This is a genomic window from Alcanivorax sediminis (assembly GCF_009601165.1).
Taxonomy (GTDB): domain Bacteria; phylum Pseudomonadota; class Gammaproteobacteria; order Pseudomonadales; family Alcanivoracaceae; genus Alcanivorax; species Alcanivorax sediminis.
In genome coordinates this window covers 288358-337622 of the sequence record NZ_WIRE01000002.1, presented here as the reverse complement: position 1 = coordinate 337622, position 49265 = coordinate 288358, and the positions used below count along the sequence as shown (strand labels likewise).

Annotated in this window: 46 protein-coding genes, 2 tRNA genes and 1 rRNA gene (1 of these 49 running past the window's edge); 18 read left to right on the top strand and 31 right to left on the bottom strand. The window is 58.1% G+C overall.

Going from position 1 to position 49265, the window contains the following annotated elements:
- Positions 1-65, bottom strand: a 16S ribosomal RNA gene (locus tag GFN93_RS15860); the annotation flags it as partial.
- A gap of 503 nt (positions 66-568) precedes the next feature.
- Positions 569-2587, bottom strand: a complete 2019-nt coding sequence (locus GFN93_RS15855; RefSeq protein WP_153502284.1) for an NADPH-dependent 2,4-dienoyl-CoA reductase — start codon at positions 2585-2587, stop codon at positions 569-571.
- A gap of 155 nt (positions 2588-2742) precedes the next feature.
- Here GFN93_RS15855 and GFN93_RS15850 point away from each other — a divergent pair, with 155 nt between their 5' ends.
- The 3 genes from GFN93_RS15850 (at position 2743) to GFN93_RS15840 (ending at position 7038) form a co-directional block, all read left to right on the top strand.
- On the top strand, positions 2743-3351 hold the full coding sequence (locus GFN93_RS15850; protein ID WP_153502283.1) for a TetR/AcrR family transcriptional regulator: 609 nt from the start codon (positions 2743-2745) through the stop codon (positions 3349-3351).
- A gap of 224 nt (positions 3352-3575) precedes the next feature.
- Positions 3576-5696 carry a molybdopterin-containing oxidoreductase family protein gene (locus tag GFN93_RS15845; protein WP_194285834.1) on the top strand — a complete coding sequence of 707 codons (2121 nt, stop codon included), beginning with the start codon at positions 3576-3578 and terminating at the stop codon, positions 5694-5696.
- A 223-nt stretch (positions 5697-5919) separates the two neighbouring features.
- Complete coding sequence (locus GFN93_RS15840) at positions 5920-7038, top strand: helix-turn-helix transcriptional regulator (RefSeq protein ID WP_153502281.1); 1119 nt, start codon at positions 5920-5922, stop codon at positions 7036-7038.
- Between the two features lie 130 nt (positions 7039-7168).
- Here the strand turns inward: GFN93_RS15840 and GFN93_RS15835 are convergent, their stop codons facing one another.
- Entirely contained in the window at positions 7169-8455 is a 1287-nt protein-coding gene (locus GFN93_RS15835) for an acetyl-CoA C-acetyltransferase (protein WP_153502280.1), read from the bottom strand.
- A gap of 594 nt (positions 8456-9049) precedes the next feature.
- Between GFN93_RS15835 and GFN93_RS15830 the strand changes: the two genes are divergently transcribed.
- On the top strand, positions 9050-10468 hold the full coding sequence (locus GFN93_RS15830) for a 3-oxoacyl-ACP reductase (protein ID WP_153502279.1): 1419 nt from the start codon (positions 9050-9052) through the stop codon (positions 10466-10468).
- 282 nt (positions 10469-10750) lie between these two features.
- On the opposite strand, the gene GFN93_RS15825 is transcribed toward GFN93_RS15830, so the two are convergent.
- Positions 10751-11704 (bottom strand): sterol desaturase family protein, encoded by a 954-nt coding sequence (locus tag GFN93_RS15825; RefSeq protein ID WP_153502278.1) that lies wholly within the window; start codon positions 11702-11704, stop codon positions 10751-10753.
- A 96-nt stretch (positions 11705-11800) separates the two neighbouring features.
- Here GFN93_RS15825 and GFN93_RS15820 point away from each other — a divergent pair, with 96 nt between their 5' ends.
- The 4 genes from GFN93_RS15820 (at position 11801) to GFN93_RS15805 (ending at position 16621) form a co-directional block, all read left to right on the top strand.
- Positions 11801-12706, top strand: a complete 906-nt coding sequence (locus GFN93_RS15820; RefSeq protein ID WP_153502277.1) for a LysR family transcriptional regulator — start codon at positions 11801-11803, stop codon at positions 12704-12706.
- Between the two features lie 78 nt (positions 12707-12784).
- Positions 12785-13288, top strand: a complete 504-nt coding sequence (locus GFN93_RS15815; protein WP_153502276.1) for an FxsA family protein — start codon at positions 12785-12787, stop codon at positions 13286-13288.
- A 330-nt stretch (positions 13289-13618) separates the two neighbouring features.
- Positions 13619-14947: a Na+/H+ antiporter family protein gene (locus tag GFN93_RS15810; RefSeq protein ID WP_153502275.1), complete on the top strand. Its 1329-nt coding sequence runs from the start codon at positions 13619-13621 to the stop codon at positions 14945-14947.
- A gap of 198 nt (positions 14948-15145) precedes the next feature.
- Complete coding sequence (locus GFN93_RS15805) at positions 15146-16621, top strand: AbgT family transporter (protein WP_153502274.1); 1476 nt, start codon at positions 15146-15148, stop codon at positions 16619-16621.
- A 143-nt stretch (positions 16622-16764) separates the two neighbouring features.
- Here the strand turns inward: GFN93_RS15805 and GFN93_RS15800 are convergent, their stop codons facing one another.
- The 7 genes from GFN93_RS15800 to GFN93_RS15770 all read right to left on the bottom strand — a co-directional run bounded on the left by GFN93_RS15800 (position 16765) and on the right by GFN93_RS15770 (position 20829).
- A complete protein-coding gene (locus GFN93_RS15800; protein ID WP_153502273.1) occupies positions 16765-17145 on the bottom strand; it encodes a DUF4870 domain-containing protein in 381 nt (126 codons plus the stop codon).
- 63 nt (positions 17146-17208) lie between these two features.
- Positions 17209-18033: an NADPH-dependent 7-cyano-7-deazaguanine reductase QueF gene (queF, locus tag GFN93_RS15795; protein ID WP_153502272.1), complete on the bottom strand. Its 825-nt coding sequence runs from the start codon at positions 18031-18033 to the stop codon at positions 17209-17211.
- Between the two features lie 58 nt (positions 18034-18091).
- Positions 18092-18865 (bottom strand): ABC transporter permease, encoded by a 774-nt coding sequence (locus GFN93_RS15790; protein WP_153502271.1) that lies wholly within the window; start codon positions 18863-18865, stop codon positions 18092-18094.
- A complete protein-coding gene (locus tag GFN93_RS15785; protein WP_153502270.1) occupies positions 18862-19794 on the bottom strand; it encodes an ABC transporter ATP-binding protein in 933 nt (310 codons plus the stop codon). The genes GFN93_RS15790 and GFN93_RS15785 overlap by 4 nt, the downstream gene beginning before the upstream one ends.
- 42 nt (positions 19795-19836) lie before the next feature.
- Positions 19837-20505 carry a histidine phosphatase family protein gene (locus tag GFN93_RS15780; RefSeq protein ID WP_153502269.1) on the bottom strand — a complete coding sequence of 223 codons (669 nt, stop codon included), beginning with the start codon at positions 20503-20505 and terminating at the stop codon, positions 19837-19839.
- 139 nt (positions 20506-20644) lie between these two features.
- Positions 20645-20720: transfer RNA gene (locus GFN93_RS15775), tRNA-Gly, on the bottom strand.
- Positions 20721-20753: 33 nt separating this feature from the next.
- Positions 20754-20829 (bottom strand) — tRNA-Glu (locus GFN93_RS15770).
- A 175-nt stretch (positions 20830-21004) separates the two neighbouring features.
- Here GFN93_RS15770 and GFN93_RS15765 point away from each other — a divergent pair.
- Entirely contained in the window at positions 21005-21664 is a 660-nt protein-coding gene (locus GFN93_RS15765) for a glutathione S-transferase family protein (RefSeq protein ID WP_153502268.1), read from the top strand.
- 138 nt (positions 21665-21802) lie between these two features.
- On the opposite strand, the gene GFN93_RS15760 is transcribed toward GFN93_RS15765, so the two are convergent.
- From GFN93_RS15760 to ccmA, 8 genes are all read right to left on the bottom strand, one after another.
- Positions 21803-22294 (bottom strand): GDYXXLXY domain-containing protein, encoded by a 492-nt coding sequence (locus GFN93_RS15760; RefSeq protein ID WP_235902100.1) that lies wholly within the window; start codon positions 22292-22294, stop codon positions 21803-21805.
- Entirely contained in the window at positions 22287-23597 is a 1311-nt protein-coding gene (locus GFN93_RS15755) for a DUF2157 domain-containing protein (RefSeq protein WP_153502266.1), read from the bottom strand. Before GFN93_RS15755 ends, GFN93_RS15760 begins: the two co-directional genes overlap by 8 nt.
- A 421-nt stretch (positions 23598-24018) precedes the next feature.
- Positions 24019-25506, bottom strand: a complete 1488-nt coding sequence (locus GFN93_RS15750) for a RimK family protein (protein ID WP_153502265.1) — start codon at positions 25504-25506, stop codon at positions 24019-24021.
- Between the two features lie 232 nt (positions 25507-25738).
- The gene (gene ccmE, locus GFN93_RS15745) at positions 25739-26191 is read right to left on the bottom strand and encodes a cytochrome c maturation protein CcmE (RefSeq protein ID WP_153502264.1); all 453 of its coding nucleotides are present in this window, start codon (positions 26189-26191) and stop codon (positions 25739-25741) included.
- A complete protein-coding gene (gene ccmD / locus GFN93_RS15740; protein ID WP_153502263.1) occupies positions 26188-26367 on the bottom strand; it encodes a heme exporter protein CcmD in 180 nt (59 codons plus the stop codon). Before ccmD ends, ccmE begins: the two co-directional genes overlap by 4 nt.
- Before the next feature lies 1 nt (position 26368).
- Positions 26369-27127 carry a heme ABC transporter permease CcmC gene (gene ccmC, locus GFN93_RS15735; RefSeq protein ID WP_153502262.1) on the bottom strand — a complete coding sequence of 253 codons (759 nt, stop codon included), beginning with the start codon at positions 27125-27127 and terminating at the stop codon, positions 26369-26371.
- A complete protein-coding gene (gene ccmB / locus GFN93_RS15730) occupies positions 27128-27796 on the bottom strand; it encodes a heme exporter protein CcmB (protein WP_153502261.1) in 669 nt (222 codons plus the stop codon). It abuts the gene before it with no gap.
- Positions 27793-28410 carry a cytochrome c biogenesis heme-transporting ATPase CcmA gene (ccmA, locus tag GFN93_RS15725; RefSeq protein ID WP_153502260.1) on the bottom strand — a complete coding sequence of 206 codons (618 nt, stop codon included), beginning with the start codon at positions 28408-28410 and terminating at the stop codon, positions 27793-27795. The genes ccmB and ccmA overlap by 4 nt, the downstream gene beginning before the upstream one ends.
- Positions 28411-28549: 139 nt before the next feature.
- On the opposite strand from ccmA, the gene GFN93_RS15720 reads away from it, so the two are divergent.
- The 7 genes from GFN93_RS15720 to GFN93_RS15695 all read left to right on the top strand — a co-directional run bounded on the left by GFN93_RS15720 (position 28550) and on the right by GFN93_RS15695 (position 31719).
- Entirely contained in the window at positions 28550-29098 is a 549-nt protein-coding gene (locus GFN93_RS15720; protein WP_153502259.1) for a lipocalin family protein, read from the top strand.
- Positions 29095-29505: a DUF4279 domain-containing protein gene (locus GFN93_RS15715; RefSeq protein ID WP_153502258.1), complete on the top strand. Its 411-nt coding sequence runs from the start codon at positions 29095-29097 to the stop codon at positions 29503-29505. The genes GFN93_RS15720 and GFN93_RS15715 overlap by 4 nt, the downstream gene beginning before the upstream one ends.
- Complete coding sequence (locus GFN93_RS15710) at positions 29489-29953, top strand: CYTH domain-containing protein (protein ID WP_153502257.1); 465 nt, start codon at positions 29489-29491, stop codon at positions 29951-29953. The genes GFN93_RS15715 and GFN93_RS15710 overlap by 17 nt, the downstream gene beginning before the upstream one ends.
- 34 nt (positions 29954-29987) lie before the next feature.
- Positions 29988-30587, top strand: coding sequence for a hypothetical protein (locus GFN93_RS15705; RefSeq protein WP_153502256.1), 600 nt, complete (start codon positions 29988-29990; stop codon positions 30585-30587).
- A 4-nt stretch (positions 30588-30591) separates the two neighbouring features.
- Positions 30592-30777, top strand: a complete 186-nt coding sequence (locus GFN93_RS17240) for a hypothetical protein (RefSeq protein ID WP_208993768.1) — start codon at positions 30592-30594, stop codon at positions 30775-30777.
- Positions 30743-31285, top strand: a complete 543-nt coding sequence (locus GFN93_RS15700; RefSeq protein WP_153502255.1) for a carboxypeptidase-like regulatory domain-containing protein — start codon at positions 30743-30745, stop codon at positions 31283-31285. The genes GFN93_RS17240 and GFN93_RS15700 overlap by 35 nt, the downstream gene beginning before the upstream one ends.
- 119 nt (positions 31286-31404) lie before the next feature.
- Positions 31405-31719: a DMT family transporter gene (locus tag GFN93_RS15695; protein ID WP_153502254.1), complete on the top strand. Its 315-nt coding sequence runs from the start codon at positions 31405-31407 to the stop codon at positions 31717-31719.
- A gap of 301 nt (positions 31720-32020) precedes the next feature.
- Here GFN93_RS15695 and GFN93_RS15690 read toward each other — a convergent pair whose 3' ends face one another.
- Positions 32021-32944 (bottom strand): LysR family transcriptional regulator, encoded by a 924-nt coding sequence (locus tag GFN93_RS15690; RefSeq protein ID WP_153502253.1) that lies wholly within the window; start codon positions 32942-32944, stop codon positions 32021-32023.
- Positions 32945-33218: 274 nt separating this feature from the next.
- Here GFN93_RS15690 and metE point away from each other — a divergent pair, with 274 nt between their 5' ends.
- Complete coding sequence (metE, locus tag GFN93_RS15685) at positions 33219-35510, top strand: 5-methyltetrahydropteroyltriglutamate--homocysteine S-methyltransferase (protein WP_153502252.1); 2292 nt, start codon at positions 33219-33221, stop codon at positions 35508-35510.
- 328 nt (positions 35511-35838) lie between these two features.
- On the opposite strand, the gene GFN93_RS15680 is transcribed toward metE, so the two are convergent.
- From GFN93_RS15680 to GFN93_RS15635, 10 genes are all read right to left on the bottom strand, one after another.
- Entirely contained in the window at positions 35839-37005 is a 1167-nt protein-coding gene (locus GFN93_RS15680) for a CmpA/NrtA family ABC transporter substrate-binding protein (protein ID WP_153502251.1), read from the bottom strand.
- 240 nt (positions 37006-37245) lie between these two features.
- The gene (locus GFN93_RS15675; protein ID WP_035229821.1) at positions 37246-37833 is read right to left on the bottom strand and encodes an ANTAR domain-containing response regulator; all 588 of its coding nucleotides are present in this window, start codon (positions 37831-37833) and stop codon (positions 37246-37248) included.
- Between the two features lie 179 nt (positions 37834-38012).
- Complete coding sequence (locus GFN93_RS15670; RefSeq protein ID WP_153502250.1) at positions 38013-38420, bottom strand: globin family protein; 408 nt, start codon at positions 38418-38420, stop codon at positions 38013-38015.
- Positions 38421-38632: 212 nt separating this feature from the next.
- Positions 38633-39226 (bottom strand): Tll0287-like domain-containing protein, encoded by a 594-nt coding sequence (locus GFN93_RS15665; RefSeq protein WP_153502249.1) that lies wholly within the window; start codon positions 39224-39226, stop codon positions 38633-38635.
- Between the two features lie 42 nt (positions 39227-39268).
- Positions 39269-40609 (bottom strand): cytochrome c3 family protein, encoded by a 1341-nt coding sequence (locus GFN93_RS15660; protein WP_235902086.1) that lies wholly within the window; start codon positions 40607-40609, stop codon positions 39269-39271.
- A 9-nt stretch (positions 40610-40618) separates the two neighbouring features.
- Positions 40619-42598 carry an FAD-dependent oxidoreductase gene (locus tag GFN93_RS17595; RefSeq protein WP_153502248.1) on the bottom strand — a complete coding sequence of 660 codons (1980 nt, stop codon included), beginning with the start codon at positions 42596-42598 and terminating at the stop codon, positions 40619-40621.
- 43 nt (positions 42599-42641) lie between these two features.
- Positions 42642-43820, bottom strand: coding sequence for an alginate export family protein (locus GFN93_RS15650; RefSeq protein WP_153502247.1), 1179 nt, complete (start codon positions 43818-43820; stop codon positions 42642-42644).
- Positions 43821-43974: 154 nt separating this feature from the next.
- Entirely contained in the window at positions 43975-44814 is an 840-nt protein-coding gene (locus tag GFN93_RS15645) for an ABC transporter ATP-binding protein (RefSeq protein ID WP_153502246.1), read from the bottom strand.
- 80 nt (positions 44815-44894) lie between these two features.
- Positions 44895-45896: an ABC transporter permease gene (locus GFN93_RS15640; RefSeq protein ID WP_153502245.1), complete on the bottom strand. Its 1002-nt coding sequence runs from the start codon at positions 45894-45896 to the stop codon at positions 44895-44897.
- Between the two features lie 30 nt (positions 45897-45926).
- Positions 45927-47288 carry a CmpA/NrtA family ABC transporter substrate-binding protein gene (locus GFN93_RS15635; protein ID WP_153502244.1) on the bottom strand — a complete coding sequence of 454 codons (1362 nt, stop codon included), beginning with the start codon at positions 47286-47288 and terminating at the stop codon, positions 45927-45929.
- Between the two features lie 523 nt (positions 47289-47811).
- On the opposite strand from GFN93_RS15635, the gene GFN93_RS15630 reads away from it, so the two are divergent.
- On the top strand, positions 47812-48969 hold the full coding sequence (locus GFN93_RS15630; protein WP_153502243.1) for a YbfB/YjiJ family MFS transporter: 1158 nt from the start codon (positions 47812-47814) through the stop codon (positions 48967-48969).
- Between the two features lie 14 nt (positions 48970-48983).
- On the opposite strand, the gene GFN93_RS15625 is transcribed toward GFN93_RS15630, so the two are convergent.
- A protein-coding gene (locus tag GFN93_RS15625) for a patatin-like phospholipase family protein (RefSeq protein WP_153502242.1) crosses the window boundary here: on the bottom strand, positions 48984-49265 show its 3' portion. The gene runs 972 nt beyond the window's last position; 282 of the gene's 1254 nt are visible here — the last part of the coding sequence; its start codon lies off the right edge, out of view — the gene reads right to left on this strand; its stop codon occupies positions 48984-48986.

Genomic DNA, 49265 nt, shown 5'->3' with positions numbered 1-49265 from the left:
TCGACTTGCATGTGTTAGGCCTGCCGCCAGCGTTCAATCTGAGCCATGATCAAACTCTTCAGTTAAGAAAAGCGTTTAAAGTGGCCTTCCGAAGAAGGAGCACTTAATACATGCTCAGTTCATCATCTGAATTAACAAAAACTTGTTGACTCGTTCAGAACTGAAATCTCTTAAAGATCCCATCCCGAACAGGTCCCACACGTTTGCTTGCCTGATTGTTAAAGAGCGTCTCGTCCGGTGCCGCGCTTCGCGTTGTTGCCCCGTCGAGGAGTGCGCATTCTAGGGATTTTTGAGGGTGCGTCAACACCTTTTTTCCAAAATCAGGCTTATAAATAACGATTTCGAATAAACTGATGACTTTTTCAGCAACCCTTGGAACACCACAGATCAAAACACGATCAATTTAGCCTGTGTCACCCCCTCAGAAAGTACGTTAAAAAATCCCAACCCATTGATTTATATGTTTTTTCAATATAATCGGTGAGCAGAAGCACGCCGAAGCCACGCCAAACATGAAAAAGCCCCGCATTGCGGGGCTTTTTCATGAGCAGAACCACTTTTCACGTGCTTACAGTTTGGCCGCCACTTCCGCACCCTGACGAATCGCCCGCTTGGCATCCAGTTCCGCCGCCAATTCAGCCCCCCCGATCAGGTGATGGTTACTGCGACCATCCTGATACAGCTCACGCAGAGACTCCTGACCGGCACAGAGAATCACGTTGTCCACGTCCAGCACCCGCATCTCTTCACCGATCTTGATATGCAGCCCGGCATCATCAATCTTTTCATAGCTACAACCTGCCAGCATTTCCACATTGCGGGACTTCAGGGTAGCGCGATGCACCCAGCCAGAGGTCTTGCCGAGATCCTTACCCAGGGAGGTCGTCTTGCGCTGCAGCAAGGTAATCTGGCGAACCGGCTTCTCTACTTCTGGCTCTACCAGGCCACCTCGGGCATCGCTATCCATATCCACACCCCACTCCTTCATCCATTCTGGCAAAGGCTGCTCACCCTCACGGGGAGACTCAGCCAGAAACTCGGAAACATCAAAGCCGATACCGCCAGCACCAATGACCGCGACTTTCTCACCCACTTTGGCATTACCTCTCAGCACATCCACGTAGGACAGTACTTTGGGGTGATCCACACCGGGAATGCCCGGAGTGCGTGGCGTGACACCGGTGGCAATGACGATCTCGTCAAAGCCCTGCTTCTCCAGATCAGCAACCTCGACCCGAGTACCAAGCTGCAGCTTCACCCCGGTGTTCTCGATCCGCTTGCCAAAGTAACGAATGGTGTTATGGAACTCTTCCTTGCCGGGAATCACTTTGGCCATATTGAACTGGCCGCCAATCTCACTGGCCTGATCAAACAGGGTCACATCATGGCCACGCTCTGCGGCAACGGTGGCGCAGGACAGCCCCGCAGGGCCAGCACCAACCACGGCGACCTTCTTCGGCTTCGCAGTTTTCAGGTACAGCAACTCCGTTTCGTGGCAAGCCCGCGGGTTCACCAGACAGGAAGCACGCTTCAGGGAGAAGGTGTGATCCAGACAAGCCTGGTTACAGGCGATACAGGTATTGATCTCGTCCGCACGTCCTTGCGCCGCCTTGTTGACGAATTCCGCGTCTGCCAGCATGGGGCGCGCCATGGAGACGGCATCCGCCTGCCCCTCCACCAGAATCTTTTCTGCCACGTCAGGATCATTGATGCGATTGGATGCCACGACAGGAATGGAGACATGCTCTTTCACCTGACGGGTCGCTTCGACAAAGGCGGCACGCGGCACCGAAGTCACAATGGTCGGCACCCGGGCCTCATGCCAGCCGATACCGGAATTCAGAATATCCACGCCAGCGGCTTCCAGCTCTCGAGCCAGATCCAGCACTTCTTCGCGGGTGCACCCATCCGGAACCAGATCAATCACGGAAAGACGGAACATGACAATGAAGTCGCTACCGCAGCGCTTGCGGATTTCTTGAACGATCTCCACCGGGAAACGACGACGATTCTCGGCCGTGCCGCCGTACTTGTCCTTGCGCTTGTTGGTGCACGGCGCAGTGAACTGGTTAATCAGGTAGCCCTCGGAGCCCATGATCTCAACGCCGTCATAGCCTGCCTGTTTGGCCAGGAACGCCGTATGAGCAAAATCCTTTACCGTCTTTTCCACCTCTTTGGTGGACATGGCCTTGGGTTTGAAGGGGTTGATCGGGCTCTTTAATGCAGAGGCAGAGCGGGAAAACGGATGATAGCTGTAGCGGCCCGCATGGAGGATCTGCAGGGCGATCTTGCCGCCTTCCTGATGTACCGCATCCGTCACCTTGCGGTGATTGCGTACATCCATACGGTTGTTGAACAGACTGGCGAAGGGGTAAAACCAGCCATGCTTGTTGGGGTTGAAGCCCCCGGTCACCATGAGGCCAACACCACCGCGGGCACGCTCAGCAAAGTAGGCAGCCAGCTTGGGGAACTGCCAGAAACGGTCTTCAAGGCCGGTGTGCATGGATCCCATGATCACCCGGTTTTTGAGCTCAGTCTGGCCCACTTTCAGAGGGGAAAGCAGATTGGGGTAGTGCTTGGCTGTCATGGCGGAGTCTCCGAGGTTCACCGATGATGGCTGATTTGCATCTGGACAGCGTCAAGTTAGGGGGTTATGTTGACGGTGTCAAGATGGCTTTACGAGACACACCCGGCTTCACGCTGCAGACAATGGGCGATAGACCCGAAATGACAGGTAAACGCATGACACAGAGCGCCCGGTATCACCATGGAGACCTGCACGACACCCTGCTGCAGGAAGCCAACACTCTGCTGAATGAGCAGGGGGTGGAAGGGTTATCCCTGCGCAAGCTGGCAGAACGCGCCGGAGTATCCCGTACTGCGCCTTATCATCATTTCCGTGACAAGAATGCCCTGCTCTGCGCGCTGGCCACCCGTGCCTTTGCGCAACTGGACGAGCTGATCCAGCGCCAACTGGAAATCACCGGCGCTCATCCTGACATTCAGGCCTTTGTGATCGAGTATCTGCGCTTCGCCACAGAGAATCCGGAGCAATACGAACTGATGTTTGGCCGTACGCTGTGGAAGAGCGGTGAGCCCACCCCGGAACTCAAGAAAGTCGCCTATCGCAGTTTTCGTCATTACGCGGAAGGGCTCAGCGCGTTGCTCCAGGGGCGTCTGCCCAAAGGCACCGATCCGCTCCGTGTAGCCCAGGCCAGCTGGGCCACGATCCATGGCCTTTGTCGGCTCACCATCGACGGCATCTACGTAGATCGTCAGGACATGGAAGCCGTCAGCCAACAGGCTGTCGCACTAATCATGGCAGCGCTTACTCCGGCCAAAAGCGACTGATACACCGCAATTAACGCCCTCCTGATTACTCTGGTCCTGTTCCTCTCACTCGCTAGTCGATAGCCTGAGGACGTACTGCGTTGCGCCACGAAACCGGGAACGCCGAACTGACGCGACAAAACCATCACAACAAGCACAAACATCCCCCACGCTTACCTGTGCGTTGAATGCAGCGGGCCGCGTGAGGCGGGATGCGGCCGCAAAGCGGCAAAAGGGAGGCTGCCATGAAATCCGTACCCACTTTCTGTCGTGTCTGCGAACCCTCCTGTGCTCTGGTAGCGCAGGTGAAAAATGGTCAGGTACAACGCCTGCAACCGGACAGGGACCATCCAGTAACCCAGGGGTTTGCCTGTCACAAGGGTGTTAATTATCTGGCTATCCATCAGGACCCCGACCGGCTGAATATACCTCTGGCACGACAGGGCTCCCGTTTGCCCAGTGAAGGGGAATGGCTTGCGCAGGACTGGGACACGGTGACCCACGATGTCGCCACTACCCTGAACCAGATAAGAGAACAGCATGGGCCGGACGCCGTGGCCGGTTATATCGGTAACCCCACCGCCTTCAACGCTCTTGGCAGCCAGGCCATTGGCGAGTTTTTCATGAATATGGGTAGCCGCCGCATTTTCAACTCCGGCACCCAGGACTGCGCCAATAAGTTCGCTGCCGGTGAAGCCGTCTTCGGCACCAGCACACTACATCCACTGCCGGATTTCGATCACACCGACTGTCTGCTGATCTTTGGCGAAAACCCCAAAATTTCACACATGAGTTTCATCTCCATTGCTGACCCCATGGCCAAAATTCGCGCCGCCTGCCAGCGGGGTGCCAGCGTGTACTACATCAACCCGCGCAAAATCGAATCCGCCAGCCCGAAAACCGGTGACGTAATTCAGATACTCCCCGACACCGACCTCTACCTCATGGCCGCCCTGCTCCATGAGATTGATGCGCTTGGTCGCTTTGATGAGAGCGTGCTGCGCGAGCACGGCAAGCATGTTGCGGAACTCCGTGCATTCATTGCGCCCTACTCTGCCGGCACGGTGGCCGAAGTGGTGGGTCTGCCTGCTGAACAGATCCGTGCTCTGGCCGACGAATTCAGTGCCGCCGAGCGCGCGGCTGTACACATGTCCACCGGCGTCAACATGGGGCGTCATGGCACCCTGTGCTACTGGCTGCTGCAGATGCTCAGCTTCGTTACCGGCAATCTGGATAAACAGGGCGGAAATTTTTACAGCGAAGGGTTTTACCCTGCCGCCAAGGCGGGTCGTGTTCGCAGCGACGATGTCTTCTTCTCCAGCGCCTATGGTGAGATACGCCACATCCGCGGCTCCCTTCCCGGCAACTTGCTCCCCGACATGATTCTGGATGACGAGAATCCTGTTCGTGCTCTGGTAGTGATCGCTGGCAACCCGCTACTTAGCGTGGGTGGCGAGGCGCGCTGGCGGCAGGCTCTGGAAAAGCTGGAGCTACTGGTGGTCATCGATCTGTTCCGCAATGCTACCGGTGAGTATGCCCATTACCTGTTACCCTCAGCCGATATGCTTGAGCGCCCGGACATCAACATCTGCGGTCTGGGCATGCAGTATCAACCCTATGTGCAGTACACCGACGCGGTGGTACCGCCAGCGGAGGATCGCAAGGAAGAGTGGTGGATACTGTCACGCCTGATGCAGCAAATGGGCATGCCGTCCTCTCTGCTGGATCAGCCCGGCAATCCGTTCGGTCGTCTCGAGCACATGATGTCCCGGCATGAACTCACCATTGAAAGCCTGAAAGCCTCCCCGTCAGGCACCGCCGTACTGAATACACAGTCCATCGGCCGCTTTTACAGTGACTTCCTTCAGACCGATGACAAGAAGGTGGATTGCTGCCCGCCCCTGTTTGCCGAAGCAATGACGCTGGCTAACGCACAGTTCGATGCGCTCAAGCAGGATGCCCCTGCATTTCGCCTGATCAACCTGCGTACCAACTACATGCATAACAGCTGGTACCAGAATGTGCCGACGCTGAAACGTGGCAAGCACGACCACAACCCACTGCACATGAATCCACAGGATATGTCCGCACTCGGCCTGGAGGATGGCGACCGCCTGACCGTCAGCAATGAATATGGCGTCGTGGACGCGCGGGTACGTGCCGATGACACCCTGCGACCTGGCGTTGTGGCTATGACCCATGGCTGGGGCAACAAAAACACCCCGGGGCTGACCGTCGCAAACCGTTACCCAGGCGTGAACATCAATGCGCTACTGCCCAATGGCCCCGGAAGTTATGAGAAGTTGAGCAACCAGGCGTTTATGAGCGGCGTGCCGGTCTCTCTCCGCGTGGCAGAAGGGACCTGAACCTGACCGAAAATGACGCGACGCTTTCACCGGGATGACCGGAAAAGATCACACTCATAAAGTGAAGTGTTTTGCATTTTGGGACTACTCCCCTATATTCAGTCTTGTGAAGGAAACACCCTCCGTTTGGGGGATAACAAATCAGGGATCTGCGATTAACGTTGTCCGCGCAGCGCTGCCATGGGGATCTGGCAACGTATAGAGACTCTGAGAGGAAAGACCGATGGAAGCCTTGCTGGATTTCGTGGGGGAAATCTATGAAGCGTCCTACAGGCCCGAGCACTGGGACCATGTCGTTGAACGATTATGTTGCGACCTGTTAAAGGCAAAGTCCGGCGCCCTGTTATTCGAAGATAGACAAACCCGAACCAGAAGCATGATCGGCGCCTACGGCCTGCCGGCATCAGTGAGGGCTTCATATCGTTTCGGCATAGCCAAGTATGACCACACCTTTCAGCTTCAGCGGGAAATGCCCGTTGGCGAAGCCTCACAGATAACCGATGCTGAACAGGTTCGCCATGATCACCCCTTTTATTACCGGCTGATCCTTAAACCAAACGACATCGGTTTCATCTCCGCGATCAATATCTATAACGATGATGAGTGGCATGTGGGTATCGGTCTTCACCGCTCATTTTCTGCGCCGCCGTTCTCGCAGGAAGACTGCCGGATCCTGACAAAACTGTACCCTCACTTCAGCCGTGCGTTACGGATCCACAAAGAGTTCCACCGGCTGCGAACCCGTCAGCAATCTCTACATGAAGCCTTGTCCCGCTTTATGATCGGGCTGATTATCATCGGTCCGGATGGCAAGGTTACCTATCAGATCCCGGTGTCCGAAACCTTGATGGCCAACCACGCTGGGCTGTCGCTGAACAACGGCAAACCCAGGGCTTATTACCCAGAAGAAGACCAGCAATTACAGCGGCTGATCAAAAAGTTGCTGCATGCCGAGCGCAGCAATCTGGACGTTGGCACCGAAGCAATGGGAGTCCATCACCCTGACAGGGAGATGAACATGAACATTATGCTCTCGCCACTCAAGCAGACCGATGAGATGGGCAACGAGCAACCCGGAAGCCTGGCTCTGTACCTGTCGGACCCGGACTCCGCACTTAACCTGCCCGCTACCGCACTGCAATCGCTTTACCGCATGACGCCAAAGGAGGCCAACGTCGCCATTGCACTGGCAAACGGGCTTTCTCCAAGCCAGATCGGTGAACAGCACGGCGTATCGGTAGATACCGTGCGCTCACACCTGAAAAACATCTACTCCAAGATGGGCGTGAACAAGCAGCAGGACGTGATCCGTGTTCTGCTTTCCAGCGCGCAGGTGAGTTGAGTGCTGAATGCCGGACGCATTTTGCGGGCAAATTTTTAGCCTCCAGCATCGGGCACCCAGCGCCAGGCGGCACCGAGCAACCATAAAAAAACCGGCCACTAAGGCCGGTTTTTTTGAAGCGGGAAGGCGATTACTTCTCGAGAATCGCCACCACGCCCTGACCGCCAGCAGCACACACGGAGATCAGTGCGCGGCCGGAGCCTTTCTCGTTCAGCAGCTTGGCGGCGTTGGCGATGATGCGGCCACCGGTGGCAGCGAACGGGTGACCGGCTGCCAGGGAGGAGCCTTTCACATTCAGCTTGCTGCGATCGATGCTACCCAGCGCTTTCTTGCGGCCCAGCTTTTCTTTACAGAATTTGTCGTCTTCCCACATCTTCAGGGTAGACAGAACCTGGGAAGCAAACGCTTCGTGGATTTCGTAGAAGTCGAAGTCCTGCAGGGTGATGCCAGCCTTGTCCAGCATGCTCGGCACACCGTAAGCCGGTGCCATCAGCAGACCTTCTTTCTTGCCGATAAAGTCAACGGCAGCCGCTTCACCCAAAGTCAGGTAAGCCAGAACCGGCAGACCACGCTCTTTGGCCCACTCTTCGGTCGCCAGCAGCACCACGGAGGCGCCGTCGGTCAGCGGAGTGGAGTTGGCCGGGGTCATGGTGCCGTCCGGACCGCCGAAGCAAGGCTTCAGGGTGGCCAGCTTTTCCAGGGTGGAATCACCACGCATGTTGTTGTCGCGGCTCAGGCCCTTGAACGGGGTGATCAGGTCATCCTGCCAGCCGTCTTCATAAGACTTGGCCAGGTTCTGGTGGGATTTCCACGCCAGCTCGTCCTGCTCTTCGCGGGGAATTGCCCACTCTTTGGCAGTAATCGCCTGATGGTCACCCATGGCCAGGCCGGTACGCGGCTCGCCATTCTTGGGAATATCGGGCATCAGGGATTTCGGGTTCAGCAGCTTCAGGCCCAGCTTGGCACGCTCACCGTTGGTCTTGGCACGGTTCAGGGCCATGAATACCTTGCGAGCGTCTTCGTTTACACCCAGGGGAGCATCAGAAGTGGTGTCCACACCGCCAGCAATGGCGCAGTCGATCTGACCCAGGGCGATCTTGTTAGCTACCAGGATAGCCGCTTCCAGACCGGTACCACAGGCCTGCTGCAGATCGTAAGCCGGCGTTTCCGGCGCCAGCTTGGAGCCCAGTACGGATTCACGAACCAGGTTGAAGTCACGGGCGTGCTTCATTACCGCGCCAGCGGCCACTTCATCGATCTTCTGACCGTGCAGCTTGAAGCGATCAACCAGACCATCAATGGCAGCAGTCAGCATTTCCTGGTTGCTGGTATCGATGTAGGCAGTGTTGGAACGGGCGAAAGGAATACGGTTACCACCAATAATGGCAACCTTGCGTACGGCTTTACCTGCCAGCATAAGAATGTCCTCTAACAGAATCAGGGCAACCACCCGAGGGTGGCGACAGTGGCCAGCGCGACCACGGGAAGGAGTCTGTGTACCACTCCTTGCGTTCTCAGCGAGACCAGAAGTGTGCAGCTGCTGCGTCTTGCCTCGCCGGTCAGGGTAAAGTCCTTTCCAAGAGGCTAGGCGCAGCAGCTGCGCGCTTCTGGTCTCGCCCTTCGGGGCTTTCAGGCTGGCCCACACTCGTTGTTGCGCTTTCTCGGCAGGCAACCAGCATGTCTTCGAAAGCGCGCCTAGATTGTGGACCAGCCTGAAAGCCTGAGAATACAAGGAGTGGTACACAGACTCCTCATCACTACTTAGGGCGCAGTCTACTCCCCAACGTCAATGCCTCATTGGCTCAAACGACTGTTTGAACTTGGGGGCCGGTCAATACACCGGCAACATTGCAGTGATTCAATACGCGCCAGTGTGCGACAGGGCCTGTAATTTGGCCCTACGAAAGAAGACTGATTTTCAGCATTCTTTCTCTGGCACCCCTTTAAACCCGCTCTGGTTGGCATAAGGTTAACCGGACACATTCATCACTCGATGGCGAAGGACAGGATCATGAGCGATACCTATCAGGCGATTGCCAACTCCCCCATGGGCAAGGCGCTGTTTGGCGCAATCAATCTCCCCATTCCGGTCATTCTGGACCGCTGGCAGCCGGGTCAGGCCTCTTTTATCAAGGGCCGTGTACTGGTGGGCGCCGCTAACGGCTCCACCGGCATTGATGCCATTCTGTCCACTCTGAAAGGTGCTCCGGAAGCTCAACTCAGCGTTCTGGCCAACACCAGTACCGCTACCGAGCTGCAGAAAAAAGCCGGCAAGGCTGGCGTGGATGCAGAAAACTATACGGCTACCCGCGAAGACGATGCCAAGTTCAAGGGACTGGTTTTCGACGCCACAGGCATCCAGAACCCTGACGAGCTGAAAGCCTTGTGGGAGTTTTTCCACCCGGTGATCCGTAAACTGGACAAGTGCGCCCGTGTTGTCGTGATTGGTCGCACTCCGGAAAAACAGGCTGGCGTGACCCGTGTTGCCCAGCGTGCCCTGGAAGGTTTCACTCGCTCAGTGGGCAAGGAAATCAAGAAAGGCGCCACTGTTCAGCTGGTCTATGTGGATGAAGGCGCTGAAGCCCAGCTGGCTTCTCCCCTGCACTTCTTCCTGTCACCCAAGTCTGCCTATGTTTCTGCGCAGGTTGTGCGCGTGACCGAGTCCGGTTTCAAGGCAGCCAAATTCGATTGGCACAAGCCGTTGGCTGGCAAGAAGGCTCTGGTAACCGGTGGTTCTCGCGGTATTGGTGCGGCGATCGCTGAAGTACTGGCCCGTGACGGTGCTACCGTGACCGTGCTGGATATTCCGCCCATGGCGGAAGACCTGAGCAAGGTTGCCGCCCAGATCGGTGGCGACACTCTGGAACTGGATATCACCGCGCCTGAAGCACCTGACGCCATTGCCGCCAAGGGCAAGGAAATCGGTGGCTTCGACGTGATCGTTCACAACGCTGGCGTAACCCGTGACAAGATGCTCGGCAACATGCCTGAGAAATTCTGGGACATGGTCCTGGACATCAACATCGCCAGCCAGCTGCGCATCAATGAAAAACTGCTGGCCGATGGCGCCATCAACAAGGGTGGCAGCATTATTTCCATCAGCTCCATTGCAGGTATTGCCGGTAACCTGGGCCAGACCAACTACGGTGCCTCCAAGGCGGCCGTGATCGGCATGATCGACGCCTTCAAGGACGAGTACGCCGAGCAAGGCATCACCATCAATGCCGTGGCGCCGGGCTTCATCGAAACCCAGATGACCGCTGCCATCCCCTTCACCATTCGTGAAGCGGGCCGTCGCATGAACGCCATGAGCCAGGGCGGTCAGCCGGTAGACGTGGCCGAAACCATCGCCTTCTTCGCCAGCCCGGCCTCACAGGGTCTGACCGGCAACGTTGTGCGTGTGTGTGGCCAGATGCTGCTGGGGGCGTAACAGCCTCAAGCTACAATCTTCAAGCTGCAACGCGGTTTGAGGTTTGTGCCACACGATAGACAAAGGAGCCGCGCCGCAAGGTGCGGCTTTTTTGTTGGCCCCTCTGCGGCCGCAACATGCTTGAGGCAAAACCGACAGGGCTGCTCTCCCGGTTTTGCATGCCGCGTGTTGCGTGCTGCAGCCGCGCAGCGGCCTCAAAAAAAGACCCCGCCGGTTAACCGGCGGGGTCATGAATGTCGCACGCTCTCCCGAGGTGGACGTTGGCACACACTTGGATTTGGATCAGGCCGCTTCAGGCGCCTTTTTCTGATCAAGCTTGGCGGCTTTTCTGGCTGCTTTGGCTTCAGCGCGAGCCTTGGCCTTGGCGGCACCGCCCGGCATGAAGTTACGCACATCCCAGTAGAAGTAACGCTTCAGCACGCTGTTGGCTTCATCATCATTCTGGCGCCAGCCATAGATGTCCGGCTTGCTGGTCTCGATGGCCAGGGTGCGGAAGATCAGCCAGTCATAGATCGCCAGGGTCGCCGTCACGTTTTTGGCAGAGTTCGGGCCACGGGCGTGGTGCTGATGGTGCTGGGTCGGGAAGGTGATGATATGCGCCAGGCACCACATGGTCTTGCGCACCCAGGCCCAACGATGGTTGTGAAAGTACAGATCCCAGTTCCAGTTCACATGGGTCTGGGCTGCCCACAGGCCTTTGAAGGCGTTGGAAATCAGGAACACTTCGACCAGCCCAAGGTACAGACACACCAGCTGGAACATGAAATTCGGCATGATGAACCACCAGGCCCAGCCGTTCACAAAGGTCTGGGTCACCGACAGCTGGCCCTTGTTGTCCTGACCACCGGCCAGATGGTGGGGGCGATGACTCATTTTGTAGACGGCCTGGATCCATTGCAGCACCTTGTTGTTGGGACGCCGGCTATGGGCAAACAGGTGGAAGGCCCCGTGCAAAAACTCTTCGATACAGAAGAAGACGATAATCGTTGGCCAGAAATACTGCTCTTCCAGCCACGACAGGGAGCCGGCGCTGCCCGGAAACAGGGTACTCATGACAAGGGTAATCGCGAGCAGCAGTAGCGGGCGCTGCACTACGATCATCATGAAGGTGGCAAGAAAGGCGACTTTCCAGTCCTGGCCAGTCTTGTGGCCATTGCGGGTGCGACCGCTGATGATTTCCCAGATTGCCGAGATGACGATAAACGCCGTCACCAGCATTGTCAGTTGCTTGTCCATTGTTGTTCTCCACGAGCCTGTTTTTATTCTGTTCAGGACAGAAACTAGCCCTCCCCCACTTATCCGCCAAATCAATATTTGATATAAGTAATATCCATGAAACTGAACTTGCGAAGCGTAGACCTCAATTTACTGCCGGTTTTCGACGCCATCATGGAGGCGGGGCAGCTGTCGCTTGCAGCAACCCGGCTGGGCATGAGTCAACCTGCCATCAGCGCAGCCTTGCAACGGCTTCGACACACCCTGGATGACGAACTGTTTATCCGCACCCGTCAGGGCATGGAGCCCACCCCGCGCGCCCGGGAACTGCATCAGCAACTGGCGCCGCAGTTGACCCTGCTGCGTGACACCCTGGATCCCAAAGGTCGTTTTGACCCTGCCACCAGTGAGCGCCGGTTTACCCTGATCAGCGTGGACTACTTTGAAGTGGTGGTGCTCCCGCCCCTGCTTGCGCGTATTCAGAAGCAGGCCCCAGGTGTAATGCTGGAAGTCGTCACGGCTTCCGACCAGATGAATGAGCAGCTGAAAAAGGGCCATGCCGATATGGCCATCGACGCCTTCGTGCATGATGACGACCGCTTGCAGCGTCAGGTCATGCTGGAAGAAAAACTGGTGGTCGTGGCACGTAAAGCGCACCCGGTATTCAAGGGGCGTTGCAGCAAGAAGCAGTTTCTCGAAGCCCAGCACGTGGTGCTTCCGGACCGCAACCGGCGGCTCCCGCTGGATCAGATCCTGAATGCGCCGGGCTGGCAACGACGCACAGGAGCACGGGTTACCCAGTTCTCCAGCATGCTGGCCACCGCCGCCGGCTCCGACATGATTGCCACCGTACCGGAGCGTCTGGCCCGTCACTACGCCAGGCCCATGGGGCTACAGATTATGACATTTCCAGTGGACGTCCCCCCGGTCCCCATTTATGTGGTCTGGCCTCCGGCACTGGAGCGCGACCCGGCCCACCGCTGGTTACGCCAACAGCTGGCGCACACCCTGAAGGCGCTATGAGGCCGACGGGTGAACCGCGGGCTTGAATCCGGGTCTCACCATCACCATCTCCTGAATACGCAACCCACAGGATCGCTCATGAGTTTTGGCCGCATATTCTTCTTCATCTTTGGTTTTGCCCTGCTGGAAGTATTGGTGCTGGCCAAGGTAGCGGGGCTGGTTGGCTGGCCGATCACCATTGTGGCCACCGTGGCCACCGCCATGCTGGGTAGCTACCTGTTCCGCAGTCAGGGCCTGGACACCTGGGTGCGACTCAACCAGAAGATGCAGCAAGGTGACATGCCGGGGCAGGAAATGGTGGAGGGCATCATGCTGTTGCTTGGCGGTGCCCTGCTGATCACGCCCGGCTTCATCACCGATGCAGTGGGCTTTGCCCTGTTGCTGCCCACCTCGCGCCGGCTGATGGCCCGCAAGGTGATTGAGAAAGGCACCCTGCAAACGTTCTCCTCTGTGCAAGGCGGCGGCTTCTCCTACACCCGTTACACGCGCACCGGCGGTGACAACAGTCCGTTTCAGCACCCCTCCGATCACCATGATGGCCATGTGACCATTGATGGTGAGTCGCGGCGCGAGGATCGTTAAGCCACCCCGATCGTCACCTGCAAAGCCGTTGAATTAGCCCGCCTGAGGGTCAAGCGAGCTTTGCAAGGCAATGAATATCTGCCCCCAATGCACTTCCTGAAATCTGCCGGGCGCTGATATTCCTGATCGCCTGACTGTCGATGCCGATGCAGCGCACGGCTCACTCAACAAGCCGAGTCTCCTGCACAAACCGGCTTTTGCCCCAATAAAGGGAAGCCAACCCTGAACCCCATAACCATTCATCGTGACGGGTTAGGAAGCACTTGCTGTCCCTGCTAGACTGCGCCTCCTCTCGGCACCCGGTGCCGGTCGATCGTTTGCGGAGGCACCATGACCCCCACCCTGCTCAACCCCGTTGTCTGGTCCGTGCTGTTGCTGATGGGACTCAGTCTCGCACGCATGAACGTGGTGCTTGCGCTGCTGTGCGCAGCGTTGGTGGCCGGGATAGGCAGTGGTCTGGACCTTTCCGCTACCCTCGCCGCGTTCAGCGACGGTCTGGGAGGCGGCGCCAATATTGCATTGAGCTATGCCCTGCTTGGCGCGTTCGCCGTCGCCATTGCCCGCTCCGGCATTACCGAATGGCTGGCGGGACGAATCATCACCCGACTCGGTGGCGACCCGGCCCCTGGCCAGCTGCGCCGCATTCGCACTCTGCTGCTCAGCGTGCTGCTTGCAGCCGCGATCATGAGCCAGAACCTGGTGCCCATTCATATCGCCTTTATCCCGATTCTGGTGCCGCCGCTGCTGGAAGTAATGCACCAGCTGCGACTGGATCGTCGACTGGCCGCCTGCGTGCTGACCTTTGGACTGATCACTCCTTACATGGTGTTGCCGGTAGGGTTTGGCAGCATCTTCCTGCACACCCAGCTCGGCCCGAGCATGGCCAAGGCTGGCCTGACGCTCGACAAGGCCGACCTGCCCCTGGCCATGCTGCTGCCAGCCGCCGGAATGGTCATTGGGTTGTTGTTGGCTTTTATTCGTTACCGCAAGCCACGGGATTACCAGCCCGTGCATCTGCCCGGTGAAGAACAGCATGCCTCGCTTTCGACCCGCAACGTGATCGTCGCCGCTGTGGCACTGGCCGCTGCCCTGGCACTTCAGCTCTACAGTGACTCCATTATTCTTGGTGCGCTGGTGGGTTTTCTGGTGTTCACCGCCGGTGGCGTGGTGCCGTGGAAGGAATCCCAGGATGCCTTTACCCAGGGCGTGAAAATGATGTCCCTGATCGGCTTCATCATGATTGCCGCTAACGGTTATGCCTCTGTGGTACAAGCAGGTGGACAGGTTCCGGTGCTGGTAGAAGCCGTCACCAGCGGCCTGCAAAGCCCGCCGATTGCGGCGGCGTTGTTGTTGCTGCTCGGCTTGTTCGTGACGCTGGGAATCGGCTCGTCGTTCTCCACTATCCCGATCATTACGACCCTGTATGTGCCGCTGTGCATGGCGCTGGGCTTCTCCCCCCTGGCCACGGCCGCCCTGGTAGGCAGCGCTGCGGCACTGGGTGATGCAGGCTCACCCGCATCCGACTCCACTCTGGGGCCCACTGCAGGCCTGAATGCCGATGGCCAGCACGATCATATCCGCGATACGGTGATTCCCACCTTTATTCACTACAACCTGCCGCTGTTGGTAGCAGGCTGGCTGGCTGCCATGTGGCTTTGATAAACGCTGCACGCTTCACGCAACAGGCAGCACGCTAAAAGACAAAAACGAAGCCCCCCTGTAGGAGACTCAACTTGTTGAGTCTCCTACAGGGGGGCTTCGCGTCAAAGGGCGGTACTTTTGTAAATTTGTCTTGGACAAGACAAACCCCTTCCCGCGTTGTAGCTTGTGACATGTAGATTTTCACAAGGACACAGCATGGCCCGACACACCTTTCTTGCCCGGCTGGAAGCATTGGGCAATCGGCTGCCGCATCCCACTTTGTTATTCGTCTGGCTCTGTTTGCTGCTATTGCCGCTGACGGCGTTGCTGCAGGGACTTGGGCTGACCACCACTCACCCGATTACTGATAACACCGTGGCAGTGCGATCTCTGGTAGACGGTGACGGCCTGCGCTATCTCTTCACTTCACTGGTCAGCAACTTCACCGGCTTTGCACCTCTTGGCGTGGTGCTGGTTGCCATGTTGGGCTTGGGTGTCGCAGAACAGTCCGGGCTGTTATCAGTGAGCCTTGCCGGGCTGGTGAAGAAGGCATCCGGCAAGATGCTGGTGATCACGGTGGCCTTTGCCGGGGTACTCTCCAGCATGACCGTGGATGCCGGTTATGTAGTGCTGATCCCATTGGCAGGTCTGATGTTTCAGCTGGCTGGCCGCTCACCGCTGGCCGGCATTGCCACCGCCTTTGCCGCCGTGTCCGGTGGTTTCAGCGCCAACTTGCTGGTGGGGCCGGTAGACGCCACGCTGGCTGGCCTGACGACTGAAGCGGTGGCGCTGGTTGATCCGACCCGAACCGTGGAAGCCACCGACAACTACTGGTTTATCATTGCCTCCACGTTCGTGGTCACAGCACTGGTCAGCGTGGTGACATTGCGTTTCACCGAGCCACGGCTGGCTGTTCAGACGGCAAGCAATGAGGTAGCGGTAGAAGCCCCGGTCAGCAACCCACGTGCCATTCGCTGGACTCTTGCCAGCCTTGCCATCCTGCTGGCTGCCATCGCTTTGCTGGTGATTCCGGCCAGCGCGCCACTGCGACATCCAGAGACTGGCAGCGTGCTGGGCTCCCCTTTCATTCATGGCCTGGTGGTGATTGTGGCTCTGGTCGCCGGTGTGTGTGGCGCCGTCTATGGGCGCGTCAGCGGGCAGTTCCGTCATGGTGGTGACATCATTGCAGCCATGGAAACCACCATGGCCTCCATGGCCGGATATCTGGTGCTGATGTTTTTTGCCGCCCAGTTCGTCGCCTGGTTCAACTACAGCCAGCTTGGGTTACTGCTCGCCGTCGAAGGAGCGGCATGGCTCGGCAGCCTCTCCATCCCCAAGGTCGCGTTACTGCTGTTATTCGTACTGCTCGCCGCTTCCATCAACTTGATGATTGGCAGCGCCTCCGCCAAATGGTCAATCCTGGCGCCTATTTTCGTGCCGATGCTGATGCTGATCGGCATTGACCCTGAAGCCACCCAGGCGGCTTATCGCGTCGGTGATTCCAGCACCAATATCATCACCCCACTCATGCCCTACTTCGTCCTGGTGCTCGGCTTCGCCCGACGCTATCAGGCTGATACCGGCATTGGCACCCTGATGGCCATGATGCTGCCGTACAGCCTGACGCTGTTGGCGGGATGGTCAGTGTTGTTGGGGGTGTGGATCGGGTTTGGATGGCCGCTGGGACCTTAAAAAGCAGCTATGAGCCACGAGGAAAAGATCAAGGCCTTGCCGGACCCGGGCAGGTGTTGTTGCCAACAATCGCAGAAATAAAAAAAACGCGCCATTCGGCGCGTTTTTTCTCGTAGCTAAAAGCTGGAAGCTGGTAGCTGCTTTTACTTAATCAGGCGAAGCGTAAACGGGTAACGGTACGCCACACCATCGTTGGCTTTCAGGCCAGCGATGATGGTGATAACCAGCCAGAAGATGCCAAGGATCGGCAGCAGGATCGCGCCAATAATCACGAAGGTCAGCAGGAAGCAGACGAAACCGGCAATCAACATGGTGATGTTGAAATTTACCGCTTCCTTGCCCTGGTCATCCACAAAACTGCTTTCATCTTTCTTGATCACCCACATGATCAGGGGGCCAATCAAATTACCAAAAGGAATGATGAACCCAATCAGGGCCAACAGATGGCACGCCATGGCCTGACCACGCTCTTCCTTGCTGGGGGCACCCTGCGGCTCCGCCCCGGTCTGTTCAATCTCAGTCATGATGCTTTCCTTGTTTGATGACGATGAATAATGCGCCGCATTATAAACAAGAATGTGTATAAATCACTGTCGCACAGTTCTCCGATTTGGCAACGCCTGCTCGCTGTTGGAACGGAAGGGATTGATGTCGATACCGCCACGACGGGTGAAGCGACCGTAGACGGTCAAATGCCGTGGGGAACACTGCGCCATCAGATCCACAAACATCTGCTCAATAATTTGTTCATGAAAGCCCTGGTGGTTCCGTAGGGAAACCACATAGCGCAGGAAACTGGCCGGGCTGATGGCGCGTCCGGTGTAGCGCACCACCACTGTCGCCCAGTCAGGCTGGTTGGTCACCGGACAATGGCTTCGCAGCAAGTGCGAATAAAGCTGCCCTGTCTGCTCTGCGCCCTGATCGCACAGCAGCAGATCCGGGTTGTAGTTGTAGTGCTCGAAATTCAGGTCAATGCTGTCAACACACTGCCCCCGGTCTTCCCACAGCGGCAGGCTAGCCGCATCTTCCAGGGAAAACAGCAATACCTCGATATTCCCTCCAACCACCTGTGCCACGTCCTTTTCGATGGCCGCACGCACTTCATCACGGCCTGAAAAACGGGTGTTGGCGAAGGAGTTGAGGTACAGCTTCAGGGATTTCGACTCCACAATATTGGGAGTGGTGCAGGGAATCCGCAGCTCGCACATGGCCACCACCGGCTTACCCTTTTCCGTGAGCCATGACAGCTCATAGGCATTCCAGATATCGGTACCATGAAACGGCAGGTTCGTGTCTTCCAGTTCCAGTGATTCACGGGCATCCCAGCGCGGCACAGGGCACAGCAACGACGGCATGTATTCGTCCACATAGTCACTGGAGCGTCCCAACGGGGTATCTTTCAAGTAACTCATGCTCTCTCCCTGGGGCACACGCCGCGCCCGCAATCAATGTTTACAGCTTTCATCATAATTAATGGCGGATGCCAGTACCACGCCGAAGCATCCACAACGCGATCATGAAAAATACCCCGACAAAACCGGCAATGGCCGCAAGTGAGGCGTAGACATTCACATCACTCACGCCCAGTACGCCATAACGGAAGGCGTTGACCATATACACAATAGGATTGGCCAGGCTGACCGCTCGCCAGAATTCCGGCAGCATGTCGATGGAATAGAAGACCCCACCCAGATAAGTCAGTGGCGTCAGCACGAAGGTCGGGACGATGGAAATGTCATCAAACTTCTTGGCCAGGATCGCATTGATAAACCCGCCCAACGAGAACAGCGCCGCCGTCAGCACCACCACCACCACCGTAACGAAGATGTGCTGCATGGTCAGGTGCGTGAAGAACAGGCTCAGCATGCTGACAATTACGCCCACCAGCATACCGCGCACCATACCGCCCACCACAAAGCCGCACAGGATGATCCAGGGCGGCATGGGAGAGACCAGCATTTCTTCAATGGAGTGCTGGAACTTGGTGGAAAAGAACGAGCTGACCACGTTGCCGTAACTGTTCTGAATCACACTCATCATGATCAGGCCGGGAACGATGTACTGCATGTAGTCAAAGCCCCCCATTTCCCCCACCCGGCTACCAATCAGATTGCCGAAAATCACAAAATAGAGGGTCATGGTGATCGCCGGCGGCAGCAGGGTCTGCGGCCAGATGCGGGTAAAGCGACGAATTTCCTTGGTCACGATGGTCAGAAACGCCACCCATTGCTCACGAGGACTCATGCGGATGCCTCCCCCGCCAGGTTCTTGTCCACCAGGCGGACAAACAGTTCTTCCAGCCGGTTGGCTTTATTGCGCATGCTCATCACTTCAAACTGCTGTTCCGCCAGAGCCACAAACAGGGTGTTGAGGCTCTGTGTCTTGGGCACGGCCACCTCCAGGGTCTGGGCATCTCTGAGTAATACCTCAAAGCCTTCCAATACCGGAGCCGACTCCACCGGCCGGGCCAGATCGAGAATAAAGGTTTCCACCTGCAATTTTTCCAGTAGCGAGCGCATGTTGGTGTTTTCCACAATCACGCCGTGATCGATGATCGCGATATTGCGGCACAGGGACTCTGCTTCTTCCAGATAGTGGGTGGTCAGGATGATCGTCTTGCCTTCCTGATTAGTACGCGTAAGGAAATCCCACATGGAGCGACGCAGCTCGATATCCACGCCGGCGGTGGGCTCATCCAGAATCAGCAGGTCAGGCTCATGCACCAGCGCCCGGGCAATCATCAGCCTGCGCTTCATACCGCCGGACAAGGTCCTGGACTGCATGTCACGCTTGTCCCACAAGCCCAGCTGGCGCAGGTACTTCTCTGCCCGCTCCCGGGCCAGCGGCGCCGGAATTCCGTAAAACCCGGCCTGGGTCACCACGATATCGAAGACTTTCTCGAACTGGTTGAAGTTGAATTCCTGCGGCACTACGCCAATCTTTTTCTTTGCCAGGGAGCGATCGGTATCCAGCGAATGGCCAAAGATGCTGACCTTACCGCCGCTCTTGTTCACCAGCGAACTGATCACCCCAATGGTGGTGGATTTCCCGGCCCCGTTGGGGCCCAGCAGCGCAAAGAAATCGCCCTGCTCCACATCAAGATCAATGCCCTTCAGTGCCTGAACACCGTTGGCATAGGTCTTGGTGAGATTACGAATCGTCAATGCTGACAAGATTCACCTCGATGAATTACGGAAAAAAGAATAGAGGAAGGATTACAGGGCACAGTGGCCGTGATCACCACGCCAGATCCAGTGCATCTGCCCCGTCGAGAACCACACCCATAGCCCTTCCATCATCCAGGGCCAGTCATCCTCGGTGATCTGGCGCCGGCCATGCAGCTCGGCCACCAGAACGGCCAGAATGGTGTCATGGGTCACATGCACATTGAGGTGGCCCGGTTTCGGCTCCCGTTCCTGAAGGTAGGCTGCCAGCTTGGCGCGCCCTTCCGCCGGGGACAGCATGCCCTCGAAGGGCTCCTGCAGGTGCTGGTTAAGAAAGCGGAAAGCGCCCAGCTTGAAGAAGGTGGGGCCAACTTCGTTGATATCAACCACATAGCAGCCGGGCTCGACCAGAGTGGTATCAACCTCGATATCGTCCGGAGTCTCGGCCATCAGGCCTGCCTTTACCGCCCCTTCAGCCATGGCCTTGGCGGTATTCACACAGCGCCCCACCGGGCTGGAATAGAACGCTTCCACCGGCCGATTCAGCTTGCTGCCCCAGTCCCGTGCCATTTCTATCCCTTCCGGGGTCAGCGGCAAGCGGTAGTCGGCAAAACCGTTCTTGGCCAGTTCCCGCACGGAATGACGGGTCAACAGATGGACAGGCTTGTCCTTGGGCAGCAGGTTGAGGGCTTCCAGTAATCGCGGGTGTAGGCGGGCCATAGTCTTATCGCTTCTGGTCAGCCATCAGTGTAGGCAGCTATGGACGGAATGCCAATGGTGGAGAGGAACGAGCAGCGAGAAGCGTGAAGCAGCCGCAGCGCGGCAAAAAAAAAGGGACCCGATTGGGTCCCTTTCTATTTGGAGCGGGAAACGAGATTCGAACTCGCGACCCCGACCTTGGCAAGGTCGTGCTCTACCAACTGAGCTATTCCCGCTTAACTTACTGCCAGCTAATACCAGCGAATTAGTGGCGTCCCCTAGGGGAGTCGAACCCCTGTTACCGCCGTGAAAGGGCGGTGTCCTAGGCCACTAGACGAAGGGGACCCGGGCTTGACGTGGTGCGTCAAAGCGGCGCGTAGAATAGGTATCTGAGGCTCCTTCGTCAAGGAAAAATTTTGTCCTTACTCACCATTGACCCGAAAAAGTCACGCTGCTCTGATAAGGGCGCCCAGCTTTTAGGCAACTTGCTGAAAAAACACTCATTTTCCGGGAGAGAAACATGACCATCAAACTGTACGGCGCTGCCCTGTCGCCCTTTGTCCGCAAGACCCGGGTCGCCCTGGCGCTTAAAGGGGTGGAATTCGAATCCGTGCATATCGACCCCACCAATTTTCCGGAAGGCTACGAGAAGATCAGCCCCATGAAGCGCATCCCGGCCCTGGAAGTGGATGGCCAGTACCTGCCGGATTCCGCGGCCATCTGCGCCTGGGCCGAGAAGGTCAACCCGGAACCGGCTCTCTATCCCTCCGACGCCATGGATCTGGGCCGTACCATCTGGTTCGAGCGTTTCGTGGATTACGACCTGGCCATGCGCTGCACCTTCGCGGTGTTCCGCAACCGGGTATTGATGCGCCTGATCGGCAGGGAGTGTGACGAGGAGAAGGTGCAGCGCGCCTTGGAGCAGACGATCCCGCCGCTGTTCGAGTACCTGAACAACGAGCTGGAAGGTCGGGAATTTCTGGTCGGCGACAGCATGACCATCGCCGATATCGCCCTGGCCAGCCAGCTGGTGAACTTCCGCCACGGCGGCGAAAGCGTCGACGCGGCCAAATTCCCCCATCTGGCAGCCCACACGGAGCGCATGCACGCACTGGCGCCTTTCGCCAAAACCATTGAGAAAGAATCCGGGTTTGTGCAGAAAGTGCTCGGCGGGCAATGAACAGTTAACAGTGAATAGTGAACAGCGCGCGAAATAGCGCCTGTTTTGACTGCAATCCATGAGGCCGCGCCCAGGCTATGGGCGCGGCCTCATACGTTTCAAAATGCACGCGCCAGATCGCGCGCTGTTCACTGTTAACTATTCACTGTTAACTGTGACTAATGCCGCTCTCCCATTCGGCGCCACCCGGATCACTGCCACAGCTTCATCCCGGAGCTGCCGCTCCAGTGCCAACGCTTTCTCTTTCGGGGCGAACAGAGCCTCGATGCCGAAGGTCAAACGGCTACCACCACGCCAGGGGCGCGATGATACCCGACCGCGCAGGAACAGGCCTTCCTCTGGCTGGTGATGGTTCGGCTCACCGGCCGTCCACAGATCCCCTTCCCGGGACAACGGCAGGTAGATCACGTCACCAGGCTTGAAGTCAGGATTCTCCAGATTACTGAAAGCGTAATTAAGCCGGGCATAGTTGCCACGGAACAGGTCCCGAGGATCCACCGGTTGGGTTTTGACCCTGATTTCCTCACCCAGCCATAGCGGGTAGAAACCATTCACAAATACGCCGGCCATAATCGCCAGTTGCAGAACCAAAGCTGCCAGCAAAGCGTATTTCAAGGTTGCCTTATTCATCACGCTGACCTCCCTGCCCCTGCAGTTGACGATCACGCCAGTAGCGCGCCGCAGCGTAGAGAATCGCAGCAGCAATCAGGAACATGACGGCACCACCCACATAGTCGCCCACCAGATCCACATAACGGATCATGGCCAGCACCAGCAACAATCCGACGCCACTGTAGAAGTACTGGCTGTAGCCTTTCTCAAGCCCCTGCTGAATCAGCACGATGGCCGACACCAGCGCCAACAGGTTCACCAGGATGACCATCGGGAGCACAATCGCCTCCCATTGCATGCCGTGCAGCATGAGCAGCACCAGCGGTACCCCCATGACCAGTCCTCGCGACAGCGGATGGGCGCTACTGTCACGCAAGGCCAACAGCCCCGCCGGAATAGCCGCCAGCAGCCCGAACCAGAGCCCGGGATCCGCTACCCCCTGCAACTCACGCAGATAGGCTTCACAGACCTCGTAGAAGGTAAAAGGAATCAGCAGAATCAGGTAGCCACGCAGCGCCCACAACGACAGCAGCGTGGCCGCACGACGACGATGCGCGAGTGCGCTCGGCGCCAGCCAATGGCCCAACATGAACAGCAGCGCCAGCAGCCCCATATTCATGGTCAGGTTGCCGGTGTCAAAATCCGGGCGCCAGGGGTACCCGTAGATCCATGCCAGCAGGATATTGAGCCAGCACACTGCCACCGCCACCGTCACAACACCCAGCCCCGCAGACGCGCTCTGACGCGCGACACCAAAGGCGGCAGCAAGGAATAGCAACATCTGCCAGGGCGGTGAGAATTTGCCCTCATTGAACAACCACAGCAATGCCACCGTCAGCATCAGCAGTGCCAATACCCGGCTGCGCACCAGCAGCGCCATGGGCGCGATGCCCAGCGCCCAGTAGAACAGACCATCCGGGTAGTGCTCGCCCAAATGATAGATCTGCGCGATCAACATGATGGAGGCGCCATAGCTGATGCTACCCACGAACAACCAACCAAGGCCGCTGCCATCTTTGAGGTAGTAACGAATCCCCACCCCGTTAAGCGCCATCGTCATGCCTATCAGGCCGAGCATTCTTAGCGCCCGGGGGATCTCTTCCCAGTTGGCCGACACCAGCAGCAGCAATGCCATGCCCACAAACAGGAGCGCCACCCCCACCAATACCTTGTAAGCCAGCGAGCCATCACCGACATCATCCAGACGAGTACCATAGCGGGCGAGGATACGGTCCCCCTGCTCCGCAGTGATATCCCCATCCTGCACCCATTGGCGACATTCGCTACGCAGCTCACGGCGTAATAATCCGAGCAGTTGCATGAAACGGTCCTGTGTCTTTTTTTTTGATAAGACCGCAGGGAGGGGGGAAACGCAATGCCGGGGTGTTACGGGGTGTTTGACTGGGTGTTCAATAGAGAGGCGCTGGACGCTTCACGCAACACGCTGGACGCTAAAAAGCCCATAACCAGGGCTTAACATAGAGGACAAAAAACGCAGTGCGGAAATCGGCGAAAGCCAATCTCCGCCAGCGCGCCAGCCTTAAGGGGCCTTATACAATTCGAACAGCGGCTCTGGGATCCTTGCCTCGCTGAGACGAGGATCGCCATGCAAGCATAGCTCCTACAGGGGCATCAGATCCTGCAGGTCGCCGAACTCGACGAGTTGGAAGGCTTTTCCATTAACCCAAAACCCGGGAACCATTTCGGGCTTTCCTATCCAACCGAGCGAAGCTCGTAGCGGCTTATACCGGCAGGCCGATGCGCTTGGCTTCCAGCCGTCGCAGGAACTCCAGCATCACCTGCCGATAGAGATCCTCACCCAACCAGGCATCCTCCACCCCCGCGTCAATATTGGGGTTGTCGTTGACCTCAATCACCACAATCTCGTCACCGGATTGCTTCAGGTCCACCCCATAGAGGCCATTACCCATCAGCCGGGCCGCTTTCAGGGCGGTTTTCAGCACCTTGGCCGGCACTTCCTGCACTGGCAGGGTGCGGCTGTTGCCGGACTCGGTCTTGCCGCTGCTCTGGTGATGATAAATCTGCCAGTGGCCCTTGCTCATGAAATACTGACAGGCGAATAGCGGCCGGTTATTGAGCACACCAATGCGCCAGTCGTAATCCGTATACATGAAGGCCTGCGCCAGCACCACGGAAGACTGTTTCAGGTAGCCACTGAGCGCTTCACTCAATGCCTCCCGGGTAGCCACCTTGCTGATGCCACGGGAAAAGCTGCCGTCCGGAATCTTCAGCACCATGGGCAGTTTGAGTTCATCGATGAGCCGGTCCAGCTGTGCCTCATCATCCGAAAATACAAACGCCGTAGGCGGTACCGGCACACCGTGGGCCTGCATCAGTTCCGCCAGATAAATCTTGTTGGTACAGCGCAGGATGGAGCCCGGGTCGTCGATCACCACCATGCCCTCCTGCTCGGCCTTGCGGGCAAATTGGTAGGTGTGGTGATCCAGCGCCGTGGTTTCACGAATGAACAGGCCATCGTACTCACCCAGACGGGTGTAGGCGTCACGGCCGACCAGATCCACACGAATACCCAGCTGCCGTCCCGCCTTGATAAAGCGTTTCAGCGCCGTCTTGTTGCTCGGCGGCATGGCTTCCTGTTCGTTGACCAGCATGGCCAGCTCGTAGCGATCACTGCGGCGACGGCGAGGGTTACGCCACACCCGGGCATTGAACTGCTCCAGGGCCAGGGCGAACTGGTCCTCCTGCTGGCCTTTCAGCTGTTTCAGAGTGAGCGGCTTGAGGGCTTCAATGCTCCAGTTCTCGCGACGGCGAAACTCCACCTTCAACAAGGGGCAAGGCAGCTGATCAAAAATCTGGCGCCCCAGATCCGCCAGCCCTTCCTGATCGGTCTGGCCGAAGAACAACAGCAGGGTAAAGCGATCGGAGGCACTGCCCTTGCGCTTCATGGCCTTGTCCAGGGCCGCCTCAAACTGGTCAAAGTGCAGGCCGTACAGTGCCTTGCGGCTCAGGTCATTCACCGTGCGCACCGACGGCATCACCCGCTGCCCACGGGCTTCCGCCAGCAGTGAGCAGTAGTAACCCGGGCTCAGGTACTTGTAGCTGCGGCACAGGTTCAGCACCTGCACTTTCTTGTCCGTGCAAACGGATTGCTCTGCCTGAAGATACTCCCGGGCAGACAGCAGATGGCGGGCGGGATAGTAGGCGGCCCAGTCGGCGGGATCGTCTACCAGAATGATGACCTGACTCATGAAAAGCCCTGACAAGGAGGCACCGCGAAACGGGCGCCGATAGTGGCGAATTTAGGGCTTGTGGGAGGGGGCACGCAAGGGAAAGTTAACAGTTAACAGTGAATAGTGAACAGCGCGCGATAGAGGGTGTCAGTTCCCAAACGCAAGAGGCCGCGCCCAGGCTTTGGACGCGGCCTCTTGCGTTGCAGTCGAGACAGAGCCCGACCGCGCGCTGTTCACTATTCACTGTTAACTATTCACTGCTTTTTTGCGCCCCCGGATGCCCCGCCTTCTCCAGTGCGTCCTGCACTTCCGGCGGCATATAGGTTTCATCGTGCTTGGCCAGCACTTCTTCCGCTTCAAAACGAGAAGTACTGATCAGGGTACCGTTAGCCACGATGCCCTGCCCTTCGCGGAACAGGTCCGGCAGGATGCCCTGGTAGTGAACCGTGAAGCTGCCCTTGCCATCAGTGATGTCAAAGGTCACATCCAGGGTCTCTTCATTGCGCTGCACCGAGCCATCGACCACCAGGCCACCCACTCGCATCTGGGTATCCAGCGGCGCCTCTCCGGCAACCACCTGCTGTGGGGTGTAGAACAGGTTGATGTTCTGGCGCAGGGCATAAAACATCAGGCCCACGGCAATGGCCAGCCCTGCCAGGACCGCCAGCACCAGAATCAAACGTTGCTTGCGTACGGAATTCATTCATCTACCTCAGCTCTGCGCTGTTGTCGCGCAAGGGTTTCTCGTACCTTTCCCTGTCCACGCAGTGCCTGCACCATGCTGGCAGTCACCAGAACCGCACTGATTCCGTAGGCGGTCCAGACAAAAAAACCATGCTTGCCCATGGCAATAAAGTCAGCGAAGGATTCAAATGCCATCTCACTTGTCTCCTTCACGAATCAGGGTTTGCACCCACTTGCTGCGGCGTTCACGCCACTCCACTTCGCTGCGGGCACGGATCAGCACATTCACGGCATACAGCAACCACATGCCCAGCATACTGATCAGCAGCGGGTACTTCATGGCCGGGTTGATGGTGGATTCGCCGAACAGTTTCAGGGTGGACCCCTGATGCAGGGTTTGCACCCACTCCACCGAGTACTTGACGATCACCACATTGATCACCCCGACGATGGCCAGCAGCCCCGCCGCACGAGCCGCCTGACGCGGTTCACGGATCACATTCTGCAGGGCAATCACCCCCACGTACATGAACAACAGGATCAGCATGGAGGTCATCCGCGCATCCCACTGCCAATAGGTGCCCCAGGTCGGTTTGCCCCACAGGGAACCGGTAATCAGGGAGATCGCCGCCAGCGCGGCACCGAACGGGGCGATCGCCTTGAGCATCACCTCCGCCATCTTCATGCGCCACACCACCGCCACCAGCCCCGAAACACCCAGGGCCATGTAACCCATCAGCGCACCACTGGAGGCCGGTACGTGGATAAAGATAATCCGGTAGCTGTTGCCCTGCTGGTAATCACTGGGGGCAAATGCCAGCCCCCAGACCAGTCCGGTGACCAGCGTTAAAAGGGCAATGGGCGTGAGCCACGGCAGCACCCGGGAACTGAACGTGTGAAAGTAGCGCGGGGATCCCAGCATGTGATACCAGCGCTTGAGCGTTTGCCAGACCATTTAATTTCCTGAGCTGATTTTCAGACCCGCCGCCACAGCCAGAGGGCCAAGGCTGGCGGTGAGCGCCAACAGCGCGCCGAGGATGGCCAGCACACCCGATACCGGGCCACCTTCCACGGCAGTACGAATCACCCCGGCGCCAAAAATCAGCACCGGGATGTACAGCGGCAACACCAGCACCGCCAATAATATGCCACCCCGGTTCAATCCCACCGTGAGCGCCGAACCAATGGCACCAATCACCGTCAGTGCCGGGGTACCCAGCAACAGGCTGAGCATCACCACGCCCAGCACCCTGTCTGGCAGTTGCAGCATGTGTGCCAGTACCGGCGACACCAGCACCAGGGGCAAGCCAGTGAGCAACCAGTGGGCCAGCAACTTGGCAGTGACCGGCACCACCGTCATCACCGGCGAAGTCAGCAACTGCTCCAGCACGCCGCTTTCCTGATCCCGGCGGAACAAGCCATCCAGTGACAGCATGACCGCCAGCAGGGCCGCCACCCACAGGACTCCGGGCGCGATCAGCGCCAGGGTTTCCGGCTTCGGCGAGATGGCCAGCGGAAACAGGCTGATCACCATCACGAAGAAGAAAAGCGGATTGATGATCTCCGCCGGGCTGCGCCACAGTACCAGTAGTTCGCGAGAAAGCGCCGCACGAAAAGCCGTCATGCCAGCACCTCAGCCCGGCCCTTGGCCAGATGGAGTCTCCTGACACCGTCTCCCACCTGATGGTGAGAGGTATAAAGCACCAGCGAACCGGCATCCGCAGCCTGCTGAATCTGCTCATCCAGCTGGGCCACACCATCCTGATCAATGGCGGTGTAAGGCTCGTCAAGCACCCACACGCTCTTGCGCTCCAGCCACAGACGGGCCAGAGCCACCCGGCGCTTCTGCCCGGCGGACAGATGTGCCGCGGGCACATCCTCGAAGCCACGCAAGCCCACTGCGGCCAGTGCCGCCATGGGGTCCCCTGACTGGGCGCCCAGCGCACAGGTAAATCGCAGATTCTCCAATGGCGTGAGTTCTTCACGTACGCCGGGCTGATGGCCCAGATACAGCAGCTCACTGCGCCAGTTGTCGTTCCACCACTGACACTGCCCTTCATAGAAACCGTGCAACCCCACCAGGATCCGCAACAGGGTGGTTTTGCCCGCACCATTGGCGCCGGTAATCTGCCAGATTTCGCCGGCCCGGGCGGTCAGGGAGACATCACGAAACAGCACGCGGTCATCACGCTCGCATTGCAATTGTTCGAGTGTCAGTCGGAGGGTGGTATCGGACAAAATCGGGCTCCCGGAAACAGCGCCGAAGTATAGCACGGCCTCCGCCCCCGGGCTTGATCCAGCGCATCGAATTCCCGACAGGCTTGATTACCGTCCCGACTGCGCTAGCCTGTACCCTTCCTGATGCTCTGGAGCCGTTATGAAACGTCTTTTGCTTCCCCTGCTCACCCTGATGCTGATCAGTGGCTGCGGCGAGGAAAAGCCGCTCGCTACCGTCGAGCAAGTCAACCTGGAGCAGTATGCGGGCACCTGGTATGAGATCGCCCGATTGCCGCAATGGTTCCAGCGGGGCTGCTACGACTCCAGCGCCACCTACAGCCTCAATGACGATGGCACGGTAAAAGTGGTGAACCGCTGCCAGCGTCAAGGCGAGGACACCAGCGAGGCCGTCGGCACGGCGCGGGTAATGCCGGATTCCGGTAACGCCAAACTCAAAGTGCGCTTTGATAACTGGGTATCACGACTGATCCCCACCATCACCGAAGGCAACTACTGGATTATCGCCCTGGACAAGGATTACCAGACCGTGGTCATTGGTGAACCCAGTCGCGAGTACCTGTGGATCCTGGCGCGCCAGCCTCAACTGCCTGATGATCAGTACCAGGCGCTGGTACAGCTGGCCAAGAACAAGGGCTTTCCGGTAAACCAGCTGGAACGCAATCGCGATTTACGACCGTCCCAGCCATGAGCGAGCATCACGTTTACTTTGCCATCTTTGGTTTTGATCACGATCCCGCCCAACTGGATGTGCTGATGGGACAAAGCGCTGACGACTACTGGCGTGAAGGAGAAAGCTTCAGCATCACCGTGCCGGAGGCTCGGCGGCGTGAGAATCGCTGGATTCTGTCCAGCCAGCTGGATGAAACGGCAAGCCACAGCGATCATTTCGAAAAGTTGCTGCTCAAGCTGAATCGCATCGCCGCGCAGCTGGACAGCCTGCCCGATGACTACCGCTACGGGATTGGTGTATCACACTATTTCTTTATGGATGACCCGACCTTTTACCTGCCCTCCGAGATTCTCGACGGCTTTCAGGCGCTGGGTTTCGAGATCAGCTTTGACCAACTGGGACTGGACCATGGCTCTGGAAATTGAACGCAAGTTTCTTGTTCGCGACACCGGCATCATCGATACCCTGGCGGGCGAGCGTCTGACACAGGGCTACCTGAGCCACGACAAGAACGCCACCGTGCGGGTGCGCATCGCCGGCGACAGCGCCTGGCTGACCATCAAGGGCAAGACTGAGGGCGCCACCCGCAGCGAATTCGAGTACGCCATCCCGGTGGACGACGCACGCACCATGCTCGACACGCTCTGCGGTCAAGGCGTCATCGACAAGACTCGCTACCGACTTCCGCAAGGCGAGCTATGCTGGGAAATTGATGTATTTCACGGAGACAACGACGGCCTTGTCGTGGCAGAAATTGAGTTACCCAGCGAAGATGCCGTTTTCGAACACCCCGTCTGGTTGGGGGAGGAAGTCACCGGCCAGGTCCGCTATTACAATAGCGCGCTAAGCGCCCAGCCGTTCAAAGACTGGTAAAAAAATAACGATTAAACCATCTTGGGGAAATTACATGGACAGTAATCTATATCAGGCGCCATCAACGGAAACGATTGCTCCCGAGCTCGACAAACAACAGGCCGCGCTCTACGTGGTCTCGACAAAAAAATTCGCACTGCTTTTCATGCTGACGCTGGGACTGTATGGCGTCTATTGGAATTACCGGCACTGGAAGCTACTCAAGGAGCACCGCGGGGCGAATGTGATTCCCGTGCTGCGGGGCATCTTCAGCATTTTCTTCATTCACTCCTTGCTCAAACACATCAACGAAGAGCTGGGTGAAGATAACAGTAAAGACCACCTCATGGTCCCTCAGCTGGCTGCCATCTATATCATTTTGAATGTCATTTCGAGCATCTCCGACCGCCTCTCGGCACGCTCGGAAACCGTTGGTATCATGGACTTTATTTCCCTGATCCTGCTGCCCTTTATCTGTGCCGTCATCGCCAACATTCAGCAGGCCGCCAATCTCTCCCAGGGGGATCCCAAAGGCGACAGCAACAGTGAAATGACGGCGCTCAACTGGATATGGATGCTGATGGGCGCCGCACTGTGGCTCCTGATCATTTTCGGCTTTGCAGTCATGCTCGCGCCGGACAGCATTCCCTTTTGACGCCGTGAAATTCTCCGGCGGCTTCACACTCTGGCGGCAGGATGACAATGGTGTGGTCGCCAGAGTCGCGCGCTACCCGGATCGGGAAAGCGCCGATGAGGCTCGCCAGACCTTCGAAGCCTCAGGCCACAAACAACACTACTGGATCGCCCCCGATGATGAATCTGAAACTCCCCGTTCTGATCACTAGCCTGCTGGTGCTGAGCGGCTGCCTGCCGACCATCAAAAAACAGTGGGATGTCCAACCGGTGGAAGGCATCGTCAGGGATGGCGACACCCAGCAACCGGTGGCCGGTGCCACCATCACCAATCGGGAGAATCCCGAGCTGACTGCCACCAGCGATGCCCAGGGCCGCTTCGTTATCGAGGAGCAAACCCATGTGGGCTTTCATTTGCTGATGGCTGCCAGTGCGCTGGACCGTCAGGTATGGCTTGTCACTCACCCCGATTACGCTGATGCCATCGCCGAGACAACCTCCTTTATACCCCCGCTTTCCCGCACGCTCAGCCAACCGGAGGTACCGCTCTATCCCCGTGACAGCCTCGATGCTGCCCCGGAGAACTGTGCCTTCTTTGGCTACCTGAAACGGCAGGGACAACAGCTGGCCAAAACCCACACCCGGCCCCCAGCCTTCCTCATTGAAGAATGTGCAGATGCCGCTGCTCGCGACCAGCTATACGAGTTGTGGTACCGCTAGCTCACCACTTGAAATTCCGACTGCAGGCTCTATCTTAGGCGGGCAACATCACCATTCTGCCCGGGGACGACCCCGACCAAGGCACCAATGCGGGGACGACCCCATGCAGGAGTGCTGTCATGGCCTGGGTCTACATCTTCTTCGCGGGCTTGCTGGAAATTGGCTGGGCGCTGGGATTGAAAGCCAGCGAAGGTTTTACCCGCCCTCTCATCACCTTTTTCACCCTGATCACCGCTGCCGCCAGCTTCTGGTTGCTGTCGCAGGCCATGCGTGAACCTCCAGCCGGCACCGCCTACGCAGTGTGGAGTGGTATCGGCGCCTTCGGCACGGTACTGCTGGGCATCGTTTTCTTTCAGGACACCGTGTCCGCAGGCAAACTCGCCTGCCTGCTGATGATCGTCGCGGGCATCGTCGGGGTTAAGATCTTTTCCTGAAAGCACTCCCCTGCTGGGCTGGCGGAGATCGGCCTTCGTCGATTTCCGCCCTACAATGGCTTTCAACCTGTGGGAGATTCAGCAAGCTGAATTTCCCACAAGGCCCCGCAGTTTTGTCTTTGTTTTTCGAATTTTTCCCTCGCCACTCAACACTCAGCGATCGCCTGCAGGCAGGTTATTCGCTCCGCTCACCCTACGGGCCAGCCTGCGGCTGTTACCTCCGTTGCACTCCGGTTCCTACGGCGCGGTAGCGAGGCTCTTCGCTTTTCACTATTAACTATTAATTATTAATTATTAACTATTAACTGCCTTTAACCGCCTTCACTCCGCTCAACGTCTTGAAGCACAGGGCCTGAGCGGTGTCCTGGAATTCCTGGATGTAGGGTAGCTCCTCATCTTCCATTCGTACCGCCGCGTACAGGGTTCGCCAAACCCCCTTCTCTCCCAGCCGCACCGTTTTCAACAGGTCATGCTCGGTGTATTCGGTCAGCGCCCAATTCGGCAAGGCTGCGACACCACGGCCCGCCGCCACCAGCTGTGCAGTCATGGGGGTCAGTTCTGCGGTGCGGATCGCTGCGGGTGCCACCCGGGCGGGGTCCAGAAACACATTGAAAACATCCAGGCGTTCACGTTCTACCGGATAGGTAATCAACGTCTGCTCCGCCAGGTCTTCCGGTTCTATCCATTTTCGTGCCGCCAAAGGTGAGCGCCCGGACACCGCCAGCACCAGCTCATAGCGAAACAGTGGCAGGAACTTTACCGCTTCGTTCTCCACCGGGTCCGAGGTGATCACCATATCCAGATCCCCACGCAATAACGCAGGTAACGGCGCAAAGCTGAACGCCGCAGACAGATCCAGCTCCACTTCGGGCCAGTGCTCGCGAAAGGCATCCAGGGCCGGCATCAACCACTGGAAACAGGAGTGGCAGTCGATGGCGATATGCAGCCGCCCCGTTTGCCCTTCTGCCAGTCTTTTCAACTCGCGTTCCGCCTGCACCACCTTCGGCAACACCTCCTGCCCCAGCGCCAACAGGCGCTGCCCGGCCGTGGTGAAGCGCACCGGCCTTGTACGCCGGACCAGCAGCTCCACCCCAAGCCGATGCTCCAGATCTTTCAGCTGATGCGAAAGAGCAGACTGGGTGACATGCAGACGCTCCGCCGCCTCTACCAGCGAGCCGGCCTCATCAATGGCACGCAGCGTGGCGAGGTGTCGTAATTCGAGCATGAAGAATCTCCGGGTTAATGTTGCGGAGGCTGTCGCAATGACAGTATTCCCGCGAAGCGGCTGCAAGAACGTAGCGCAGCGGAGCTCGGGTTCGGCCAACAATTTGGCTCTGCTACAGGGAAAACGTCATTCCGCCACAAGTTGAGAGAATCTAATAGTTAAGATTAGTTACTTGATTTTGCCTCAACTTTGAGTCGCGACACAATAGGCACCGATCACAAACACCCTCAGGCACCAGCACTGACTGGTTGCCTGCCATTGCCAAGGAACAGCCATGACCACCCTGCACAACCTGGGTTTCCCCCGTATCGGCGCCCGTCGCGAACTGAAACAGGCACAAGAAGCCTACTGGGCCGGCGATCTTCAACTGACGGAGCTGGAGCATGTGGGCAAAAGCCTGCGCCAGCGTCACTGGGCCCTGCAGGCGGAAGCCGGCTTGAACCTGGTCCCGGTGGGCGACTTCGCCTGGTATGACCAGATTCTTGAATTCAGCTGCCTGCTCGGGGTGGTGCCTGGCCGATTTGTCCAGGAAGATGATCAACCCGTCAGCCTGGACACCCTGTTCCGCATGGCCCGTGGCCGTGCGCCCAGCGGCACCCCCGCCGCCGCCTGCGAAATGACCAAGTGGTTTGATACCAACTATCACTACATCGTACCCGAGCTGACTGCCGACCAGACCTTTCGCATTGCCCGCGACAGCCTGTTCGAGCAAGTGGACGAAGCCAGCAGCCATGGCCACAACCCCAAGCCCGTCATCCCCGGTCCGCTCACCTACTTGTACCTGAGTAAAGGTGACAGCTTTACCGGGGCGGATGACAACGCCAAGCTGGCGCTGCTCGATAACCTGATTCCCGTCTACCGTCAGATCCTGCACCGACTGGCCTCACAAGGCGTTGAGTGGGTCCAGATTGACGAGCCGATCCTGGTGCTGGACCTGCCGGACAGCTGGCTGCGGGCCTACCTGAGGGTCTATGACCAACTGGCAGCCGCCAGTGACTGCAAACTGTTACTGGCCACCTACTTCGGCGCGCTGCAGAACAATCTGTTCACCACACTTGAGTTGCCGGTGAACGGAATCCACCTTGATCGCGTGCGGGGTAACGATGACCTCGGCCAGGTGATACCCCGGCTGGGCGGCAAGGTGCTTTCTCTCGGCGTCATCGATGGCCGTAACATCTGGCGCACTGATCTGGATGCCGTGCTTGATGCCCTGGTGCCACTGCGCAACGCACTGGGTGAACAGCTGTGGCTGGCGCCCTCCTGCTCCCTGCTGCACAGCCCAGTCGATCTGGATCAGGAAGACAGCCTTGATGACGAACTGAAAAGCTGGCTCAGTTTTGCCAAGCAAAAACTCAACGAGCTGAGCTGGCTTGGACGCGCACTGGATGGCGACAGCAGCGTCAATGCGGCTCTGCAATCACAGCGAGAAGCGCTGCAAGCGCGGCGGAGCTCCAGCCGGATTCACCATCCTGAAGTCAGCCAGCGCCTCGCCGACGCGGCAACGATTTCCCGTGATCGCCACAGCCCTTTCGCCGAGCGTATTGCCCAGCAGCAGAATGCACTCAAGCTGCCGGCCTTCCCCACCACCACCATTGGCTCCTTCCCGCAAACCCGGGAAATTCGCACTGCACGGCGGGACTGGAAAGCCGGCAAGCTGAATGATGCTGCCTACACCCGTCAAATGCAGGACGAAATCGCACAGTGCATTCGCTATCAGGAAGAGGTCGAGCTGGATGTGCTGGTGCACGGTGAAGCCGAGCGAAACGACATGGTGGAATACTTCGGCGAACTGCTGGACGGCTTCGCCTTTACCCGCTTCGGCTGGGTACAGAGCTATGGCTCGCGCTGCGTCAAACCGCCGATCATCTTTGGTGATGTACAACGCCCACAACCCATGACCGTGGAATGGGCTCGCTATGCCCAGTCACTCACCGACAAACCGGTAAAAGGCATGCTCACCGGCCCGGTGACCATTCTGCAGTGGTCCTTTGTACGCGATGATCAGCCCCGCGCACAAACCTGTCGGCAAATTGCACTGGCCCTGCGCGACGAAGTACAGGATCTGGAAAACGCTGGCATCAAGGTGATCCAGATTGATGAACCCGCCTTGCGCGAAGGACTGCCCCTGAAACAGGGCGAATGGAAGGCCTATCTGGATTGGGCGGTAGACTGCTTCCGGCTCAGCACCGTAGGGGTGGCCGATGACACCCAGATCCACACCCATATGTGCTACGCAGAGTTCAACGACATCATTGAGGCCATTGCCGCGCTGGATGCGGATGTGATCACCATTGAGACATCCCGCTCCAACATGGAACTGCTCAATGCATTTCGGGATTTTCGCTACCCCAATGACATTGGCCCCGGCGTTTACGACATCCATTCGCCCAATGAACCAGGCGTGGACTGGATGGTGACGCTGATGGAAAAAGCCGCCGAGCAGTTGCCCCGCGAGCGACTCTGGGTCAACCCGGACTGCGGCCTGAAAACCCGCAAGTGGGAAGAGACCCGTGGCGCTCTGGCCAACATGGTGGAAGCCGCCAAGCGGTTACGGGCGGCGGGATAAAAGACTTTTACCATAGAGGGCACAGAGTTCACCGGGAAAAGCATTACCTTTGTGGCTCTGTGTCCGGTATTTCGCGGTGGAACCACCGCTCCCACAAAGATCCGTAGCGAGTGGCGAGGGACGAGTTTCGAAAGGCAAAAGCGAACAGATCTGAGAAACAGACTCCCCGACCTTCGCGTGCAAGCACACTCCCACAGAACGCTTCAGATGCGCCTTCTGTACTGACGAGCCGGGTTGATTTTGAGAGCTTGAATTTCAGCGTCTGTGGTCATGCGGCAACCTGGCCAGGTTTTCGCAACTCGAAACTCGAAACTCGCTTCTCATCACCTCAACTTTCAGCCGGATCTTCAATCACCTTCAGCAATCGGTCCGGCCCCAGTTCCACCGGCTTGGGTTCCCCCGGCAATTGCCAGTGCCCTGCATGACGTTCGTCAGGCTTGCTGTCCATCAACGGCAGGCTGGTGAGATCCGCCAGTGCATCGCGGAACAGGTCCGTACGGTAACACTGGGCTGCGAAAGTTTGCTTTTCTTCCAGATTGCACTGACGCCAGCGCTGCATCTCTTCGAGCAGGAAGCGCGCATCGGAACGCCAGGGGAAGTTGGCATGGAAACCGGCAAACACATGAAAGTGATGCGCCGGGAACGGCTGGCCGGTTAACCCACCGGGTAACCGTTGACTAAACGGCGCGCGGATAATTTCTTCCGGTACATCCAGCCAGGCCGGGTGCGCCAGCAGGGAGAGACTGTCGACCAGATTTTCATCCGCGTAACACGCAGCCTTGTACAGCGCTCGCAACAACGCGCGATGCGTTTCCGGATTGCGCGCTACCCAGTCGCGGGATACGGCCAGCACTTTCTCCGGCGCATTCTCCCAGATCTGATAACCGGACAGGATGCAGTGGCCTGCACCCGTGAGCGCAGCGAGGCTATTCCAGGGTTCACCCACACAGAAGCCATCGATGTGGCCCATGCGCAAATGGTCCACCATTTGTGAAGGCGGCAGCACCACCAGCTTCACATCATGATCCGGATCCAACCCAGCCACGCTGAGCCAGTGGCGTAGCTGATAGGCATGGCAGGAGAATGGAAACACCACCGCCAGTACCAGCGGATCTTCACCGCTGCTTGCCCGGGCGGCCACCAGCTTGTTCATGGCATTGGCCATGTCATTGGCAGTGGGCCCTTCAGAGAGTGCGCACAGCCCCTGGAACAACATCGGTGAAACAGTAATACCGTTACCGTTCAGTCCCATTGAGAAAGCGGTGGCCAACGGCTTTTTGATGCAGCCCAACCCAAGGGAGGTGGACATCAGCATCGGCGCCAACATGGGCGCGGCATCCAGCTGGCCCACCAGCAGGCGATCACGCAGGCTGGCCCAGCTCCACTCTGGCTGCAACTCCACATCCAGCCCTTCGGCGGCGAAATACCCGGCTTCCTGGGCAACTGCCAGAGGAAGACTGTCCGTCAGCGGCATATAGCCGATACGCACTTTCATTATTCTTGCTCCGCAAGAGCCGGACGCCGGACGCTGGATGCCGGGCGCCGCAAAGGCTCATTCATCTCGACAGGACGCCTTTCCCGACTGACAGGTTTGGTCGATACATCCACCAGGCTGCGGGACTTTTTCAATGGCATCACTCGTCGCATGTTTTCTCCTGTTTTCGTGGGAGTGGTCGTTCGACCACGATTGGACTGAACAAGAATCGCGATGGAACCATCGCTCCCACAATAAATGCTACCCCTGCGCCTTCAGCATCTCGGCATAATCCAGCACCGAACGCGCCACCTGTATCAGGGGCTGGCCGGTGTTCATGGCCTGGCGTCGCAAGGTGCTGTAGGCATCCTGCTCATTCAGCCGGCGACGTTGCATCAGCAACCCTTTCGCCCGCTCGATAATCTTTCGTTCAGCCAACGCTTCGCGGGTCTGTTCCAGCTCCTCGCGCAGGGCCTGATATTCGCGGAACCGGGCCGTAGCCACACGCATCACGCCACGCACCCGGGTCAAATCGGTTTCACCGGCCACATAGGCACTGACACCCGCACGCAAGGCCGCCACCACCAGGTCTTCATCATCCTGGTTGCAGAACATGACCATCGGGCGCGGGATATCCCGCTGCACCAGCGCCATGCTTTCCAACGTGTCCCGGTCTGGCGCATCCATATCCACAATGACCACATCCGGGTTGCTGCTGCGCACCTTCTCAGCCAGGCCAGCGGCGCTGGTCAGGCGACACAGAATCTCGTGCCCCTCATCAATGAGGGCCCGTTCGAGAATCGCGGCGCGCGGTGGTTGGTCATCCACCAACATGATTTTCAGAGCCATAGCGTCTGGGGCATCCGGACAACAAGAGTTATCCAAATGATTTGCAACGGTTGTGCCAGTCATGCCAGTTCTAACCCTTTGTTTTAGTGTGTGTTTTATTTTTCACCAATAAAGCACCCAGAAAACGCACCCCATTGGTGCGCTCCCCGGTACCAAAAACGACCCAACAAGGATGCCGCTCAGTATTCCGCCGCATCAATCATGGTCGTGGCCAGTATGGTGTAGGCGGCGGTCCAGGCAGCCTCGGTGTCACCATCAAAGGCATCCCCCAACCCCTGGCCCAGAGTCCAGAGCAAGGCCTGTGCCACCGTGTCGTAATCCGCCGGCTTGACCCCATAGTCCTTGTGGCGCGCGCCCAGCTTCTGGACTGCCGGGACAATGGTGTCGAGCTTGTCCAGCCCCTTCACCGCCACCCCGATCATGGTCATCAGCTTCTTGCCCTGCTCTTCCATGTTGCCTTTGAAAAGGGGCTTGAGGGCCGGGTCAGTGGTGAACAGGCGATCATAAAACAGTGCGGCGGCCTGATCGGATATGCCTTCCACTTTCCCCCAGCTGTCTTGTACCAGTGCAATCTGTTCCGGAGTCATTGGTGTTTCTCCTGTTAGAAAAAAGATTAGGCTCTTTGCGAACCCAAAAACCAGTGAAGGGCTGCGCCTGACCACAGATGCCTCTCAACCCAAAGTAGCGAGACATCTTCGGCGAAGGTCCTTCAACCGGCTTACGTTGATAACGGGATGAAGTCCAGGTGAGGTGGACGCCCGTGGCCAGACTTCCGACCAGCTCCCACCCCACTCACCGCTTACATGGGCACCCGAATCACCACCCCCCCCATGACATCGCCCATTTCGAAGTCGGTCTTGGGCGAATCCTTGTGGTTGTTGTGGCATGCCACACAGGGAGCTGCCACCGCCACATCCGGATATACCGCGGTGTAGTAGGTGGTATCACCCAGCGTTTCTTCCCCGTAGAAATTCTGGCCCGGGTTATCCACGATGAACTGAAGCCCTTCTTTTTCCAGATCGGTCTTTGGCGCATTCTGGGCGTTGATCGGCCACAGTGACTGCAGGGAGTAAGTAAAGTCGCTGGTCATTTCACTGACGGCTTCAGCCCCGTAGCGGAACATCTGCGCCGGCAGCGGTGCACCGTTTTCCAGGTCTTCCCAGTATTCATGGGGCTTGATGCTGTCTGCCCCGGCAGGACCGAGACGGCCAATAATCATCTTGGTGTAGTTGGTACGGTCTGCCTTCATCACGGCAAACAGGGAATCGGTGTAGACCTTCGGTTCAATACCGCCGCCAGACGCGGCCTTTTCTTCACCACAGCCGCTCAGTACCAGAGCGGACAGGGCGGCGGCCATCAGGATGGTCACTTTCTGCTTCATAACGTGTTGCATGGGTAGTACCTCCTCAGGATTAAAATCGTTCAATCAGGCAAATCAGTAGGGTCCCTTCTTGTCGCCCCGAGCCTTGTCACGGTCCACGGCCATATCAATGGACGGCACATGCTTTTCAGGTTGTCCCTTGAAGTTGTTTTCCAGAAGATGCGGATCCGCTAATGCATCCAGAGAAAATTCCAGGCTGTGACATTGCAGGCACACCGGCCGCGCCATTTTTTCCACCGGGCGCATCGTCAGGCTCTGGTTGTGCTGCACAAAGATCTCGCCGTGTTTTTCTTCACGGGGCATATGGCAGGTGGCGCAGGTCACGCCACTGCCCGGCGGCAACTCTCCCCGCTTTTCCTGCTTCCACAGTGCGTGATGGGGGGAGCGCAGGTATTGATTGCTGTGTTCATCGTTGTGACAGCCAATGCAACTGTCCACGGCGGCCTTCTGGGTATCGAAGTCGTGGGCGCCGTGACAGCTGATACAGGTCAACTCGCGATGGCTGGCTTCCACATGCATGTTGAGCACCGACTGTGAAGGCGTCATGGGAGACAACCCTTGCGCCAGACGCATGCCATGTCGGCCTTGCAGGAAGCCTTCGTGCTCCGGCTCATGACACGTCGCGCACTGCTGCGGCTCCGGCGAATCGACCCAGTTATCGCCACCACCATGGCAAGCGGTGCAGGCCACACCTGCGTCTGCATGGGCGCTGCCATCCCAATGCTCCGGCACGGCGGCATCGGCGGGCGCCTCGCCATGGCCACGCATTAATGCCATCAAATCTTCATCGCGCATTTGCCGCGCCAGCAGATCACGGGGCGCCTGCTGAGCCGGTTGCTTCAGCCAGGGCTCACCCGCATGGGCCAGCAGGAAGTCTTCATACAGTGCGCGGTTGTCGTGAAAGTTATGGCAGCCCGCATTGGCGCAGGTATCGAAACCCATACCTTCATGGCTGGGCCGATCCTTCTCGATGTCTTCATGACAATGCGCGCACATATCCATGGGCAGCGTCACCCCCATGCCCACGTCCAGTTCCGGGCGGTGCTCCACATGGCAGGACACGCACAAGCGGGCATCCACATTGGCCAGCCGATCCGCGTTGCGCGGGTTGGTAAACTTGGATTTGGGGTGGGAGTCCTGGGCGTCGTCGAGCTGTTCACCGTGGCAATCCACACAGGCATTCTGCAGCGTGGTTTCACTGTCAAAACCGTCGCCATGACAAACGCTGCACTGCATTTCAATCTGGTGATGACCGTGGGTCATGGGACCGGGAAGGAAAGCCGTTTTCGGCGCCTCCTCGTCCACCAGTTGCAGGCTCAACCAGATGGCCAGTGCCAGCGAGGCAACCAGCCATATGGCCCACAGAACGGGATTGCGTTTCGCGCTTCCCATCATCCCCGCCCCTTAGAAGTAGTACGCTGAAACGATGTGAAAGATCAGCAATGCTGGCAGCGGCCAGCACACCAGAATATGCAGCCAGGCACTCCCCTGCCGCAGCCAGCCGACACCACTCATCGCCGCCTGCAGCCGTGTCAGCAACGCCGCCGTCATCCCGACCAGGGCCGTGCCGATAAAGCTCAGCATCAACCAGCGATTGAGGTTTTCGCCCAGGGAAAAACCGGTGTGCCAGTAGAGCAGCATCAGCGCGGCCAGCCCCAGCACGGCATGGGCAATGCGCCAGCCACTGAAACCACCCATGGGCACCTTGGGAAAACGTTTTTTCAACGACATCAGCAACAGCAGACCTGATGCCACCAGCACGGCATAGCCGCTCCACTGACGCCACAGGCCATTGCGGGAAAACTGTTCAAACAGGGAAATGTCCTGCACCGAAGCGGCCGGCGCAGGAGACGGCAGCCAGAACGCCAGCGCCATCAGGCAGGCGGCGATGGCAGAGACAATGGCCAGCGGGGTGCCACCTGGCACCTTACGTGCGGCCGCCACACCACCAGAGCACAGGCTATCGAGCAAGGGTTCGCAGCCACCGCACACGGTGCCTGCACCACTGGTGGACTTCAGGCTGACGACATTGCTGCCCTCACCGATAAAGTCTTGCAGCTGGCCACGGGTCAGCCCTTTGCACTGGCAGATAACTGTGGACGCAGGCCACTGGCTGACCTGACCTGCGCCACCTTCACGGAGTTCACCGGTAAAGCGGAAACGCAGCAGCTCCCAGGGCATCAGGCGACGGCCATCGGCAATGCGGTTGAGAATTTGCTGCCGCTCTGGCCACGCGCCAACGGAAACCACGCCCACCAGGCGACCGGTACGCAACATCAGCGCACGATAGATCCCGTCCTCTGGATGGCGATAGACCAGGGTGCGATGCACCAGCCCGCGCTCTTCGTCGGTAAACCGCCCGGCGCTGAAGACTTCCAGTGACATCACCTTCAACCAGGTGCTGTCTGCCACGGGGGTATAACTGTCCGTACCACCCGCCAGACAACCGGCTGCCACCCGGGCCTGCTGCAAGGCCGGCATCACCAGGCCACACACCTGGTCCTGAAACTGGGCACACTCCCCCACCGCATAAATGTGGGGATCGGACGTTTGCATGGCGGCATCCACACGAATGCCGGTGGCCACCTTCAGGCCGGCATTGCGGGCCAAATCGGTGCGCGGCGCGATACCGGTGGCAAATACCACTGTGTCGCAGGGCATCGTGGAGCCATCCGCCAGTACCACTGACTCGACCCGTTCACTACCCTCGATACGCCGCACACTGGTGTTGAGTCGAACATCGACGCCAGCCTCGCGCAGGTTCGCAGCCACAATATCTGCCGCCTCGCTGTCGAGCTGGCGGTTCATCAAACGGTCGGCGTGCTGGATCAGGGTCACCCGGGTACCGAATCGACAAAGGCCGTGGGCCGCTTCAATACCGAGCAAACCGCCACCAATGACGACGGTATGGGTACTGCGCAAGCGACGGGCCATCAGCGCCTGGGCGTCGGCCATGTCGCGGAAACGCAACACACCGGACAAGGTTGTGCCCGGTATGGAAGGAATATGGGCGTCACTGCCCAGTGCCAATACCAGAGCACTGTAGTGGTGACGCTGACCGAGACAATCTTCCACCCAACGGCGGGAAGGATTGATTACGGTGATGGGCCGGCCGACCAGATGCTCTACCGAGTCATCCAGTTCGTCCGGCAAATTGGTCAGATCATCAAACCCGGTCGACCCGGAAAGAAAGGTGGAAAGCTTGACGCGATCATACGGGGCCCAACGCTCTGCACCGAACAGCTTCACTGCGGTGGTCACGCCTCGGCGGCGCAGCTCAACCAGACACTGCATGCCTGCGGGACCGTTGCCGACAATGATGATCGGCTGTGCGGCCTCAGCATCGGGCACCCGGGGTTGCGGTTGATAACGTCGTGCTTCCACCTGAAACCTCCTGTCCTGAAGATCGATCGGGGAAGGTCGGGGATCAGAACTTCAGTTCGCCCCAGGCCCAGTACTTGCTGGTATCGGTACCGAAATCATCCGCGCTGTAGTCGGCATACTTCAGGCCCACCACGTAGTGCTTGCCGATCGGACGCGCCACCAGCAGGTCCGTTTCCGTACCGTAGTCGGTGCTGCCTTCATTGGACTGGAAGTCGTGGTACACCGCCGCCAGCTTGAAGCCCGCCAGTTTGGTACCCACAGACACAAAGGTGTCTTCCAGGCCATCAGCCGGGGTAGCCAGGAACAGATCAGCCCAACCGTTGAAAGCATGCTTGGTGGCAAGAGGCGTCTGGAATGCCACCAGCCCGTCATCAGAACCCAGCACTTCCTGTGCCAACTTCACGGTGACGCCCGCTACTTCCGCACCCAGTTCCGCGAAGTAGTACTCGGTATCACCGGCTTCCACTTCCTGTTGAGCGCCTTCCAGAGTCAGCAACAATTTGAGCGCATCCAGATCAAATGCCCCTGAGTAACGCAGACCATAGGTGTCGTTATCGGAGTCATCCACGTTGTCGGTTTCCAGCAGGTAGGCGTAGGCCGTCAGGGCACCACCGGGTGCACCGGTCCAGCTGGCGTTAAACAGATTGTTGGTCACATTGGCATCGAAGACCGGGGTAATACTGTTCACTTGAGTGAGGTAGGCAGCAGACAGTTTGAAATCACCGAAACCGTAATCCAGCTTGGTACCGTCAAAGGTCTGCTCATCCTGACGCCAGCCCACATTACCGATGAAACGGGCATTGTCATAAATGATGCGCTGACGACCGTAAGTAGCCACCAGGCCTTCCAGCGCGTCGCTGCCGGTGTAGCTGATGGCTGCGCGGTTCAGCTCGGTCACTTCAGGGTCGGCAATAACCGGGTAACCTGCCTGCTCCGGGGCAAAGTTATCCACCTGACCGACGATGCGGGTATCTTCAAATTCCCCCATCACGTCAAAACCGTAAAGCTTGGCACTCTTGTAACCCAGGCGGGTACGCAGGGTGAGCGCCTGAGCATTATCATCCGCCCCTTCGCTATCCACTTCCTCATAACGCAGGCGCATGTCGACCAGCGGCGTCCCCCCTTTCAGGGCGGTAATCAAGGCATCATCCTCGGCGTGAGCCGCCCCCGTGAAACCCAGCGTGGAAAGAATAACGCCAGCGGCAATGGCAGAATGTTTCATCGTTTTTCCCTCGGCAAATTGGGAAGGTGACAACCACACCTTCCGGACAAAAAACTGGTTTTTCCCGTTTTCGGGATGCAGGTTCCCTGTGCCTGCGGAAAATTGCTTTTCGGCAAGCCAGACAACCCTGGTTCAAAAAATCAGTGAGACAGATTTATGCCCGTTTACGATCGGCTTCCGCTTTCGGGCTTTCACGCTTTGGTAGCGGTTCTACCTTTCGCTGTTTCTCATACAGGAACTGCAGCACCTGCTGACGACAACGCACAAAGGTCGGATCATCCGCCAGTGCCAGGCGATCCCGTGGACGAGGCAGGTTCACCTCAAGGATTTCACCAATGGTGGCGGACGGGCCGTTGGTCATCATGACGATGCGATCAGAGAGCAATACCGCTTCATCCACATCGTGGGTAATCATGATCACCGTGGTGCCCAGTTGGGCATGAATTTCCATCAGGGAATCCTGAAGGTGGGCTCGGGTCAGCGCATCCAGCGCACCGAACGGCTCATCCATCAGTAGCACCTGGGGCTGCATGGCCAGTGCCCGGGCAATGCCCACGCGCTGCTTCATGCCGCCGGAAATCTCATCCGGTTTCTTGTGCATGGCATGGGCCATGTGCACCAGCTCCAGGTTGTGTTCCACCCAATCACGAATCTCGGCTTTGCTCTTGGTTTTCTTGAAAACCTGCTTGACCGCCAGCTCCACATTTTCAAACGATGTCAGCCAGGGCAGCAGCGAATGGTTCTGGAAAACCACCGCCCGCTCCGGACCCGGCTCGGTCACTTCGTGCTTGTCGAGAATCACCCCGCCATCGGTGGCCTGCAGCAAGCCGGCCACAATGTTCAGCACCGTGGATTTACCGCAACCGGAGTGTCCGATCAGAGAGACGAATTCACCGGAATCAATTTTCAGATTCACCTCTTTCAGCGCTTCGAAAGTGCCTTTCGGTGTGTCGAACTTCATGCCGACGTTGGAGAGTTCCAGTAAAGCTTTCATGTGTTTTCTCCTTGAGGCCTCTGTACTGCTGTCTGTGTGCTCAGCGTGGTTTGAAGCATGCAGCTGTACAGGGATCATAGTTAGCGCTGTACAGAAGACTTGTCCCACACCAGAGCGCGCTGCAGCATCAGCATCAGGCGATCCAGCAGGAAACCAATCAGGCCAATCACAATCACGGCAACCATGATCCGGCCCAATGACTGGGAGCTACCGTTCTGGAATTCATCCCAGACGAATTTCCCCAGCCCCGGGTTTTGCGCCAGCATCTCGGCGGCGATCAATACCATCCAGGCAATGCCCAGACTCAAACGCAGACCGGTGAACATCATCGGTAGCGCCGAGGGCAATACGATCTTGCGAATGTGGCTCCATGCATTCAGCCGCAGCACCTTTGAGACATTGGTCAGATCCTGGCTAACAGACGTCACTCCTACAGAGGTATTCATCAATGTCGGCCACAGGCAACACAGCGTCACGGTGAACATGGAGGTCAGGAATGACTTGGCCACCAACGGATCGTCCGTCACATAAACCGCACTCACCACCATGGTCACCAGCGGCAACCAGGCAAGCGGAGAGACCGGCTTGAACAACTGAATCAGAGGATTCATGGCCGCGTGGGCGGTACTGCTCAGGCCGATCACAATGCCGAGGGGAATCGCAATCATGGACGCCAACAGGAAGCCACTCATGACCGTGATCAGACTGGTGCCAATCTGATCAAAGAACGTCGGCGCACCGGTGTACTCCCGATAGACCGGTTCCCACTCGGGCTGCTGCTGCAACCGGGAAGCAATGTACTTCTCCTGGCGTTCATGAAACGCCGCTTCCTTGGCACGGGATGCCTGGTGTTCATCCACCAGGGAACCCGCCTGCTCCCAGACATCCGCCGGCCCCGGGAACTGCCCCAGCGAAGTGTCGATACGCTGGGCAGCCAGTTGCCAAAGCAGCAGGAAGATCGCCACACCCATTACCGGCCAGATCAATTGGCGCAGCAGGGCTTGCCACTGCTCACCGGACATCTTGCCGGTGGCCAGGGCGCGGTAAGGTTCCATCCAGGTTGGGAATGTCAGAGTCACCATGATTGCTTCTCCTCGCTCGACGTCAGCGTCTTACAGCTTGTCGCCGTCTTTCAGACCAATCGGGAACTTCGCCAGGTATTCATTGGGCTTGCGACCGTCATAGGTAATGTTGTCGATGAAGCCCTTCTGCGGCGGCTTGTAACCCGTCTCGGTAGCAAAGTCCGGGAATTCGTCTGCACCGATCTTGCCTTCTTCGATCAGCGCCTTGGCCGCCACGGCATAGATGTCCGGGCGATACACTTTCTTGGCAATATCCATGTACCAGCTATCCGGCTTGGTATCGCTGATCTGACCCCAACGACGCATCTGGGTCAGGTACCAGATGGCATCGGAGTAATAGGGATAGGTCGCGTTGTAGCGGAAGAACACGTTGAAGTCCGGCACCTCACGCTTGTCGCCTTTTTCGTACTCGAAGGTACCCGTCATGGAATTGGCGATCACATCGTAGTCCGCACCTACATAGTTCGGCTGCGACAGGATCTTCACCGCTTCAGGACGGTTGGCGTTATTGTTCTCATCCAGCCACTTGGCCGCACGGATCATCGCCTTCACCACACGAATGTGCGTGTTGGGATATTTGTCAGCCCAGCCCTTGCTCACACCGAACACTTTTTCCGGGTTGTTTCTCCAGATTTCGTAGTCGGTGATGACCGGTACACCAATCCCCTTGAAAACCGCCTGCTGGTTCCAGGGCTCACCCACGCAGTAGCCATAGATGGTGCCCGCTTCCAGAGTGGCCGGCATTTGCGGCGGCGGAGTCACGGACAGCAGTACGTCAGCCTGTAGCTGGCCACTGGTATCGCCTTTGTGTGGCGCGTAGTAACCCGGGTTCAGGCCACCGGCAGCCAGCCAGTAACGCAGTTCATAATTGTGGGTAGATACCGGGAACACCATGCCCATGTTGAAGGGCTTGCCTTCGGCCTTGTATTTTTCCACCACCGGCTTCAACGCATCCGCCTTGATCGGGTGCACCGGCTTGCCGTTTTCGCTGGGAATATTTTTCTTCATTTCTTCCCATACCGCGTTGGAAACGGTGATGCCGTTGCCGTTCAGGTCCATGCTGAATGCGGTAATGATGTGCGCTTCCGTGCCGTACCCGATGGTGGCGCCCAGCGGCTGGCCTGCCAGCATGTGCGCGCCATCCAGCTGACCGTCAATCACCCGGTCCAGCAATACTTTCCAGTTCGCCTGGGCTTCCAGGGTCACAAACAGGCCTTCCTCTTCGAAGTACCCTTTCTCATAAGCCACGGCGAGCGGCGCCATATCCGTCAGCTTGATAAAGCCAAACTTGAGGTCAGCCTTCTCCGGCCAGCCCACAGAGTCGTCCGCCATGGCGCTAGCCGAGAGCCCTACCGTCAATGCAGTAATTGCTGTGCGAATAAACTTTTTCATCAGTCTTCCCTCATTCGCCCGCTATCCCGCAGGCATAAAAAAAGCGCTCAGGGAACCCGGTCATCGTTGACCAGTTTCCTTGAGCGCCTTTGCTCGAATCTTGTCGTGATCGCCATTGATCACGAAGAAGTAATTTGGTCACAGCGCTGTTGCTGCGATGCCATGACTAAGGCAATTGCTGTGCCAACTTTAAAAACGCAGCTTTTTCAGCAAGTTAACTATTCACACATTCCTCACTCAAGGTAAGCACGCCCATAAATTGCACAGCAGGCACTGTTCTGAATCATTTCGTGATCACCAAAATGCATCACTGTTATGCTGCAAAGCCGACCACACCCGGCAGAGCCCCGATTTTGCGCCAGCATGGTGAAAAAACCGCGCACCGCGGGCGACCAATGGCTAATTATCACTGCGGGAAATAATGAACATCATTCGAAACAGGCAGAGCAATAGCGCGTAACCTGATAGGCTGCGCAACGCCACAGCGCGACATTATTTGAAGTTACCTACCTGAGAATCCGGCATGGCCCAACACGACAAAGACGCCCTTCGCATTGCCCTCGCTGGCGCCTTTAGTCTGGTCATCGCGCTGGGGATTGGGCGCTTCCTGTTTACCCCCGCCCTACCGGACATGATTGCCGATACCCCCCTTACTGCGGTCACCGGTGGGTATCTCGCTGCCATCAACTACGGTGGCTACCTGCTTGGCGCCATGCTCGCCATGGCCGTTCCCGCCCATCGCGCCCGCACCGCTTTCTGGTCCGCGCTGTGGATCAGCGTCATCACCAGCCTGCTTATGGCATTGAGCAGCACCTTTATTCCCTGGGCTATCAACCGGTTCCTGGCCGGCATCGCCAGCGCCATCATCATGGTCAACGGCTCCGCCTTGGTGCTGGGTGCACTGCCCAACCACCTGCGCGCCCGGCTGGGCAATATCCATTACGCCGGCATCGGCCTTGGCATCAGCATCGCCGCGCTCACCGTGGCGTTGATCGAGCGCCTGCAGGGCAGCTACCCGCTGATGTGGTTTGCCTGCGGCAGCCTGGCCCTGCTGCTGATGGCCTTCCTGCGTGTGATCCCCGCCCTGCCCCATGCTCGCGAACACGCCCATACCCGCGTCCCGGTGAACCGCAAGGCAATGGGCTTTCTCATTGCCAGTTATTCCCTGGCCGGCTTCGGCTATATCACCAGCACCACCTACCTGCCCGTGATTGCCAAGCAACAGCTACCGAACCTGGACAACGCCGCCTTCTATACCTGGCTGGCCGTTGGCCTGGCCGCCGTCCCTGCCAACCTGCTGTGGGGCAAACTGGCCAGCCGTACCGGCGAGCGCAACGCGTTGATGATGGCGCTGGTGGTGCAAGCCATGGGCGTCAGTGCCCCGGCCTGGCTACCCGGCCTCACCGGGCTGGTCGCCAGCGGCCTGCTGGTAGGCGGCACCTTCACCGCTGTGGTCGCGCTGAGCATGTACTGCGGCCGCCAGCTGGCCCCCCACGCCGCCAGCATGGCATTGGGTGCGCTCACCGCCTGTTATGGTGTGGGGCAAATACTGGGGCCGGTGGTCACGGCAAGAATGCTGGAAAGCAGCGGCAGCTTTGCGCCGGGCTTGCTTGGCGCAGCGGCGGCGCTGGTGGGCGCGGCACTATTGTTGTTGCCTCTGGCAAAGGTCCGGTTCCAGTAGCGCCACTCACGGATTTAGGGGGTTTGCCCGAAATATCGCTGCACCGCCCGTTCCGCCTCCCGGATCGGCGTCGCGCTCTGTGACTGTGATGGCGCAAAGTTCGTTGTCTCCAGATCATAGGTATAGAGATCGATACTCTGGTCTTCCTCTTCGGTTGTTCGAATCTGCCCCTGTTCCGACGGATAAAGCACCGTATTCACGATATTGCCCAGATGCTCCAGCAATACCGAGAACGTGCCCGTAGTCGATGAAGTGCCTCCATGACCGGGAGGCCCTTCCGTAAGACGCAACCCGAG

Excerpts from the sequence above, each read along its gene's own strand:
- GFN93_RS15855 (WP_153502284.1), bottom strand. The coding sequence starts at position 2,587 with ATGACAGCCAAGCACTACCCCAATCTGCTTTCCCCTCTGAAAGTGGGC.
- GFN93_RS15850 (WP_153502283.1), top strand. The coding sequence starts at position 2,743 with ATGACACAGAGCGCCCGGTATCACCATGGAGACCTGCACGACACCCTG.
- GFN93_RS15845 (WP_194285834.1), top strand. The coding sequence starts at position 3,576 with ATGAAATCCGTACCCACTTTCTGTCGTGTCTGCGAACCCTCCTGTGCT.
- GFN93_RS15840 (WP_153502281.1), top strand. The coding sequence starts at position 5,920 with ATGGAAGCCTTGCTGGATTTCGTGGGGGAAATCTATGAAGCGTCCTAC.
- GFN93_RS15835 (WP_153502280.1), bottom strand. The coding sequence starts at position 8,455 with ATGCTGGCAGGTAAAGCCGTACGCAAGGTTGCCATTATTGGTGGTAAC.
- GFN93_RS15830 (WP_153502279.1), top strand. The coding sequence starts at position 9,050 with ATGAGCGATACCTATCAGGCGATTGCCAACTCCCCCATGGGCAAGGCG.
- GFN93_RS15825 (WP_153502278.1), bottom strand. The coding sequence starts at position 11,704 with ATGGACAAGCAACTGACAATGCTGGTGACGGCGTTTATCGTCATCTCG.
- GFN93_RS15820 (WP_153502277.1), top strand. The coding sequence starts at position 11,801 with ATGAAACTGAACTTGCGAAGCGTAGACCTCAATTTACTGCCGGTTTTC.
- GFN93_RS15815 (WP_153502276.1), top strand. The coding sequence starts at position 12,785 with ATGAGTTTTGGCCGCATATTCTTCTTCATCTTTGGTTTTGCCCTGCTG.
- GFN93_RS15810 (WP_153502275.1), top strand. The coding sequence starts at position 13,619 with ATGACCCCCACCCTGCTCAACCCCGTTGTCTGGTCCGTGCTGTTGCTG.
- GFN93_RS15805 (WP_153502274.1), top strand. The coding sequence starts at position 15,146 with ATGGCCCGACACACCTTTCTTGCCCGGCTGGAAGCATTGGGCAATCGG.
- GFN93_RS15800 (WP_153502273.1), bottom strand. The coding sequence starts at position 17,145 with ATGACTGAGATTGAACAGACCGGGGCGGAGCCGCAGGGTGCCCCCAGC.
- queF (WP_153502272.1), bottom strand. The coding sequence starts at position 18,033 with ATGAGTTACTTGAAAGATACCCCGTTGGGACGCTCCAGTGACTATGTG.
- GFN93_RS15790 (WP_153502271.1), bottom strand. The coding sequence starts at position 18,865 with ATGAGTCCTCGTGAGCAATGGGTGGCGTTTCTGACCATCGTGACCAAG.
- GFN93_RS15780 (WP_153502269.1), bottom strand. The coding sequence starts at position 20,505 with ATGGCCCGCCTACACCCGCGATTACTGGAAGCCCTCAACCTGCTGCCC.
- GFN93_RS15765 (WP_153502268.1), top strand. The coding sequence starts at position 21,005 with ATGACCATCAAACTGTACGGCGCTGCCCTGTCGCCCTTTGTCCGCAAG.
- GFN93_RS15760 (WP_235902100.1), bottom strand. The coding sequence starts at position 22,294 with ATGAATAAGGCAACCTTGAAATACGCTTTGCTGGCAGCTTTGGTTCTG.
- GFN93_RS15755 (WP_153502266.1), bottom strand. The coding sequence starts at position 23,597 with ATGCAACTGCTCGGATTATTACGCCGTGAGCTGCGTAGCGAATGTCGC.
- GFN93_RS15750 (WP_153502265.1), bottom strand. The coding sequence starts at position 25,506 with ATGAGTCAGGTCATCATTCTGGTAGACGATCCCGCCGACTGGGCCGCC.
- ccmE (WP_153502264.1), bottom strand. The coding sequence starts at position 26,191 with ATGAATTCCGTACGCAAGCAACGTTTGATTCTGGTGCTGGCGGTCCTG.
- ccmD (WP_153502263.1), bottom strand. The coding sequence starts at position 26,367 with ATGGCATTTGAATCCTTCGCTGACTTTATTGCCATGGGCAAGCATGGT.
- ccmC (WP_153502262.1), bottom strand. The coding sequence starts at position 27,127 with ATGGTCTGGCAAACGCTCAAGCGCTGGTATCACATGCTGGGATCCCCG.
- ccmB (WP_153502261.1), bottom strand. The coding sequence starts at position 27,796 with ATGACGGCTTTTCGTGCGGCGCTTTCTCGCGAACTACTGGTACTGTGG.
- GFN93_RS15720 (WP_153502259.1), top strand. The coding sequence starts at position 28,550 with ATGAAACGTCTTTTGCTTCCCCTGCTCACCCTGATGCTGATCAGTGGC.
- GFN93_RS15715 (WP_153502258.1), top strand. The coding sequence starts at position 29,095 with ATGAGCGAGCATCACGTTTACTTTGCCATCTTTGGTTTTGATCACGAT.
- GFN93_RS15710 (WP_153502257.1), top strand. The coding sequence starts at position 29,489 with ATGGCTCTGGAAATTGAACGCAAGTTTCTTGTTCGCGACACCGGCATC.
- GFN93_RS15705 (WP_153502256.1), top strand. The coding sequence starts at position 29,988 with ATGGACAGTAATCTATATCAGGCGCCATCAACGGAAACGATTGCTCCC.
- GFN93_RS15700 (WP_153502255.1), top strand. The coding sequence starts at position 30,743 with ATGATGAATCTGAAACTCCCCGTTCTGATCACTAGCCTGCTGGTGCTG.
- GFN93_RS15695 (WP_153502254.1), top strand. The coding sequence starts at position 31,405 with ATGGCCTGGGTCTACATCTTCTTCGCGGGCTTGCTGGAAATTGGCTGG.
- GFN93_RS15690 (WP_153502253.1), bottom strand. The coding sequence starts at position 32,944 with ATGCTCGAATTACGACACCTCGCCACGCTGCGTGCCATTGATGAGGCC.
- metE (WP_153502252.1), top strand. The coding sequence starts at position 33,219 with ATGACCACCCTGCACAACCTGGGTTTCCCCCGTATCGGCGCCCGTCGC.
- GFN93_RS15680 (WP_153502251.1), bottom strand. The coding sequence starts at position 37,005 with ATGAAAGTGCGTATCGGCTATATGCCGCTGACGGACAGTCTTCCTCTG.
- GFN93_RS15675 (WP_035229821.1), bottom strand. The coding sequence starts at position 37,833 with ATGGCTCTGAAAATCATGTTGGTGGATGACCAACCACCGCGCGCCGCG.
- GFN93_RS15670 (WP_153502250.1), bottom strand. The coding sequence starts at position 38,420 with ATGACTCCGGAACAGATTGCACTGGTACAAGACAGCTGGGGGAAAGTG.
- GFN93_RS15665 (WP_153502249.1), bottom strand. The coding sequence starts at position 39,226 with ATGCAACACGTTATGAAGCAGAAAGTGACCATCCTGATGGCCGCCGCC.
- GFN93_RS15660 (WP_235902086.1), bottom strand. The coding sequence starts at position 40,609 with ATGATGGGAAGCGCGAAACGCAATCCCGTTCTGTGGGCCATATGGCTG.
- GFN93_RS15650 (WP_153502247.1), bottom strand. The coding sequence starts at position 43,820 with ATGAAACATTCTGCCATTGCCGCTGGCGTTATTCTTTCCACGCTGGGT.
- GFN93_RS15645 (WP_153502246.1), bottom strand. The coding sequence starts at position 44,814 with ATGAAAGCTTTACTGGAACTCTCCAACGTCGGCATGAAGTTCGACACA.
- GFN93_RS15640 (WP_153502245.1), bottom strand. The coding sequence starts at position 45,896 with ATGGTGACTCTGACATTCCCAACCTGGATGGAACCTTACCGCGCCCTG.
- GFN93_RS15635 (WP_153502244.1), bottom strand. The coding sequence starts at position 47,288 with ATGAAAAAGTTTATTCGCACAGCAATTACTGCATTGACGGTAGGGCTC.
- GFN93_RS15630 (WP_153502243.1), top strand. The coding sequence starts at position 47,812 with ATGGCCCAACACGACAAAGACGCCCTTCGCATTGCCCTCGCTGGCGCC.